This window comes from Sporosarcina sp., from assembly GCF_029257255.1.
In the GTDB taxonomy this organism is placed as follows: Bacteria; Bacillota; Bacilli; order Bacillales_A; family Planococcaceae; genus Sporosarcina.
Genome location: NZ_JARICI010000004.1, coordinates 115,344 through 173,014, shown reverse-complemented (window position 1 = coordinate 173,014; position 57,671 = coordinate 115,344). Strand labels below are relative to the sequence as shown.

Sequence of the window (57,671 nt, the reverse complement as noted above, 5' to 3'; positions counted from 1 at the left end):
AACCAATTAAGATTTCACCTGCGAAAATGTTTCCGTAAAGACGAAGACCGAGTGTCAGCGTATTTGCGAATTCCTCAATAACTTTCAATGGTGCCAAGAAAGGTATCGGCTGGAAGTATGTTTTGAAATAACCGCCAAGTCCAAGTTGTTTAATACCATAGAAATGCGTTAACGCAACAACTGTAGAAGCGAGGGTTAACGTGATAACTGGATCGGCTGTCGGTGATTTCCACCAAAGTTCGTGATCCCAACTGATTGAGAATGGAAGTCCGAGCATATTTGCCACGAAGACAAACATAATCAAGGTAATTCCGAGCACGTGGAAGCGGCCTCCCGTTTTCCAGTCCATGTTATTTTTAATGATGCCTTTGACGAAGTCCATAATCCACTCCATGAAGTTCTGCATACCCGTTGGTTTCATTTGAAGCCGGCGAGTAGATGCAACTGCAATCAGGAAGACGATCAGACACGTCACAAACAACATCAATATATTCGAAGGGTTAAACCCGATTCCGAATAAAACAAAATGTGGATTTTCATGATTCACGTTTTTGTTCACCTCCCCTTGCTAGTAAAGTGTTAATGCTCCCTATGGAACAGCAGTCGATCAGTGAACAGCAATACATAAGGTACCATTAACCCGATTACTGTGCTGATCAGATTGAACTCTTCCGGCAGAGATAGTGCAATGGCTGCCGCCGCTACACCCGATGCAAAACGTAAGCCCATGCCTAATGACTTCGCACGCTTTTCCTCCGTAATGGCCCGGTCAAACCGTTCCATTCGTCGAACTAAAATCCAAAAGTTGTACATTCCGAAAAGTGAACCTAAGATGAGTCCTGCGAAGATTGTCTGGTAGTCCAAGAAGAACCAGCCAAGTCCAAACAATGCAAGCAAAAAAAAGAAGCTCTTCTTCTGCCTCGTGAAAATTTCCTGCATACTTTGCATTGTTGGTGATTCTCCCATTTCGTATTTGGATTCTAGTGGCGATGTTGAAGTGTCAGGCAGATCTTCCGACTATTGTCGAAAGAAGCGAGACTTTGTCGTTTTCACCATTTTTGAACGACATAGATTCTTTGCATAAGAATCTGGAAATTGTAAGTGAAACGCCTTATTGTTCACCAGGTAGCGTTGCTTTGTGTAAAGCAGACAAAGAGGCTAACAAGCGTTCATATCAGTAAGAGTTGAAAGTATGAAAACAGTATTTCCATACTCAAGATATGTATGTGTCTCTTATCAATCTTACCCTTTGCTAGCATACAATAGGGTGTTTTTTATGTCAATTGATTCAAGTGATTTTCTTCACAATGTGTTCTCATTGTCAAACATTCGACATATTTGTTTTGTGCTTTTGGGGTTGCATTTTTGGGGTGTTTACCCCGTTGTGTTTTTGGTGATTTTTCTGACAGAAAGAGCTGACGGATCTAAATTAGTATATAGTTTAGGATTTGCGCTACAGCCGGGGACGCGTTCCGGAGTCGCCCCGGCTGTAGCACAAACCCTATATTGTAAGCAGATAATTCGAAGCTTGTTCACTGAAGTTATTTTCTACATACACATTTGCTCGTAATCCTTCAATTATATTGCACAACCGCGTGATTCACTTTTTCAGCAACTTACACCCCTGCTACGTAAAATACTAACTGTTACGATTTAACTTCACAAGTTCAATGATTACTATACTTCAAAAAGAGTCCAAAGTTCATAATGAGTATGATTCACTCTTTATAGATTAGAAAATGTGACATGCAATTTTATATACAATGAGATCATACCTATTTCTTAGACCTTAGAGAAGTATGGTGAACTTACCAACTATTTATACAAACTAAGTAGGATTGAAGCGGATGAAGGGGCCACTCCGAGAGCATCAGTGTGCGTCTTGAGACCCCACGGGTAGCGAAGCGAGAGCCATGACGAAGAACGGCTTTTGCGAGTAAAAGCGCAGCGTTAAGAACAAATCTTTGCTCTCAAATTCCAATCTCCACGTATAGTCACTGACTAATTTCAAACAGCAGACCACCTTAGTAATCGGCAGTCTGCTGTTTGCTTCTTATATGGAAGATAAGTATTTCAATAGCGACTCGACTATGCGCTCGGAAGCTCGTCCGTCGCCGTATGGATTGTAGGCTTGGGACATTTTTTTGTATTCGGCTTCATCGGACAGTAGCGTGTCGGTCAGGTTGAAGATTGTATCTTCATCTGTTCCCGCCAGTCGCAGCGTCCCGGCTTCGATGCCTTCCGGGCGTTCGGTTGTATCCCGCAGGACGATAACCGGTTTACCCAGCGAAGGTGCTTCTTCCTGGATGCCGCCGGAGTCTGTAAGAATAATATGCGAACGTGCTGCGAAGTTGTGGAAATCCAATACTTCGAGTGGTTCGATCAAATGCACACGGTTGTTGTTGCCGAGCAGTTCATCCGCCACTTCACGTACGGCTGGATTCATATGCACTGGGTAGATCACTTGAATATCATCGTATTTATCGAGCAGACGATTGATTGCACGGAACATATTGCGCATCGGCTCGCCAAGGTTTTCTCGACGATGTGCTGTCAGCAAAATCAGACGGTCATCACCCAATTGATCGAACATCGGATGGTGATAATCCGGATCCACTGTTGTCTGCAACGCGTCGATCGCTGTATTGCCTGTAATGAAAATGCGTTCTGCATTCTTGCCTTCATTCAGCAGATTCTGTGCTGATTTCTCTGTCGGCGAAAAATGCAGGTCTGCGATCACGCCTGTTAGCTGGCGGTTCATCTCTTCAGGGTACGGTGAATATTTATTCCACGTGCGAAGACCTGCTTCGACATGACCGACCGCGATTTGATTGTAAAATGCAGCCAGACTGCCAATGAAAGTCGTAGCGGTATCACCGTGTACAAGAACAATGTCAGGCTTGGCCTCTTTCATAATTTTATCAAGACCTTCCAATCCGCGTGTTGCCACGTCGATCAGTGTCTGGCGGTCTTTCATGATATTCAAATCAAAATCTGGTTTGATCTCGAACGTTTGGAGCACCTGATCAAGCATTTCGCGGTGCTGCGCCGTCACAGTCACAATCGATTCGATTTGATCCGGATGTTTTTCGAGTTCGAGCACAAGCGGCGCCATTTTGATTGCTTCCGGTCTTGTACCGAAAATCGTCATCACTTTCCACTTTTTAGTCAATGAATGGTCCCTCCATTATTTCGTGCCGAATAAACGGTCACCTGCGTCACCTAATCCAGGTACGATATAGCCCTGTTCGTTCAGCTTCTCGTCTAGTGCCGCAATATACACATCAACGTCAGGGTGCGCTTCTATCAGAGCTTCTACGCCTTCAGGTGCAGCAACTAAACACATGAATTTGATGTTTACCGCGCCGCGCTTTTTCATAGAATTGATGGCTTCGACTGCAGTCCCGCCCGTCGCAAGCATCGGATCCACTACGATAAATTCACGTTCAGATACATCAGAAGGCAATTTCACAAAGTATTCAACTGGTTTCAGTGTTTCAGGATCGCGGAATAATCCGACGTGCCCGACTTTTGCTGCTGGAATTAATTTAATAATGCCGTCTACCATGCCGATTCCTGCACGCAGGATTGGAACGATGCCTAGCTTTTTACCTTCAAGTATGTGAGATTTTGCTTCGCAGACTGGTGTTTGAATGGTAATTTCTTTTGTCGGCAGGTCTCTTGTAATTTCGAAAGCCATCAGTGTAGCCAGTTCGTTCACAAGTTCACGGAATTCTTTCGTTCCCGTATCTACCTTTCTTATATACGTTAATTTGTGCTGAATTAATGGATGATCAAATACATGTACTTTTGCCATTGGTATCGCTCCTTTTCGGAATATCTTGTACATTATAACAGAAATCATACGACAGGCGGAGAGAAGTCCTTTGTTTTTAGATTCAGATTATTGGAGCTTTGAAAAAAATACTGCAGATGCTCATACGAGGCGTGTTGGCGATCAAAGACCTTGGCGCTCCGATCAAACGACACCGCCAGCCGCTCATATCCCGTCGCTGAGTGATCATACACTTCATCGCCGCGATCATACACAGCCTTTCTAACTTGAAAAAGCGCCCGGCACAATGACCGGGCGCTTACCTATTACGCGTATAAAGGATGCTGATTCGTCAAAGCAGTTACCGCTTTGCGTGCTTCTTGTTTTGCGTTTTCATCTTCGTGATTCTTTAGAAGTTCCGCGATGATACGGCCGACTTCCTTCATATCTTCTTCTTTAAATCCACGCGTTGTTACGGCAGGTGTACCGATACGGATACCGGACGTTACGAACGGTCCTTCCTGATCGAAAGGTACAGTATTCTTGTTCACTGTAATACCCACTTCATCAAGAACATGCTCTGCTACTTTTCCTGTCAAGTTAAGGGACTGTAGCTTCACAAGCACTAAGTGGTTATCTGTGCCGCCAGAAACGACGTCGATTCCTTCTTCTTTTAACTTCTCAGCCAACGCTTTTGCGTTTTTCTTCACTTGCTGTGCATATGTTTTGAATTCAGGCTCCAACGCTTCTTTGAACGCTACCGCTTTTGCAGCGATGACGTGCATCAATGGACCACCTTGTACTCCAGGGAATACAGTCTTGTCGATTTTACGGCCAAATTCTTCTGCAGTTGCTTCGTTCAATAAAATGACTCCGCCACGTGGTCCGCGCAATGTTTTATGTGTTGTAGACGTCACGAAATGTGCATGAGGCACTGGATTTGGATGCTCGCCTGTCGCAACTAAACCGGCGATGTGCGCCATATCCACCATCAAGTATGCACCGACTTCATCCGCAATTTCACGGAATTTCGCGAAGTCGATTTCGCGCGGGTATGCACTTGCACCAGCAACGATCATTTTCGGCTTATGCTCCAGCGCTTTTTGACGAACGTCTTCGTAGTCAATTACTTCTTCTTCTTTTGTCACACCGTACTCTACGAAATTGTACAGAATTCCAGAGAAGTTAACCGGAGATCCGTGAGTTAAGTGACCACCGTGGGATAAATTCATACCAAGAACCGTATCACCAGGCTCTAGTGCTGTGAAATAGACTGCCATATTCGCTTGTGCACCGGAGTGAGGCTGCACGTTAGCATACGCTGCACCGAATAATTCTTTTACGCGGTCGCGTGCGATATCTTCCACAACGTCAACATGTTCGCAGCCACCGTAGTAACGGCGACCAGGATAGCCTTCAGCATATTTATTCGTCAAATACGAGCCCTGTGCTTCCATAACTGCTTCTGTTACGAAGTTTTCTGATGCGATTAATTCGATGTTAGAATTCTGGCGGTTCTTTTCTGCCATGATTGCTTCGAAAATTGCTGCGTCATCACGCTGTACATTGCTTAAGTCCATTGGTTGATATCCCCTTTTTTCTGATAATTTCTATTCTTTTTTATTGTACACGTTTCATTCGTACTGCGCACGGCTTCCGCCAATCAATTTAGGACGTGTCGTTGCCAATGTAATGACAGCTTCGCCAATTTGCTTGATGGACGTCCGGATCGGTACGACAACCGGTTTCAATTGCATGCCGATCAACGTCTGGCCGATATCAATTCCGGCATTTGCCTGAACAGCTTCCACTACTACCGGATCGTTAAATTGCTTATATACATATGCGGACATCGAGCCTCCAGCTGTCACAACCGGCACGACCGAAACAGGCTCTAAATTAAACCGCTGAGCTGTCTTGCGTTCCAGCGTGACTGCGCGGTTAATGTGCTCGCAGCCCTGAAATGCTAAATGAATCTGATGTTTATTGGCGAATGCTTGCAGCGGTTCATACAGTGCTTCGCCGATTTCCAGCGCACCGTTTGTCCCGATGCGCGAACCCGCCACTTCAGACGTAGAACAACCGACCACAAAAATTGTATCCGCTGCTGGCGGCGCCTGTTCTGCAAACTCCGTCAATGCCTGTTCCAGCTGCAGTTTCCATAATTTAACGGCATCCACATCGTTCACCCGCTTTCTTTATTGCTTTTCTAAGTCCATCATTTTATCAATACGGCGCTCGTGACGGCCGCCTTCGAATTCTGTTCCAAGCCATGTGCTGACGATCTCGCGTGCAAGTCCCGGGCCTATAACGCGCTCGCCCATTGCCAAAACATTGGAGTCGTTGTGCTCGCGTGTTGCTTTTGCGCTGAATGTATCGTGAACGAGCGCACAGCGAATGCCTTTGACTTTATTGGCAGCAATCGACATGCCGATTCCTGTACCGCAAATCAAGATGCCACGGTCAGCTTTGCCTGCTGCTACATCGTTTGCTACCGGGACAGCATAGTCCGGATAGTCGACAGAAGCGTCGGAGTCCGGGCCGTAGTCGGTGTATTCGATGTTCATTTCTGTTAGCAGATTGATGATTTCATGACGGAGGTTGTTGCCTCCATGGTCTGAAGAAATTGCAATTTTCACTGCGCACCCTCATTTCTTATTTTTACTTATCGCTTATTCTACCATTGTTCAATAAAAAAATCATCGGTTTTACTGCAACGTTTTGGTTTTTTTCATTTTTATATTGTGTGGAATGCCAATAAAGGCGAACGTTATATGAATAAAACGTGTCCATCGTACGTGTTAGGAGTTAGATTTTAGTAAAGATACCGTTCCCCTGCGTTCCGGGCGGACGCGTTCCCGAGGGCGTGCGGTGAGCCGCTTCCCTCGCTTCGCTCAGTCCAGGGTCTCACCCTGCACGCTGATCCTCCGGGAGTCGCCGCCCTGCACTCCGGTACACTGGCTGGTGTTTCAATAATTTTTATGAAAGCGGCAGTATGTACTTACTATCTGAGACTATTATTACGAATTTTGGTCTTCATGCAATACCTATCATTCACCAAGGACTCAGATTCTTGTAATCAATACGTTTGTAAGGCAAGCAATTGAACAAAACCAAGACCATCCATATTTCGCAAATAACCGACTGACATACCTTCCACAAAACAGCGAAGGCGCAACTGCGGGGTTAGCCGATGCAATGAGACAACTGGCACGTTCTTCGCCAGCTGGCTCATTGCGTAAGGCAATCCCCCAGCGCCGAAGCGATATTTAAACTGCAAAACATACTTCATTCAAAATTCCGGAAAAGTCGAGGAACGGGTACCGTACAAACTATCTGACCAACAAAAAAACCTCCTGCTCGTCCATCAAAAATCTGACGACAGCAGGAGGCTTGTACATTCATTATTCAGGTGTTCTATCAAACTTCCGGATCACTTTATAAAGTTCTTCGGATTGTGCTTTGAGTTCGAGTGCTTTGGCATCGGTATGTTCGATGGAAGCTACTTGTTCTTCGGTAGCTGCCCGTACTTCTTCTGCGCCTGCTGAGGTTTCTTCAGCTATGGAGGCGACTTCCATGGATTGTTTGGCTGTACGTTCGATTGTCTGCAACTGACGGTTGACGATTTCAGTGATTTCGTCTACGGAGGCGGCCATGGTGTGAATGGTTTCAGTCATAGATTGGACGTTTTCATTCGTTTGCGTTGCCCGCTTCGCCTCCGTTGAAGCTGTATCGACTTGCTGATTCATTTCGGAGACGACTTTTTTGACGTCTGCCTGAATGCTTTGGACTAGTGTAGAAATCATATGAACAGCGTTGGCACTTTCGTCTGCGAGGTTACGTACTTCTTCCGCAACGACGGCGAAGCCTTTGCCGTGTTCACCGGCACGTGCTGCTTCAATGGAAGCGTTGAGTGCCAAAAGATTCGTCTGCCCGGCAATACTACCGACCACTTCAACGATTTCTCCAATTTTATGGGCGTTTTCATCCAATTCTTGAATCGTTTCTAATGATTTTTCACTTTGCTCGGTCATTTGATGAATGCCCGACAGTACGGATTGGAAGACATCCGTTGTCGTATGCAGCTCTTTCAACATCGCTTTTGAGTGCTCAGATGACTGACCCGCGCGGCTGTTTACTTCTTCTGCCAGCTGGCGTACATTTTCAATCGCATTGACCGTTTCTTGAATGGCGGCCGCGGTTGTTTCAGCGCCGTTTGAAATCTCGCCGATGGTACGGGCGATTGCGTCTGACTGGCCGGATGCCGCACTTGTTTCTTTCGTAAGCGCGTTAACTGATTGGACTGTAGCCTGGAAATTCGATTCGATCTGCTCGATAATACTGCGCAGATTGAACACAACTTGCTGGAATGCTTTTGATACCGAGTGGATTTCGTCGGTTGAATTAGGCAATTGAATATCGGTGCCAATTTTCCCGTCCGCCACTTTCATCGCAGCTGTCTCTAGTCTTTGTAACGGCTTCGTTAAAATCACGCTGAACAGTGCCGCTAAAATTCCAGACCATATAACCCCCATTGCATACGTCAGAATCTGAAAGACGAATGGCTGGATATTCGGGAAGAACGTCGGCTGCACCCAATTAATAAATACGGCACTCGTTGAATAGGTGATCACGGCAAGAATTACGACAAATAAGACCAGCTTTTTTCGCAGCCCTACTTTTTTCGTTCTAGTTTCGTTCATTGTTTTCCCTCCGAGAGCTGCCGCGCAACAGATTGAATGAGTTCCGTCAGTTCCATGTACGTCTTGCGATATGTCGCCAAATCGCCGCCGTATGGATCATGGACATTAAGTCCTCCGCTTGCACCTGCATACTCCTTTAATGTAAAAATCTTGTCTTTCATATCAGGAAAACTGCGACGCAGCGTATCCCGATGGCCCGCTGTCATCGTCAATACCAGATGGGCCCATTGCATGTCTGCTAGTTTGAGTTCATTAGAAAATCCGTCGAATGAGATACCGGCTTCATTCAGCAATTGCGCTGAATTCGCTGAAATTGGCATACCATCGACCGCATATATTCCCGCAGACCTTACTTCCACACCCGCTACATTTTCATTGTCCAACAGCGCTTCCGCCAGAGGACTTCTACATGTGTTGCCTGTACAAATAAAATAAATGTTCATTTTCTTCACCTACTATACAGAATAACGGATTTATGTGAAAAAAGAAACAGTAATTACTAAATAATGAAGGACAATACACCTATGGCAATGAAAACTATTCCAGTAATGCGTCGAATATACATGCCATTTATCAATCCAATGCGTCCTGTGGATAACAGTGCCACGATAGAAAAGACGAAAGAAAAGAATCCCGATACGAAGATAAATACCCATTTATTGAGCTGCATCATCCCAAATGTTACACTCACCGTGAATGCGTCCAGACTGACCAGTAGCGCTAAGAAAAACGGGGATATCTTATGGACCATCGAAGTCTGTTCCCCATCATCCAATAAAATATGCAAGCCGATTAACCCAAGCATGACTCCGGAAAGTACTTGGCTCCAACCTTCAAAATAGCGGAAAGTCCAATCTCCCATATAGAAGCCGACGAGCGGCAATAACATATTTAATAATGTTGTCCACAGCGCGATCATCAATCTTCCGCGTCGCAACTGCAAAACGGTGTAAACAATGAGTATATCTACTGTCGTAACGATCGCTGCTACCATTTCAATCAATGAGTAAGCCCCCTTGCAGTTCGCATAACTCTATCTTATGCGTCTACAGAAGGGGGCTATTCGTTGATTAAGAAAAACGTTTGCCGTTCGAGGCCTTATCAAGCCGATTCATGACGGCAGCACCGATGCCCGAGAGATCAGTTTCAATCGCCAGGATCATGTCAGCTTCTGTCGCGTCACACTGTCGGATCGCTTTATAGAGGTTCGCCGCCATCGCTTCGTGGTTGTGCATTGCACCTGTGGAAAAGTACCAGTCCGCGTTAGTTGTGTGTAATTCATCCGGGCCAATAATTGCAACCCGTTTTCCTTGCTGATGAATACTTTTCAGCGCACTTTCCAATTTGGCAGCATCCGGTTCGATAACGAATAAAGGAGCTTCCGGTGCATAATGCGTATATTTCATGCCGGGTGCTCGAGGAGTTGTCGCCTGGTCTTCAGGTTTAGCCGCCAATTGAACGGTGCCAATCAATTCTTCTAACTGTTCTTTGGAGATACCCCCAGGACGAAGAATGACCGGCGGAGTGACCGTAACGTCCAATACTGTGGATTCAACGCCAATACCCGTTGCACCGCCGTCTAGAATAAGCGGAATTTTTCCGAATAAATCATGATAGACATGCTCCGCTTCTGTCGGACTCGGCTTTCCACTTCGGTTTGCACTCGGTGCAGCTACAGGCAGTTGAAGTTTCTGCAGTAGCGCAAGTGCTACCGGATGGTCAGGCATACGGATCGCAAGTGTATGCATACCCGCAGTGACAGTATTCGCGATAACACCCGGTTTCATCTCCATCACTAGAGTCAAGGGGCCCGGCCAGAAAGCTTTCATTAGCCGCTCTGCTACTTCAGGTACTTCTGCTGCGTACTTCCCTACTTCTGATTGATTTCCAATATGTACGATGAGCGGGTTATCCGCAGGTCTACCTTTTGCTTCAAAAATCTTCTTTACCGCTTGCTCATCTGTGGCAATTGCTCCAAGGCCATAAACTGTTTCAGTCGGAAATGCGACAAGTCCTCCTGATTTCAAGATATCCACAGCGTGTTCATATGTTTCTTCGTTATCCACGAGGTTATCCACTGATTTCATTTCCGTTTCCATCTGTTCAACCCCCTTTTATACACATTTCACTGATTTTATCCACAAAATATGTGAATAGTTTTATGCGAAGAGCGACTTTATCCACTCCCAAACGAAAAACGTAACTGGTTCTTCCTCTGTTTCAACCGTTGCTGTTTCTTCTGGGTAGCAGACATTCGGGAATAACGCACACCACCAATTATCGCCTTTCCCATTGCCGATTTTCAAAATATAACTTTCATAGACATCCTGCTTTTGAATGGCAAAACCGATGCGTTTCGCCGGAATGAGTGCCGCCTTATGTTCGAATGTCACGGGCAGTCCGTTTGCCTGCAGAGTTGCCAGCTGCGTAATTTCTGCGCTTGCTGCTTCCATTCTGTTCTGCATCTGCTCCGGTGTTGAGGATTCATTGACTGCGGAAGCAATAATCGGTTCGATTTGTTGTTGAATCTTCTGTTTCACCTGCTGATCATCAACTGTATTGGAGTTTGCCAAAATCCGAAACTGCGGCATTTCACTAGTTTCTGCAGGTTGATAGAATAAAAATAACACACCCTGAATCGCGAGCAGCACCAGTATAAATTCTATAATAGCCATCCATTTAGAAGTTTTCGTCTGTGGTTTTTCAATCGTGTAATCTTGTAACATGTCATCCCCTCCTGCACTCTATCATGAGCCGCAGAAAGAGATTTTATTCATCGAATCTCACAAAATATCATTCGGTCTTTTTTATTGATGTCCTGAATGATCTCCACTTCCGCTTGCGGGAAGGCTTCCTGAAGGAAATTCTGTACTTTTTCTCCTTGTAAATAACCAATTTCGAAACCAATGAATGCCGGTTTATTCAGCATAGGTGAAAGACGTTCTGCGAGTCTGCGATAAAAGTACAGTCCCTCTTCTTCGGCAAATAAAGCAGAAGCCGGTTCGAAATCATAAACCGTCGGGGACATTTCCTCTTTTTCCTGTTCTGCGATATAGGGTGGATTGGAAAGAATGACATCCCACTTTTGCTGCGCGAGCGGTTCTTCCATATCCCCCTGCAAAAAGGTAATATCTGCTTCGTTACGCTCAGCATTGCGCTTGGCAACTTTTAGCGCTTCTTCGCTGAAATCAGTAGCGGTCACATCTGCAGACAGACGTTCTTTTTTGAACGCCACCGCAATCGCACCGCTGCCGGTACCAATGTCCGCAACTTGAATCAGACGGTCTCCAAATAATTTATTCGCACGTTCAAGTGCATGATAGACCAATTCCTCTGTTTCAGGGCGAGGAATCAACACGTGTTCGTTCACTTCGAATGAATAGCCGTAAAATGATTCTTCACCGAGAATATATTGAATAGGCTTGCCCTTCAGCAATTCTTGAATATAACTCCAAAATTGCGAGCAAGGTTCATGCGGCAGCTGTTCACGCAGGCTAGCAAGATAGTCGGCCTGACTTTTGCCGGTGACTGCACGAATCGCCAATTCCGCCGCATTTGTATCAAGCCCACGGGCATACAACAATTGCTGTGCACGCTGGACAGATTCCCAGATGGATTCAGTCATTTTGATCCAGACTTTCCAGACGATGTGCCTGCTCTTCAATAATGAGCGCATCAATCACTTCGTCTAATTTCCCTTCGATTACTTGGTCTAGCTTCTGTATTGTCAGGCCGATTCGATGATCAGTCACACGGTTTTGTGGGAAATTATACGTACGGATCCGTTCCGAACGGTCTCCCGAACCAACTGCTGATTTTCGCTTTTCATCATACTCCGCTTGAACTTCCTGCATGAATTTATCGTACACACGCGCACGCAGTACTTTCATCGCTTTTTCTTTGTTTTTAATTTGTGATTTTTCATCCTGGATTGATACCGTAATGCCTGTCGGTAAATGTGTCAGACGAACAGCTGACATCGTCGTATTGACCGATTGTCCGCCCGGTCCGGATGAAGCGAATGTATCAGTTCGGATATCTTTGTCGTGAATTTCAATCTCCACTTCTTCTGCTTCCGGAAGACAAGCAACAGTTGCAGTAGACGTATGGATCCGACCGCCCGATTCCGTTTCCGGCACACGCTGTACTCGATGCGCCCCGTTTTCGTATTTTAATTTGGAGTACGCGCCTTTGCCGTCGATCATGAATATGATTTCTTTAAAACCGCCGAGCTCTGTCGGTGACGAATCAATCACTTCCACTTTCCAATGATTCATTTCGGCAAATCTTGTGTACATGCGGTATAGGCTGCCTGCGAATAAAGCGGCCTCGTCGCCGCCTGCTGCACCGCGGATTTCCATGATGACACTTTTATTGTCATTCGGATCTTTCGGAACGAGCAGAATTTTCAACTGTTCTTCGAGCGATTCAACGCGGTCTTCCAGTTCATCAATTTCCATCTTCACGAGTTCTTTCATTTCGTCGTCAAGCGGTTCATCCAGCATTTCTTTGGCATTTTTGTATTGCGCCTGCACTTCTTTATATTCCCGGTATACTTCAACGGTTTCCTGCAAATCGGACTGTTCCTTCGAATACGTACGCAATTTATCCAAGTCATTGACGATTTCCGGATCACTCAGTAATTCATTGAGCCGATCGTAACGGTCTTCCACTGCCTGCAATCTATCGAACATAATGATTTCACCTCTTCTGGAGTATTTGGGTTATTTATGTATAGCAGAACCGCCTATCCTTACGTGCTTCTGGATAGACGGTACATGTGTTTATTTTGCCTGTTCTGTGCGGATACCGACAGGCACTTCATGGTGCTGACGGCAACGAGGTTCGTAAGCTTCAGAAGCTCCAACTAAAACGATCGGATCATTATAGCTTGCTGGACGTCCGTCAATTAATCGCTGTGTGCGGCTCGAAGGAGATCCACAAACTGTACAGACTGCCTGCAGTTTCGTGACCAGTTCAGCGACTGCCATCAAACGCGGCATCGGTCCGAACGGCTCTCCTCTGAAGTCTTGGTCGAGGCCTGCAATGATGACACGGAATCCACGATTGGCGAGTCCAATGGCTACTTCTACTATGTCTTCATCAAAAAATTGAGCTTCATCAATGGCGACCACATCGAAATCATCTGTCACGAGATTCGTAATTTCTCTCGCTTTGGAAATCGGATTGGCGATCATCGATGTGCCATCATGGCTGACAACCGCTTCTTCGCTGTAGCGATCATCGATTTCCGGCTTGAATACCGCGATTTTCTGTTTGGCAAATTCTGCACGGCGTATTCGGCGAATGAGCTCCTCCGATTTTCCTGAGAACATGCTGCCACAGATGACTTCCATCCAGCCGCCTTGCATTGAAACGTACATGGTCAATCTCCTTTCAGCTCGTTGCTTATGTATGATAAGTGAGGAATGTTGGTTTGTTTTTGGTGTGCCATTTGCGTGCTTGGTGCTGTATGAGCGCGAAGCAGATTTGTATGAGCGGTTGCAAACGGGATATGAGCACATGTCAAAATGGTATGAGCGTTTGCCGGGTTTCTATGAGCGCGAAGCCAGGCACTATGAGCGCTTGGGCAGCTTCTATGATCATTCCGCCTTACATTTCACACGTCTGACTATAAAAATACCCGTCTGGCACGACTGCACCTGACGGGTATCTGGCATTTGATTACTCTTGTTCTTGTTGTTCTGACTTGATGCCATATTTTTTGTTGAAACGATCGACACGGCCGTCCGCTGCAGCAAACTTTTGGCGTCCAGTGTAGAATGGGTGACATTCTGAGCATACTTCTACTCGAATATCCTCTTTTACAGAACCTGTGTCGAATGTATTGCCACATGAGCAAGTTACTTTTGCAAGTTTGTAATTTGGATGAATTCCTGCTTTCATCGGTCTCTCTCCTCTCGCCCTGAACCATCTGGAACAGAGTATAAATTTATAAGGCGTCCTATCGGCAGATGCCAATAAAACGGATCGATGCCGTACACGGCCCGTATTTGTCAGCCGCATATGCAGTGTACGAAAATACCGTACTCAAATAGTATAGCAAAATTGGACAGACTGCGCAATAGTTTGGTTTGGGTTTTTAATGGGTTATCTTAGAGCTACTTTGTATGCAGAAGGGGATTTCCGCTGCAGACGGGACGCTTTCCGCGGGCATGGCCTCAGCCGCTTCCCTCGCTAACGCTCAGTCCAGGGTCTTCGGCTCATGCTATTCCCGCAGGAGTCGCCCGTCTTCCGCTTCAATCCTTATTTAGCAGTTGCAAATACAGAGTAAGTACATTGTACTTTTCTAAAATCTGAGAAGTATGGATGATCTCATAGTATATAAAATTTCATGTCTCATCGCACCTGGTTTAAATCGTAAAGTAATATAGAACTTTGGGCTTTATTTGATAATCTATCGGCTTATGAATTTTAATGAGCTACACTTAGTAACTTGTTATACAGAGTCAGGATTGGAGCGGCGGGTGGCGACTCCCGGAGGATCAGCCCGACAGGTGAGACGACTTTGGGGAGCTTGCGACCAAGTCGGCTCACCGCGGGCCCTCGGGAAAGCGTCCACCCAGAGCGCAAATCCCTATACACAAGCTAATTTACGCTTACTATCTCAATACATAAATGCTTCAACCTATTAAATCAAACCCTTGCCCTTACGATGAGCCTTCATTTCTTCATTCAGCTTTTCAAAAAAGTCGTCGTTGCTATCTGACTGGCGCAGCTTCTTCATGAAGCGCTCGGTGAAGTCGTGTGAATCAGAAAAGGTCTTTCTGATTGCCCATAACTTTTCTAGCTTGTCTTCAGGAATTAGCAACTCTTCTTTACGTGTACCGGAGCGACGGATATCGAGCGCCGGAAAGATTCTACGTTCTGCCAGGCTGCGATCGAGGTGCAGTTCCATATTTCCGGTTCCTTTAAATTCTTCATAAATGACTTCATCCATGCGTGAGCCGGTTTCGATAAGGGCTGTAGCCAGAATTGTTAAGCTGCCGCCTTCTTCGATGTTGCGTGCGGCTCCAAAGAATCTTTTTGGGCGGTGGAATGCTGCCGGGTCAATTCCCCCCGATAGTGTTCTTCCGCTTGGTGGGATTACCAGGTTAAATGCGCGTGCAAGACGTGTGATTGAGTCCATCAGAATAATGACATCGCGCTTACTCTCGACAAGGCGCATGGCTCGTTCGAGTACCAGTTCTGCTACTTTGACATGGTTTTGCGGCTCTTCATCGAATGTCGAACTGACAACGTCGGCGTTTACGGAACGTTCGATGTCCGTTACTTCTTCCGGACGTTCATCGATCAGTAAGACGATTAATTCTGCTTCTGGATGGTTCGTTGTGATCGCATTAGCAATCTCTTTTAATAACATGGTCTTTCCTGCTTTTGGCGGAGCGACGATCAGACCGCGTTGGCCGAATCCAACCGGTGAAACTAGATCCATAATTCGTGTTGAAATATTATTTTTTGTCGTTTCCAATTGAATTTGACGTTCTGGATACAGAGGAGTTAGAGCAGGGAAATGTACACGTTCACGTGCAACTTCAGGGTTTTGACCGTTTACTGCTTCTACTTGCAACAGGCCGTAGTATCGCTCGTTTTCTTTCGGCGGGCGGACTTTTCCTGTTACTTTATCGCCGTTACGAAGATCGAAGCGGCGGATTTGTGATGCTGATATGTAAATATCTTCGGAGCTTGATGAATAGTTGATCGGACGTAGGAAACCGTAGCCTTCCGATTGAATAATTTCAAGTACACCTTCCATAAAGAAAAAGCCTTCTTCTTCTGCACGGGATTTCAGGATCGCAAATATCAATTCTTTCTTTGTCAGCTTGCTGTAGCTTGTAATCTTGTACTTTTTCGCAAGCGCGTACAGTTCCTTGAGCGTCATATTCTCAAGATCTGCTAGGGTAATCATTGTCATTAATGCGTACACCACTCTTCATTTATAATATAAGGATTTTTTGGCGTTATTAAATAGAAAGGAAGGCACTTCATGACCTTCCTTTCCTTACTAGCTATCATTATGGATCGTTTATAGTTTCAGGAAATAGAAACCCGGCAGAGCCGGGTGATGAGGGAGTTAGTCTTGCATAACGAGATGAGGTTTTTTCTCCATGCTGTGGCGACCTTCTACGAAACGAATTGTGCCTGATTTAGAACGCATGACAAGTGACTGAGTACGGCAATATGAACCTTTAAATTGTACGCCGTCCATTAATTCGCCGTCAGTTACACCGGTTGCAGCGAAAATACAGTCATCGCCTTTTACCAGGTCATCCATCATCAATACTTTATCGACGTCGATACCCATCTTGATACAACGTTCGCGTTCTTCATCATTTGAAGGAATAAGACGTCCTTGGATTTCTCCGCCTAAGCATTTCAGTCCGACTGCAGCAATTACACCTTCAGGAGCACCGCCCATGCCGAATAAAATATCCACGCCTGTGTCATCAAATGCTGTATTCAATGCCGCAGCCACGTCTCCGTCTTCGATCAGTTTGATTCGTGCGCCTGCTGCACGGATCTCTTCGATAATGTCTTTATGGCGCTCACGATTTAGAACAGAAGCAACTAAGTCGTTGATCGATTTGTTTTTCGCTTTCGCAACGGCTTTCAAATTGTCTGTAACCGATGCATCTATATCAATCTTGCCGACTGCTTCAGGGCCGACTGCAATTTTGTCCATGTACATATCAGGTGCATTCAAAAGATTGCCTTTATCGGCAACTGCAAGAACTGCCAAGGCATTCCATCCGCCTGATGCGACGATGTTCGTACCTTCTAGTGGGTCAACTGCTACGTCAACTGCCGGTCCGTGACCTGTTCCAAGTTTTTCACCGATATAAAGCATCGGTGCTTCGTCCATTTCCCCTTCCCCAATGACGACTACGCCTTCCATTGGGATGGTATCGAATACTGTTCTCATGGCTTCAGTTGCTGCATCATCCGCTTCATTCTTCAAACCGCGTCCCATCCAGCGGGCTGCCGAAACTGCTGCCGCCTCTGTCACACGCACTAATTCCATCGATAAACTACGTTCCATACTGTTTTGTTCCTCCTGTTTGCGGTAAGGCGCTCGTCGCGTTTTACCTTTCATTTGCCTACGTCCGCATCCATGATCACATGCTCGTCTGGATGTGTCGCTATGGTCTATTATACACGAAATTACAAATAACTGTCACTCCGAAATTGAAGCTGTCGTCAGACCTTCTACTTTTTGAATATCCGCACCGAGATTTTGCAGTTTGGAGATAATCTGGCTGTAGCCACGTTCGATATGTTCAATACCTTGAATTTCTGTTTCTCCTCTTGCGATCAATCCGGCAATCAGCAGCGCCGCACCTGCACGCAGGTCAGATGCCCGGACCGTCGCAGCCTGCAACTCGGTAGGTCCCGCGATGATGGCAGAACGTCCTTCCACCCGTCCGTCCGCATTCATTCGGCGAAGTTCGTCGATTTGCTTGAAACGCGCTGGATAGATGGTGTCAGTTAAAATCGAGGAGCCTTCCGCCTGAGTCGACAGCACGCAAAACGGTTGCTGAAGATCCGTCGGGAATCCCGGATAGACGAGTGTTTTGATATCCACCGCGTCCAACTTCTCCGTTTTCGGAATAAAAATCTGTTCTTCGCGGACTTCAATCTGAACGCCCATTTCACGAAGTTTCGCTGTAATCGCTTCGACGTGCAGAGGAATGACATTATCAATTGTAATGCCGTCTCCTACAGCCGCAGCCATAATCATATAAGTTCCTGTCTCAATACGGTCAGGGATAATAGTATGCTTCGTACCGTGCAGATTTTCCACACCTTCAATACGAATCACATTTGTGCCGGCTCCTTTGATGTTCGCACCCATATTGGACAAAAGAGTTGCGACATCAATGATTTCCGGTTCTTTTGCTGCGTTTTCAATCACCGTTTTTCCTTTTGCCATTACAGCAGCGAGCATGATATTGATCGTTGCACCGACACTGACGACGTCTAAATAAATTTTCGCGCCGCGCAGTTCATCTGCACGCAAATAAATCGCACCGTGTTCATTGGTTACTTTTGCGCCCAGTGCTTCGAATCCTTTAATATGCTGATCGATAGGCCGCGGTCCTAAATGGCAGCCGCCGGGCAGACCGATGACCGCGTGCTTAAACTTGCCGAGCAATGCGCCCATCATATAGGAAGATGCGCGAAGTTTCTTCACATTGCCGTTTGGCAGCGGCATAGACACAATTTCTGTAGGATCGATCGTCATTTTACCGTCTTCCACTTGCACTTTGCCGCCGATTTCTTCCACCAGCAACTGCAGTGTCTCTACATCAGAAATTTCCGGAAGACCTGCAATTGTCACAGGCGAATCAGCGAGAATAGCTGCAGGAATTAAAGCCACCGCACTATTCTTTGCACCGCTTACTCTCACAGTCCCTTGCAGCTGTTTTCCACCTCTAATTTTGTAAACGTCCATTTCGATCTCCTTTGTTTTGAAACAGGATTCAATCACGCCAAAGCATGATTGAATCCGTCACTTATTCGTTCTAGTTTCCCAGTCTTTCAAAAACTGATCAATGCCTTTTGCTGTCAGCGGGTGAGCGAATAAACTTTTCAATACATTAAATGGCGTTGTTGCAATATGAGCTCCTGCTAATGCTGCAGCGGTAATATGCTGAGGATGTCTGATCGAAGCCGCAATAATTTGCGTGTCCAGATCATGAATCGTGAAAATATCTGAAATTGTTTCGATTAATTCTGTTCCATTTTGACCAATATCATCTAAACGGCCAATAAATGGCGATACATAAGTTGCGCCTGCACGTGCAGCGAGCAACGCCTGATTCGCACTGAAGATCAGCGTTACATTCGTTTTGATGCCTTCTGCAGCAAATACAGAACATGCTTTCAAACCTTCAGGTGTCATCGGCAGCTTAACAGTAATGTTTTCCGCAAGCGCAGCAAGTTCACGTCCTTCTTTAATCATCCCTTCTGCATCCAGAGAGATGACTTCTGCACTGACTGATCCTGGAACAAGTGCAGTAATTTCTTTTAAACGGTCATGGAAAGAAATATCTTCTTTCGCAACAAGCGATGGATTCGTTGTGACACCTGAGATAATTCCCCAGCTGTGTGCTTCTTTTATTTCGTCAAAGTTTGCAGTATCTATAAAAAATTTCATGTGTAAAATCCTCCTAAGTTATACGATCTGAAATACAAAAGAAGGAGACGTATTGCGCTCCTCCTTTATTGTGGATATTCCTACTTTATGCTTTCTGAGAACTGCCGAACTCACGCATTTTGCCGATGACAGTTTCTTTAATCACTTCACGCATAGGTCCAAGATATTTACGAGGATCATAGACTTCTGAATCTGCATTCAATGCATCACGGACAGCCTTCGTACCTTGGATTTGGTTTTCTGTATTGACATTAATTTTTGACGTGCCCAATGAAATCGCACGCTGAAGATCTTTCAACGGGATTCCGGTTCCACCATGAAGTACAAGTGGAATATCCCCTTGATTCGAGATCTCTTCCATTTCTTTAAAGCCTAAGTTTGGCTCACCTTTATATGGTCCGTGTACGGATCCAAGGGCAGGTGCCAGGCAGTCGATGCCTGTCTTTTCTACAAGTTCCTGACATTCTGCAGGATCTGCGTAGATCACGCCTTCAGCAATAACATCATCTTCCTGACCACCGACCACTCCAAGTTCAGCCTCAACGGAGACATCATGCTGTTTTGCCAGCTCGACTACTTTTTTGGTAGTTTCGATATTTTCCGCAAGCGGCTTGGAAGATGCATCGATCATAACAGACGTGAATCCTGCTTCAATCGCTTCATTACATTTTTCAAAGCTGGAACCATGGTCTAAATGGATGGCGACAGGTACAGTTGTCCCGTAATCTTCCATCAGGCCTTTTACCATCATGACGACAGTTTTGAAACCGCCTATATAGCGTGCAGCACCTTCGGACACTCCTAAAATAACTGGGGATTTTTCTTCTTCCGCAGCCTGCAGGATTGCCTGTGTATATTCTAAATTATTTATATTAAATTGACCGATTGCATATCCTTCTTTTTTTCCTTTAATCATCATATCTTTCATCGAGACGAGCGGCATGCAAATTTCCTCCTTGGACTTCCGACGGTTTTTATATGGTTTCATTATTCTTTCTGCTCTCTAGCATATCAAATTCCATCGATTATTACTACTGTCAGACGTCTTGTGTTTCCAACCTTTTCAACACCGTATCGCGTACTTCAAATATATCAAAAGGTTTCGTGAAGTGGTGATCGATGCCAAGTCTCCCCGCTTCATCGGTCAGTTCGATTTCACTGTACGCCGTCATCATCATGACAAGTGCATTAGGTGTTTGGTTTCTGATTTCACGCAGAACTTCGACACCGTTCATGCCTGGCATTTTCATGTCCAGCAGAATACAGTCTGGCTCCATCTCACTCAGTATATGTAAGGCTTCTTTACCATTTGAGGCTAACGTTGGTTTGAGACCCGCTTGTTTGAATATTTCTTCCAGCAGCATACGTATGCCAGGCTGATCATCGATTATCAATATTTGCTTCAAAATAATTCCCCCTTAATACTATTTTGAAATAACTAATTCAAAAGTCACGGAATATTCAATAGTATATAGAACTCATTCCCCAATGAAAACTTATTATAACACCTGTTGCTATGTTGTTAATATGTTGTTTTTCCGAGAACTTTTTTTCGCGTGTATAATTTCGTCACATTTCCATCCCCCTGTATATTATTCGCAATAATGCCATTAATCCCTCTTTATTTCACACAATGTTTTTTGCACTTCTCGCTTTTGTTTCTTATACTAAACATTTGGAGGGATGAATTTGAAGATTTTAACGACACAGATTCGAGGTCTTTTGGAACGAATTTCTAATGGGCAAGAGGAGTCAATAGAGGAAACGGCTCGGTTGCTTGCACAGGCACTCATCGGAGAAGGACGAATTGTGATTGCCGGTTTTGATGAAATGGAGGCAGTAACTTCTACCGCTTTGTATGGTGCTGAACCCTTGCAGCGAGCTGTCCGATATACCGATGATTTGTCATTCACAGCAGCAGACCGCGTTTGGCTGCTTGCTCGAAAAGGAGATCATCCAGCTGCTCTTCAGTTGGCAAGACAACTGGCAGAAGAATTCATTCCTTTTGCCGTCTTGACAGCGGACCCGCATGACGATTCCAATGAACTCGCCGATCTTGCTTTTACGTATATTTCGACAGGCCTGAAAAAAGGTCTGATTCCAGGACCGAACGGCGAACGTATTGTACAGCCTCATGCACTTGCTGCGTTGTTTGTCTATGAAGCAGTAAAATTATCACTCGACGAAATGCTCGCCGACGATGACGAATTAGAATAAAAAAATGCCCGCAAAAGCTGAACTTTTGCGGGCATTTCTATTATTTACGGTTGTCCAATGCTGCGCGGATGAACTCACGGAACAATGGTTGTGGACGTGTCGGGCGTGATGCAAACTCCGGATGGAATTGGCAACCGACAAAGAATGGATGCTCTTGCAGCTCCATAATTTCAATCAGACGACCGTCCGGGCTAATTCCCGATACGATTAAGCCGGCTTCTTCAAGCTGTGCTTTGTACGCCAGGTTCATTTCATAACGGTGACGGTGACGCTCATATACCAATTCTTCGCCGTACGCATTATACGCTTTTGTATTCTCCGCCACTTTACATGGATAAGAACCAAGGCGTAATGTGCTGTCTGCTTCTTCAGCAGTGTGGCAGTCAGGGTGGAAAGTTGTTACATTATGTTCTGTTACTGTGTCAAATTCCAAGGAATGTGCTTTGTCGAGCCCGATGACATTGCGTGCAATTTCTGCAGCAGCTAACTGTAGACCTAAGCTGATACCGAAGAACGGCACTTTATGTTCACGCGCATACGTGATCGCTTCGATTTTACCGTCGATTCCACGATCTCCAAAACCACCTGGTACCAGGATACCATCAACGTCTCCAAGCAATTCTTCTACGTTTTCTGAAGTTACTTCTTCAGAATTAACCCATTTAATATCAATATCTGCACTGAATGCATATCCGGCATGGCGCATAGCTTCCACTGCGGAAATGTACGCATCTTGCAGTTCAACATATTTCCCGACCAGAGCGATTTTCACTTTTTCTTTCAGTGATTTTACGACTTTCACCAACTCTTCGATATCCTGAATCTCTGGCTGTGGTGTTTCAAGTCCAAGGAAATCAACAACAATCTGATCCATATGCTGTTCGTGAAGACGAAGCGGCACTTCATATAATGTTTCTGCGTCAAGTGCCTCAATGACTTCTTCCGGCTTGATATTACAGAATAACGCAATCTTATCTTTCATTTCCTGAGGAACAGGATACTCACTGCGCACAACAATCATATTCGGTTGAATTCCGAGACTGCGTAATTCCTTGACGCTGTGCTGTGTCGGTTTCGTCTTCATTTCGCCTGCTGCATGAAGGTAGGGAATCAAAGTGTTGTGTATATACATGACATCATCTTTGCCAAGATCGGTCTTCAATTGGCGAATAGCTTCAAGGTACGGCAATGATTCGATATCGCCGACACTTCCGCCGATTTCTGTAATCACGACGTCAGCATTCAATGTTTCGCCTGCACGTTTGATCAGCTCTTTGATTTCATTTGTGATATGCGGGATGACTTGAACAGTCGCTCCTTTATATTCACCGCTACGCTCTTTGCGAAGGACGAGGTCATACACTTTCCCCATCGTTACGTTTGAGTACTGGTTACATTTAATATCAATGAAACGCTCGTAATGACCGATATCCAGGTCAGTTTCCGCACCGTCTTCTGTAACAAATACTTCACCGTGCTGGTAAGGACTCATCATGCGTGGGTCAATATTAATATACGGATCAAATTTTTGATTTGTTACTTTCAAACCGCGGTTCTTGAGTAATCTGCCGAGGGATGCCGCATTGATTCCTTTGCCCAAAGACGATACGACGCCGCCGGTAATAAAAATATATTTTGTCATGTGTAGTTCCTCCATTTGTTCTATATTACATGCTCGAAGGCTGATGAATATCAATTAAAATAAAAAAAGCGCCCCAGTTGTAGCGTAACTACAATAAGGAGCGCGTATACACGAATTCATGTGTCCTTTTCAGGAGCCCATACAAATCTTATATTTTCAGGCGCTAAAAGTCAAGTCTTGTTATTTTTCTTCTTCGTCCTCTTCGTCTTCCTCTTCTTCGTCCTCATCCTCTTCATCAAGGTCGAGTTCTTCATCAGGAATGACTTCTAAATCGTCATCAGGATCAATGAGGTCTTCTTCGATTTCAACGACTTCTTCCTCATCATCATCATCTTCGTCATCAGCATCATCGTCTTCTTCACCGAGTTCAACGTATTCTTCGTCGAAGATTTCTTCGTCATCGTCATCTTCCACTTCTTCGTCTTCATCGTCAAAATCTTTTTTCTTCTTTTTCTTCTTGCGCACTTTTACAACTGGAGCCGTTTCTTCTTCGATCTGGTCGACCGGGTACCACTCGCGCAGACCCCAACGGTTGTCCTGAATCGCAAGAAAACGGCCGTCAATGTTCAGGTCTGTGTAGAATTGAAGTAGTTTATCTTTCATTTCTTTATCAGATACACCTGTTAGTTTTTGGATTTCATCCATCAGTTGCTGCAAAGTCAATGATTCGCGGCGTTCTGTTAGGATTTCGAAGGTAATATTAATGAACGACTCTTCTAAAAGCTGTTCTTTTGTCATTTCATGGATATTCAATTTATGGCACGTCCTTTCTTCAACACATAAGCATAGTTTACATTATATACAGTTTCGGTTCCAATATGCTACATTCTTTTACTTCTGTTTACGTTTCTATACTCTTTAACCGTCAGACATCCGAGGTAAACCGCAGCGAAAGCGAATGGAATAACACCCAGCCCACTGTTATAAAAGATGAATGTGAGAAGAAACAGAAGTGCAATTATAACCGTATGATGATACCATCTCACCTTCAACACATCCCTTTCTTTTCGTCTCTTACATTATACGGATAAACTTAGCAATTTATCCACTTTTGAGTTAAGGCTTTTTTTGCTAATGAGCGCGAACGGATGCGCTAATGAGCGCCAATGAAATCGGTACGAGCGTCCAGCGGCCCGCTATGAGCGTGGATCCGCTACGTATGAGCGCTGCGGGAAAACGTATGATCATCCGCAAATGAAATCCTAAAAAAGCTGCGCAATTTTACGCAGCTTCATAGATTACTCACATATTTCTACGGTACTGCCCACCCACTTCATACAATGCGTTCGTAATCTGACCGAGACTCGCCACTTTTACGGTTTCCATCAATTCAGCAAATACATTGCCGCCTGAAACGGCCGTTTGCTGCAGATTCCGCAAGGCCTGTTCCGCTTCATTAGAATGTTTGGACTGAAATGCTCGCAAGTTACGGATCTGTGCTTCTTTTTCTTCTTTTGTCGCACGTGCAATTTCCATATTGTCGATATCTTCTTCAGATGGCGGATTCGGATTCAGATACGTATTGACGCCGATGATCGGCAGCTCGCCTGAATGCTTTTTCATTTCGTAGTACATGGACTCTTCCTGAATCTTACCGCGCTGATACTGAGTTTCCATCGAACCAAGCACGCCGCCGCGGTCATTGAGACGGTCAAATTCCTGCAATACCGCTTCTTCCACAAGGCTCGTCATTTCTTCCACAATGAAAGCCCCCTGCATTGGATTTTCATTTTTCGACAGGCCGTGTTCTTTAGTAATGATCATTTGAATCGCCATCGCGCGTCGTACGGATTCTTCCGTCGGCGTCGTGATCGCTTCATCGTATGCATTGGTATGCAGCGAGTTACAGTTATCTTGCAGCGCCATCAATGCCTGCAATGTCGTACGGATATCATTGAAATCAATTTCCTGTGCATGCAGACTACGGCCTGATGTCTGGATATGATACTTCAGTTTCTGGCTGCGTTCATTGGCTCCGTATTTATCGCGCATCGTAACCGACCAGATTCTGCGCGCCACGCGGCCGATCACCGTATACTCCGGATCGAGTCCGTTCGAGAAGAAGAATGACAGGTTCGGCGCAAAATCGTCAATATTCATGCCGCGGCTCAAGTAGTATTCGACATATGTGAAGCCATTCGCCAATGTAAATGCTAGCTGTGAAATCGGATTCGAGCCCGCTTCCGCAATGTGATAGCCGGAAATCGATACAGAATAGTAGTTGCGTACTTTTTTATCAATGAAATACTGCTGGATATCACCCATCAGACGCAAGGCAAATTCTGTAGAGAAAATACAAGTGTTTTGCCCCTGATCTTCTTTTAGGATATCCGCCTGCACAGTTCCACGGACCGTCTGGAATGTCAGCTCACGCACTTCGGTAAATTCTTCGACTGTCAGTGTGCGGCCGAGTTCTTCCTCTTTTTTGCGCACTTGCTGATCAACGGCGGCATTCATGAACATTGCTAGAATAATAGGCGCTGGTCCATTGATCGTCATCGAAACAGATGTCGACGGTGCACAAAGATCAAAGCCGTCATAGAGCTTTTTCATATCTTCGAGCGTACAGATGCTGACTCCCGACTCACCGACTTTACCGTAAATATCGGGCCGTTCATCCGGATCTTCTCCATATAACGTGACCGAATCAAAAGCCGTCGACAGACGTTTCGCATCATCATCTTTTGATACATAGTGGAATCTGCGGTTCGTCCGTTCCGGCGTTCCTTCTCCGGCAAACTGACGCTTCGGATCTTCCCCTTCCCGTTTAAACGGGAAAACACCGCCTGTATATGGAAATGAACCCGGCACGTTTTCGCTGTATACCCAGCGCAAAATTTCGCCGTAGTCTTTATATTGTGGCAGAACTACTTTCGGAATCTTTACTCCTGATAAACTGACAGTATTTAGTTCCGTACGAATTTCTTTGTCACGAATTTTCACTACATATTCATCTTTTTTATATGATTCTTTCAAAGATTCCCAGTGTTCCAGCGTACGCTTTGATTCACTTGACAGCTGTTCCTCGACACCTTTTTTCAAACTTTCCAATGAATCTAGCAGAGCTTCATTGGAATCAGCTTCCTTCACGGCTTCGATTGCACCTTCGAGCTGGAAAAGTCGTCGCGCCAGTTCTTCCTGCTGTTTTGACTTCGCATGGTAATTGCGCACAGTCGATGCAATTTCGCGCAGATAATGACTGCGGTCAGGTGGGATAATAACTGTCTGCACTTGTTTCGTGACAGAATCGGCATAGCTCGTTGACCACTCTAAGCCACATGAAGTGTTCAGCTGTTCAACCAGTGCTGCAAACAGCGTATTCGTCCCTTTATCGTTAAACTGGCTCGCAATGGTTCCGTAAACCGGCATCTTCTCCAGTTCATCCTCAAAACGCATATGACTGCGCTGATACTGTTTGCGAACTTGGTTAAGTGCGTCTTCAGAACCTTTACGTTCAAATTTATTGATGACAATTAAATCCGCAAAGTCGATCATATCGATCTTCTCAAGCTGTGTCGGCGCACCGTACTCGCTCGTCATGACATACATCGAAACGTCCGAGATATCGGTGATCTGTGCGTCACCCTGCCCGATTCCGCTCGTCTCGACAATGATCAGGTCGTAGCCCGCTGCTTTTGTAACGTCGAGAACATCATGAATCGCAGTTGTCAGCTCGGAACGGGAGCCGCGTGTAGCCAGACTGCGCATGTAGACACGGTTATTGAAAATCGCATTCATCCGGATTCTGTCACCGAGCAATGCACCGCCAGTCTTTTGTTTAGTAGGATCGACGGAAAGAATGGCAACGCGTTTGTCAGGAAACTCCTGCAAGAAACGACGGATCAGTTCATCAGTCAAGGAACTTTTACCCGCGCCACCTGTACCTGTGATACCGAGTACCGGGGTCTTTTTAGAAAGTTTTCTTGCATGCTCCAGCAGTTCCTCAGAAGCTTCATCCTTTTTCAGATGTTTTTCTTCTACATAGGTAATCAAATTAGCCAATACACCCGGTGTTTCTGCCGTCAGCTTTTCAAGATTGGCTTCTTCATTTTCGGGAGTCGTGGAGAAATCAGATAGTTCCATGATACGGTTGATCATTCCCTGAAGACCCATTTTGCGACCGTCTTCAGGCGAGAAAATCCATTGAATGCCGTATTCATGCAATTCTTTGATTTCCTTCGGGATAATGACGCCTCCGCCACCTCCGAAGATTTTAATATGTGAGGCGCCCCGTTCCTTCAGCAAATCATACATGTATTTGAAATATTCCACGTGACCGCCTTGATAGGAAGAGATCGCGATGCCTTGTACGTCTTCCTGAATGGCAGCGTTTACAACTTCCTCAACAGAACGATTATGTCCGAGATGAATGACCTCTGCCCCTGTTGACTGTAAGATTCTGCGCATAATATTGATTGAAGCATCGTGCCCATCGAATAAGCTGGAAGCCGTCACGAAACGGATATGGTGCTTCGGCTTGTAAATTTCCTCAGTTGCCATTTGATTTCCGCCTTTCCATACAAAGAGACATACGCCACGGCAAACTGCCCTGGCGAAGTCACTTGTTTATTTTGCAAGACCTTGAATGATTTGATCCGTCTGTATCTGAATGTACTGCTCTAATGAGTAACTCTTGCGCAAAGCCCATCTGCGAAATGACCACATCTGTCCCTGCACTAGAATATGATGCGCCGCAAGCGACACTTCATTTGGACCTATCCGCAGATTGCCGGCTTCCATGCAACGCTTCAGAATTGTTTCGAATAACTCAACCATTTCGAGTTCTCTCGTCAGCACATATCGCAGCGCTTCACCTGGCAGAGATTTGGATTCCTGATACATGACTACGAACTCATCGGCCATATCATCAATCAGCTCATAGTACTTTGCAATCGCCACACGCAGTCCTTCCACCGTGTTATCACTGGTGTCTAATTCAGAAAGTCGAATTTTCACCTCGTGATAAATATGATCGCAGACAAGATATAAAACGTCTTCCTTCGTGCGAATATATTCGTAAAGCGTACCGATGCTGAAGCCTGCCTCCTTGGCGATTTCACGCGTCGTTGTCCGGTGGAACCCTTTGGCAATAAACAGCTTTACGGCTCCGCGGCTGATTTGTTCGCGCCGTTTCTGAATCAAGTCTTCGTCTTTCACGGTAGATTTCACTTCATGTTTCGGCATGGAGTTCCCTCCCTCTGTTATTTTGTCAGCATACGAGAGATAACGAGGCGCTGTACTTCTTGTGTTCCTTCGTAAATTTGCGTAATTTTTGCGTCACGCATATAGCGTTCCACTGGATAGTCTTTTGTATAGCCATAGCCGCCGAATACTTGAACCGCTTCTGTCGTAACTTTCATCGCTGTATCTCCAGCCATCAGTTTCGCCATGGCAGATGCTTTACCGTACGGCAGGTCATTTGATTCGAGCCAAGCTGCCTGGTGTGTCAACAAACGGGAAGCTTCGATTGACGTCGCCATATCTGCCAGTTTGAAGCTGACACCTTGATTGGCTACAATCGGCTTGCCGAACTGTACACGTTCTTTCGAGTAATCAACAGCTGCGTCAAGTGCCCCCTGTGCGATTCCGACTGCCTGCGCTGCGATACCATTACGTCCGCCGTCAAGCGTCTTCATTGCGATGATGAAGCCCCTGCCTTCTTCGCCGAGCATATTTTCTTTCGGCACACGGCAGTTATCCAACACGACTTCTGTGGTAGGTGAAGAACGAATCCCCATTTTCTTCTCTTTCTTGCCTACAGAGAAACCGTCAAATGTGCTTTCTACGATGAACGCGCTCGTACCTTTATGTTTGGATTCTGAATCTGTTACTGCAAAAACGATGTATGTGTCAGCAATTCCGCCGTTGGTGATGAAGATTTTCGAGCCGTTCAGCACGTAGTCATCGCCGTCGCGTTTCGCTGTAGTTTTCATTCCGCCTGCGTCAGATCCTGAACCTGCTTCTGTTAAACAGTATGCGCCAACTTTCTTGCCTTCTGCAAGGGGGCGTAAATATTTTTGTTTTTGTTCTTCATTGCCGTATTTGAACAGCGGCCATCCTGCGAGTGATGTGTGCGCGGATAATACGACGCCTGTGGATGCGCAGACTCTTGATAGTTCTTCTACTGCGATGACGTAGGCAAGGTAGTCGCTGCCGATGCCGCCGTATTCTTCTGGCCATGGAATGCCAGTGAGGCCGAGTTCAGCCATTTTGTTGAAGATGTTCATGTCGAAGCTTTCGTCTTCGTCACGCTGTGCTGCAGATGGTGCGACTTCCTTTTCTGCAAAGTCCCGTACCATTTTTCTGATCATTTCATGTTCTTCTGATAGTTTAAAATCCATTTTTTCTCCCACCCTTTGTGTTTGTTTGAAGTTTATAATTTAGTGTTGCTGATATAGGCTTGCAGTTTGTGGATCTCCGCTTCAGACGGTACGCTTTCTCGCAAGCTCCCCCAAGTTGTCATACCTGTCGGGCTGATCCTCCCGGAGTCGACCGTCTTACACTACAATCCCTATAAGTATGTGTGAAACATTGCTGTCTTAAATTATGTTGTTGCAATCAGTACGCAAGATTACGCAGTTCACCCCAGAACCAGCGTAAAATCATATGGTGACGAACCCATCTCGCCCTTAACCGAGCCAAACAGTTGCGGTGCCGCACCAAAAAGTATCGGCAGGGCGCCAAAGGGCTGTTCCAACGAACCAATCTTCGCCGCCAGCGAACCAAACCGGTACTTCAACGCACCAATCCCGCTGCTCAACGAACCAAACCGGTACTTCAACGAACTAATCACCGTCCTTACCGCACCAAACTCAACTGGTCAAATGCTTCGCGATGACTACGCGCTGGATTTCGCTGGTGCCTTCGTAGATTTGGCATACTTTGGCGTCGCGGAAGTAGCGTTCTACGGGATAGTCTTCGGTGTAGCCGTAGCCGCCAAAGATTTGGACGGCTTCTATGGAGTTGTCGACAGCTGCCTGGGAGGCGAAGAGTTTAGCCATGGAGGCTTCTTTGCCGCATGGTTTGTCTTGCGCTCTTAGCCAGGCTGCGCGGTAGACTAGCAGGCGTGCGGCTTCTGTGGCGGTTGCCATGTCTGCCAATTTGAATCCTACTCCTTGATTGGCAGCGATTGGTTTGCCGAACTGTTCGCGCTCTTGTGCGTAGGCAGTTGCTGCTTCGAGTGATGCTTCCGCAATTCCGAGCGCCTGGGCTGCGATGCCAATCCTGCCTACGTCGAGGTTCGCCATGGCAATTTTGAATCCGCCGCCTTCTTCGCCTAAGCGATTTTCTACGGGTACTTTCATATTATCGAAGCTGAGCGCCACAGTACGTGAACCATGAAGGCCCATTTTCCGTTCGTCTTTGCCGATTGAAAGTCCAGGGGTATCGCGGTCAACGATGAAAGCGGTGATGCCGTACGTGCCTTTTTCAGGTGCGGTATTCGCAAACACAATATAGACATCGGCTTCTCCGCCGTTTGTGATAAACATTTTGGAGCCGTTAATAAGATAGTGATCATCTACTCGCTTGGCTTTCGTTTTCAGTGAGCCTGCGTCCGAACCGGATGAAGCTTCTGTCAGACAGAAAGCGCCCAAGTATTCTCCGGATGCCATTTTCGGCAAGTAGCGGTTTTTCTGTTCTTCATTTCCGAAATAGAGGATGGGATTCATTCCCACTGAAGTATGGACAGACAGCACAACCCCCATGACCGCGCTTACTTTGGATAATTCGTGGATCGCGATAATGTATGATAGAAAATCCATTTCGGAACCTCCGTATTGTTCCGGAGCCGTAATGCCCATCAGACCGAGTTCCCCCATTCTTCCAAGCAGTTCACGTGGAAACTCTCCTGCTTCCATTCGCGGTATCCACGGTGCAATCTCCTTATTCGCGAAATCACGGACCATCTGGCGCATCATTTGTTGTTCTTCTGATAAGTTGTAATCCATCTTCTTCACCTCACGCTTTCGGCTTATTCAATTAATCAGTACGTATAGAAACCTCTGCCCGTCTTCTTGCCGAGCCATCCTGCTTTGACATATTTACGTAGCAGCGGACATGGACGGTATTTCGAATCTCCAAATCCTTCATACAGCGTCTCCATAATATAAAGACATGTATCGAGCCCAATGAAATCCGCCAATTGCAGCGGTCCCATCGGATGATTCATCCCCATCTTCATCACGTCATCGATCGCTTCTTTTGTCGCCACGCCTTCATACAACGTAAAGATTGCCTCGTTGATCATCGGCATTAATACGCGGTTAGCGACAAAGCCCGGATAGTCATTGACTTCTACAGGCGTTTTATTCAGCTTCTTTGTCATTTCTTCTACCGCTTCATACACTTCGTCGTCTGTCGCAAGTCCGCGGATAATTTCCACGAGCTGCATGACAGGTACCGGATTCATGAAGTGCATGCCGATGACTTTTTCAGGACGTTTCGTTGCTGCCCCGATTTCTGTGATTGGCAGTGAGGACGTGTTCGTCGCCAGAATTGTATGCTCAGGCGTGATTTCATCCAGCTGTGCAAATATAGAAGTTTTTATTTCCATGTTTTCTACAGCCGCTTCAATAACGAGATCAGCGTGTTTGGCATTTTGCAAATCAAGTGACTGCGTAAACCGGCCAAGTACTTCCTGCTTTTCTTCTTCCGTCATCCGTCCCTTTTCCACATTGCGTGACAGGTTTTTCGTAATAACTGCAAAACCCCGGTTATATGCTTCTTCATTTATATCGTGGAGTGTTACTTGGTAACCTGCCTGTGCGCAGACTTGAGCAATTCCGCCGCCCATCTGTCCAGCGCCTATGACAAATACATGTTCAATTGCCATCTGGTTTGCCTCCCCGTTAATTAGTTTTTAGGTACTTCAATCATGATGGCGTCGCCTTGCCCGCCGCCTGAACAGATGGCTGCAATACCGATTCCGCCGCCGCGGCGTTTCAGTTCATTGGCGAGTGTAAGGACAACTCGTGCTCCGCTTGCGCCGATCGGGTGTCCAAGTGCGACTGCTCCGCCGTTGACGTTCACTTTTTCTTCGTCAAGTCCCGCGATTTGAGAGCTGGCAAGTGCAACGACTGCGAATGCTTCATTGATTTCGAATAAATCGATTTCATCCAGTGACTTCCCTGTCTTAGCGAGGAGCGCTTTGATGACGTGTCCTGGTGTCTCCGGGAATCTTTCCGGCTCGATCGCGACTTCTGCGTGACCAAGGATCACAGCCAGTGGTTCTTTGCCCTGCTTCTTCGCTTCGTCTTCATTCATCAACACAACTGCACAAGCTCCGTCATTGACGCCCGGTGCGTTTCCAGCAGTGATCGTGCCGTCTTTATCGAAAGCTGGACGCAGTTTTGAAAGCGATTCCAAAGAACTGCCGCGTCTTGGTGCTTCATCTTCAGAAACTACCAATGCATCGCCTTTACGCTGCGGAATGCTGACTGAAACGATTTCTTCCGCAAATAAACCATTATCCATCGCTGCAAGAGCACGGTCATGGCTTCGTAATGCCCATTCGTCCTGTGTTTCACGACTCAATGAAAACTCATTGGCTGTGCTGTTGCCATATGTGCCCATATGCACGCGGTCTGGTGAAAACGCGCAAGTTAGGCCATCGTAAATCATGCCGTCGACAAGTGTCGTGTCACCCATCTTTAATCCTGAGCGTGCACCCGGTAAATAATAAGGTGCATTGGACATCGATTCCATGCCGCCTGCTACGATCACATTTTCTTCACCCAGACGGATCAACTGATCACCTAGTGTGATACTGCGCATTCCGGAAGCGCATACTTTATTGACGGTTTCTGTTTTAACACTGTACGGAATTCCACCTTTTGTTGCTGCCTGTCTTGATGGGATTTGCCCCTGTCCTGCCTGTAAAACGGTACCCATAATGACTTCATCTACTTGCTCGCCCTGAACGTCTGAACGCTCGAGTGCCGCCTTGATCGCCGTGCCCCCCAGATCACTGGCTGAATGCGCGGATAATGCGCCCCCTAATTTACCAAATGGTGTTCTTGCCCCATGTAAAATAACTGTTCTTGTCATTCCATTCCCTCCTACTTCTTTACTGACTGAACGCTCGCTCGCCTAATAAGCGATAAATTAGAGGGCACAAGGGCCCTCTGTTTTATCCACTTAACAGATTGTTAGCGTTTTAGATACTCTAATTGTACGTCACTACCATACAATTCGCAATAGTTTAATTCCGCTTTCCGTCCGGGTTATTAGGTGTTTCATCCGTGTTTTCCTCTGTTGCAGCCAGTTCGATTTCTGCGACTGGTTCTTCTGTAGGGGTTTCAGCAGATTCATCAGCTGGCGTTTCTACCGGTTCCTCGATCTTCACTTCCAAGGCTTCAACAAGCGGTTCTTCGACGACTACTTCTGTAGATTCTTCTACCACCGGTGTTTCTACTATAACTTCTTTAACCACTACTTCTTCAGCAACAACTTCTGCAGGCACTTCTTCTACTACAACTTCTTCTGGTTCTGGTGCAACCTGATCTTCTCCAAAAATAGAACGCTCTAGCAATTCTGCGATATCATATGTGCCTACTTGCTCTTCCACTTCAATCGCCTTTGTTCCGTCAGACAGCATCGTTAAGCAGTACGGACAACCGGATGAAATGATTCCAGGGCTGACTTCCATAGCTTGCTCTGTACGTGCTACGTTGACACGCTGACCTGTATCTTCCTCCATCCACATCATTCCGCCGCCCGCTCCACAGCACATGCCGTCTTGACGATTGCGTTTCATTTCGATTAATTCGACGCCAGGAATCGCTTTCAGTATTTCTCGCGGCTGGTCGTAGACATCGTTATAGCGGCCTAAGTAACAGGAATCATGGAATGTAATCTTTTCATTGATTGCGTGCTTCGGTACTAGCTTTCCTGCCATCACCAGTTCATACAATAACTCTGTATGGTGCTTGACGATTGCTTTAAAGCCAAAGTCCGGATATTCATTCTTGAAAATATTATATGCATGCGGATCGATTGTGACGATTTTTGATACGTCGGCTTTTTCGAATTCAGCGATGTTTGCAGTAGCGAGTTCCTGGAATAAGAATTCGTTACCGAGACGTCGCGGTGTATCCCCGGAATTCTTCTCTTTGTTACCGAGAATCGCGAAGCTCACGCCTGCTTCATTCAATAGATGCGCGAATGACAATGCGATCTTCTGAGAACGGTTGTCGAAAGCACCCATTGAACCTACCCACAGCAAGTATTCGAAGTCTTCCTTTGCTTTCTTCGCTTCTTTCACTGTTGGGATATGCAAGTCTGGACGTGCGTCTCTCCAGTTTTCCTTCTCTTTACGGTTCAAGCCCCAAGGATTACCCTGACGTTCGATGTTTGTCATCGCACGCTGAGCATCTGCATCCATTTTACCTTCTGTCATGACTAAGTAACGGCGAAGGTCAATAATCTTATCGACATGCTCGTTCATTACCGGACACTGATCTTCACAGTTACGGCAAGTTGTACAAGCCCAGATTTCTTCTTCTGTGATGACATCTCCAATTAATGAAGGATTGTACAACTCATCAATCGAAACACCTTCAGCTCCAGCAGCAAGTGCCAGCTGATTACCTTGCGTATTATTGAACATAAACTGAGGCACCCAAGGCTTTTGTTGTGTCATCACTGCGCCTGTAGCTGTCAGATGGTCACGCAGTTTCACGATCAAGTCCATCGGAGAAAGCATTTTCCCTGTGCCAGTTGCCGGACACATATTCGTACAGCGTCCACATTCCACACATGCGTAAAAGTCGATCATTTGCGCCTGCGTGAAATCCGTGATTTTCCCCACCCCTAGTGGAGGCATATCTGCTTCATCTTCTACTTCTTCCAATGCTTCAAAATCGATCGGCTTCAGAGTGCCCGCATTGTCGAGACGGTGAAAGTATACGTTGACAGGTCCGGCGATCAAGTGAGCGTGCTTGGACTGTGGTACGTAAACCAAGAAAGTCAGCAACGTCAGCAAGTGTACCCACCAGCCAATAAAGAATATTGCAACAGCAACGCCTTGAGGAATTCCGCTGAATACCATCGCGATCAGCGAAGCCATCGGTTCTGTCCAAGTCGTTCCTTCATTATGCCAAATCATGTTTGCGCCGTTGGCAACAAGTGTCGACACCATAAGTGTCCCAATGAAAATTAGGACTAAACCTGACTTCCATCCGCGCTTCAAACGGACAAGTTTTTCAACGTAGCGTCGGTAGAATGCCCATACGACTGCTACTAAAATTAGAAACACAACGATTTCCTGGAAGAATGTAAATGCAGGATACAATGGCCCGAGCGGCAAATGTGATCCCGGCTTCAACCCTTTCCAAATTAAATCAATTGCGCCAAATTGAACGAGCAGGAATCCGTAGAAAAATAGTACGTGAATTGCCCCGCTCTTTTTATCTTTTAATAGTTTCTTTTGTCCAAATACATATACCCAAATCTTCGTCAGACGTTCTTTGACGTTATTATCAAACTCTTCTTTTCTCCCCAGGCTGATAAATTGATAGCGCGTTTTCAGCAGGTATAGAAACAGCCCGAATCCGTAAACGGTAATCGCCAAAAATAATATCCAGTTTGCGATGAGTAACACATTCATCTTATTCTCCCCTTCCTCTGTTTTCACGCTAATATAATCACGATAAAGCGCTTACGAGTAGTTTAATATATGTACAGTGTAAATTATGAATGAGCATTCAGTCAACTGTTTTTTGAAAATTTATTTAAGTGATAATAAAAAGCGTAAAGGGGTATCTTTGTTTAACCCTTTCGAAAAATTGTAAACATTCATTAACAATGATTTTCCGGGGTTATCAGGTTGTAATCAATAGCTTTTGATACTAATTAGTGCACTTTCTTACGTTTTTAATTAGTTTGTGCACACTTATATAATATCAATATAGTAAATATTCTGATATCATAAAAGCGTATTGGGAGAAACAGTTAGATTCAGAAGAGAGGATGAGGACAATGAATCACATCTACGCGCGTACTTATCAACAAGTTTTCAAAGCCGCACTGGGTTTCCTTCCATGGCGGGAGCCCGAATTGCTGCAGGGACCGGCATGTTTGGAACAGCTGCCGGGTAAAGTACAGGAGCTCGGAATTAACAGTGTACTGATCGTCACAGACCAGGAAATTGCAAAGCTTCATTTGATGGACGTTCTGCTGATTGGTCTTGATTCATTGGGAATTAAGTATTTGGTTTACGACCGCACCGTGCCAAATCCGACAATCGCAAATATTGAAGAAGCCCGCGGTCTCTATCTGGCGAATAAATGTGAGGCACTCATTGCATTCGGCGGAGGTTCGCCTATCGATTGCGCAAAAGCTGTCGGCGCAAGAATTGCGAGACCAACACAAAGCATCGCACAGCTGAAAGGCTCATTGCGAGTTCGCAAAGCAATCCCTACTTTCTTTGCAGTGCCGACCACATCGGGCACAGGCAGCGAGGCGACACTTGCAGCCGTTGTGACAAATCCGGATACGCATGAAAAGTACGCCATTATGGACCCCTCACTGTTGCCGCATTACGCAGTTCTTGACCCGCTGTTGACTATAAAATTGCCACCTGCCATTACGGCCGCAACAGGGATGGACGCGCTGACGCATGCCGTGGAGGCGTATATCGGCAGAAGCAATACGAAAGAGACGAGGCAGTGGAGCCGGGAAGTTGTCAGGTTGGTTTTCGGTAATGTATATGAAGCCTATTCCAACGGAGAGAACTTGGCAGCACGGACAAATATGCTGCAGGCCGCTTATTTGGGTGGCAAGGCGTTTACCCGAGCTTTTGTGGGCAATGTGCACGCAATCGCGCATACGCTCGGCGGTTTTTACAATGTGCCGCATGGTCTTGCGAACTCGATCATTATGCCGCATGTCTTAGAGTACTATGGCCAACATGTTTACGGGCCGTTGTCTGAGCTTGCTGATGTAGTTGGGATTGCGGCCCCAACTGATACGAATCAGGTGAAGGCTGAGAAGTTTATTGAGGCGATTCGCGCTTTAAATCGGTCGATGGATATTCCGGATAAGGTAAGCGGGATTCAGCCAGAGGATATTCCGCTGATGGTCGAGCGGGCGGATGCAGAAGCCAATCCGCTGTATCCCGTGCCACAGATTTTAAGCAAGAAGCAGTTTACGGAGCTTTATGATTTGATTAGGGAGTAGAAGTTATAAATTTGTATAGAAAAACAGAGACCATTTTGCGTCTCTGTTTTTACTTTGTTGTGGAGAACTTAGTATGCAGTTTGGGATTTGCGCTTCAGCCGGTACGCTTTCCGGAGGGCGTGGCTTGAGCCGCTTCCTTCGCTTCGCTCTGTCCAGGGTCTCAAGGCGCACGCTGATCCTCCCGGAGTCGACCGGCTTACGCTTCAATCCCTAAATTTTAAGCAGTGCTACTCTGTTTGTACATAGAAAATATTACGGTATCTGAATTTTGTCCAAGTACATTATTTAATTGTTGCAGAGACGTAATCTGGTGTAATACAAAAAGGGGTATAAAAACTTTTATAAAGCATTTGAAAAATAAACTCAGCCAAAAGCGAGGAATCCTCACCTTACGTCACAATACTTTTTGAAGAGTATCTAACTAGACAAGTATTAAAAACAAAGCTAGTGTACCGTCTTAATTTCTGTAAAGTGAACAGAAATACGGCAAAGCGAACCCTTCGCTGTTCGCTTGGCTCACCGCGATCCCTCCCGAACGAGTCCGCCTAGAACGCAGGGAAACGGTCTCCTCACTGCTTACCAGCTCCCCACACTACTTACTTATCCTTCTTCTCCCCAGTACGAAACACTTTAGCACTGCGGACATACTCGTTATCTTTGATGCCGAGTCGGGCGTTGACGATGCGTGCAGCGACGAATAGGTAGTCGGATAGGCGGTTGAGGTAGCGCTGGACTACTGGTGATACGTCGTCTGCTGCGTTCATTAAGGTGACTGTTACTCGCTCTGCGCGGCGCGTGACGGTGCGTGCGATGTGTAGAGTTGCAGCTGCCGGCGAGCCGCCTGGCAGGATGAATCGCTCGAGTTCTGGTGCTTCTTCCATCAGCTTGTCGATACGTTCTTCTAGTACTGAAACTGGCTCGTCGTCTAGTTTATAGTGACGCTCTTTCATCACGTTCGCCAGATCACCGCCACCGTCGAACAGTTCATTCTGGATGGTTTCTAGGTCCGTCAGAATATCTGCAAATGTTTCCTTATCCAGCTCCGTCATTGCTTTTCCTACAAAGGAATTTAGTTCATCGATGGTGCCGTATGCTTCTACGCGTAAATCATCTTTCGCCACGCGTCCGCCAATTAAACTTGTCGTTCCTTTATCGCCTGTTTTTGTATAAATCTTCATTCGTCTCCACTCCTTTTAATTGATTGGGGAATTCCGTACCAAATCCGTGTGACGTCTGATGCTTCTTTGTATAATTGCTGATAAAGCCGTCCGCAGCGGTCGCGCAGTTCACGCTGTTCTGCCTCGAGCGGCACTACGCCACGGCCTATTTCGGTCAAAATGAATATGGTGTCCGGCTTGTTTACGGCCTGCACTGCTTCATTCACCTGCTGTTCGATCAGCTCTGTATTCTTCAGCCATTCATGCACAGCAGAAATAACAAGACGTTCGCCGGACTTTGCATTTGCTGCTGTTTCCATTGTACAGAAACACGCCGGCTGATCGCCAATCCAGCGCCTTACGTACTCCGTTTTGCCGTTATAGGCACCTCCAATAAAGATGTGCATGGCTTCCCTTCCTTCCATTGCTGTTCATCCGCACATTCGAATTGCCAGATGGAACCGTTCTGTACATTCCACTCCCAGAATGAACGGGGTTCAGGCGAAAATAATTCGAGCAGCAGACGGATCACTCCGCCATGTGTTACAACGACAGCTTCATTTGGCAGTTCACAGAACGCTTCGAGGGCACGGGATTTCACCTGGCCCAACGTCTCCCCGTTTTTCGGTGACTGTTGCCAAGGGTTTTCCAGCCACTTCGTATAATCCACATTGCCCTTCAACTCTTCAAAAGTTTTCCCTTCAAAATCACCAAAATGACATTCACGCCAGCGTGCATCCTCCGTAAATTCTACACCGGGAAAATAGATGGCAGCAGTCTGACGGGTTCTTTTCAAATCACTGCCGGTTACGTGCTTCACTTCAACCGGAAATTCAATGGCATCGCCTTCTTCTAAAACCAGCCCGCTGTCCGTCCAGCCGCAATATTGCCGCTTTTCATTGGCCGTGGTTTTTAAATGCCTAACGAGATACACACGATGAGTACAAGCCATAATAACACCTCCATTCCTTCAATAAACGCGCCACACAGATCACCAGTGACACCACCGAAATGTTTGATGGTCCAGCGTTGGTACAGCCAAACCGCAAGCACGATTGTTATGAGTAAGACAAACACGATGGCAAATGAATGGTAAAGAACGACGAGCGCAAGCATGGTAATCAAGCTGATAAAGACCGCGGCCAGCTGGATTCTTCCCTGCAGAAAATGCTGCTGGAAGAAGTGCGCAATACCGCTTTGCTTCGCTGTTTTTGTCGTGGTGAAATACATGACCATAGCCGATCTCGAAAGAATTGGCACTGCCGCAAGTAGTGCCCAGCCGTGCACAAGCCCGATAATTTCAATGAACAGACCGATTTTCAAGCCGAGCAATAGTAGTAAAGACAGCGTACCAAATGCGCCGAGCCTCGGGTCTTCCATGATTGTCAGCCGCTTTTCCTGGTCCTGATAGGAGAAGAATGCGTCTCCAAGATCTGCAAATCCATCTGCATGCAGACCGCCCGTCGCAATCAAACCCGCCAGCAGAATGAGCACCGCAGCGAGAAAACTGTTCAAATCACTGACTAGATATGCGACGCCTGCAAGTAATAATCCAATTCCTCCGCCGACAAGCGGCAACGCCATGTACATGCCGGATACTTCTTTTTTCCCGAGCGGCAATTCTTTCCTGACAGGCAGCATGGTGAAAAATTGAAGCGCTAGTAAAATGCTATTCATCTTCTCACTCCTTTACGCCAAAATGGATTGAATCAGCGGCCAGTCGATATGCCGCTTGACGTGATCCGCCCACTGTTCGTAGACGTCTACTCCATCTGCAGCAAGCTGTGTTTCACGATCCATATCCTCTTCCGGTATTCCGTGATTTTCGAGAACAGGTATAACCCCTGCAACCTGAATCCCTGTATAATTTCCAATGAAATCGACGCCTTCTTGGAAGTATTCCAGGTCGCCATAAAATTTGTTAATGATAATTGCTTTAACACGCGCTCTTTGTTCAGGCGTCAGCAGCTGCAGTGTACCGACGATCGACGCAATCGCACCGCCTTTAGAAATATCCGCTACGAGCACGACCGGCACGTCCGCCAGTTCTGCAGCACGCATATTTGTCAGCTCGCGGTCCATCAAATTCACTTCCGCCGTGCTTCCTGCACCTTCCAGAATTACCGTATCATAGTGCTGTGATAGATGTGCGAGTGCCGACTTGATAGTCTCCAGACCTTGATCATAAAGCTCTTCACGAAATTCCTTACCTCCGATTGAAGTTAGCGGTTTACCTAAAAACAAAACCTCTGACTGCAAGCCTGGTTTCGGCTTCAATAAAATAGGATTCATCTCCGCGATCGCTTCTGTCTTTGCCGCTTCCGCTTGCTGGAACTGGGAGCGGCTGATCTCTCGTCCGTCCGGCAAAATTACGGAGAAACCCGACATGTTCTGTGATTTGAAAGGGGCAACGCGTACGCCTTCATTGGCAAGAATCCTGCAGAACGCGGTGCATATCATGGTTTTTCCTACGTCTGACGCGGTGCCGGCAACGAGTAATCCGTTCATCGCAATTCCCCTTTCCAGATTAGTGGCAGTCCATGGTCCATTTCGATTGCCGTGTCGCTGAATTGGACCAGTTGCTGATGAAGTTCGCCGATTGCGCGGCGGTAGACTTCCGTTTCTTCTTCATAATGCGGCCATTCGTCGAGTACTTCATTCGATACGATCACGAGGTGTGCAGCGATCTCACTTATCTCAGCCAGAGTTTTCATCAGCTGTTGCTGTTTCTGCGCGAGACAGCCGGAACGTTGCCAGCAGGGATTACCGTTTTCAAATCCTTCATACATTTCATTCGCAAGCCACGTCGTCATACAGTCCCAGAGTATGAGATCTCCTTCTTGCAACTGCGGTAGTGCGAGATGAAGGTTTGTCGGTTGCTCGATTGTTAGCCACTGTGCATCTTTTCGATCCTGCCGGTGTTTCGAGATGCGCTCTTGCATTTCCTGATCAAACGCTACACCTGATGCAATATAGATGAGGCGGCCGCGCTCTGAGACGAGCATTTTTTCTGCGTAAGCGCTTTTACCGCTGCGTGCACCACCACTTATGAACGTTATTGCCCCGCGAACCATACAGCCATCTCCTCCCGCAGTTGCTCCATCATCGCTGTCGATTTCATTCCGACTCGCAGCCATCTGCCATCCATTCCCCGAAAGTTCTCAGAATGACGTAAAACGAAACCTCTTGCCAATAAATAATGATAAAGCTTTCCGGCTTCCTGAGCTGGTTGAAATACTAGATAATTCGCTTCCGAATCTACTACTTGGCAACCGCGCAGGAGCAAGAACTCACTCATCTTCAGGCGCTCGATTTCTGCGTGGCGAACCGCCTGCTCGCGATACGCTTCTTCTTTCAAACAAAGTACTCCGATCTCAGCTGCGAGCCCGTTGATATGCCAGTGAGGAGCCTGCTGTTTGATGGAGGTAATAATATCAGGATTTGCAACCAGATAGCCGAGCCGGATTCCAGGAATCGTGTACATTTTCGTCATGGAACGTACGACGATGACATGCGGGTACTTTTGTAAATGTGAAATGAATGATTTTTCTTCATCTGCAAAATCAATGAATGCTTCGTCCAGCACCACTTCTGCACTGCATTTTTCTGCTGATTCAATGACAGTCAGTAACTCCTCAAACGTCGGCAACAGCCCCGTTGGATTGTTAGGTGTGCACAGATAGACGGCGTCTGCACCCGGCAAAGCCGTCAGTATCTTTTCAACCGGAAGCATAAAACCATCTGCTTCTTCTGCCTGCACAGACACGATTTCCGCTTCATTGGCTTCGAGTGTCGCGCGGTATTCCGAAAATGTCGGGTCAATCAGCACAACACGTTTCTTTCTATAACGCCGTGCGAGCAATGACAACAGCTCAGCTGCTCCGTTGCCGGCAAGCACTCGCTGCGGATCGACACCATGATAGGCGGCCGCCGCCGACTTAAACGGTTCGCCTTCAGGATCAGGGTAATTCATTAGTTTCGATATCAGATCTGGCCAAGCTGCTTCTATAGAACGCGGAAGTCCAGCCGGATTGCAGTTTTCACTGAAATCGAATACTTTCTCAGGAACTGGCAAGCCGATCGTATGATACAGTCGCGCACTGTTTGCACCATGTTCAGGCAATTGCATACATCATCACTCCAATCACGGTAAATAACAGCCAGAACGTCCAGGACACCCAGTGCATCTGTCGGATGGACGAGCGGATGTGTGCGGCAGTAATTTTCGATGAAGAGGGAGGCCCCATCTTCGCCCGTTGCGAAACTTTTCCTCGATATGTATTTTTACCGCCAAGTTGAATATCGAGCTGCCAGGCTGTCGCCGCTTCCAAGTAACCGCTGTTCGGACTCGGATGGCGCTTCGCATCACGCAGCCAGCCGCCGATCCGCTTACCTAAAGGACGTCCGCCTTCATTCGCGCTGAATAAAAGGAGCAGCAGTCCTGAAATCCGTGAAGGAATGACATTCAGCAGATCATCCATATGCGCGGATACTTTGCCAAACTGTTCATAGCGTTCATCTTTATAGCCCACCATCGAATCAAGCGTGTTGACCGCTTTGTACAGCCAGAGGCCCGGCGCACCAAGCAGAAAAGCCCAAAACAGCGGTGCCGTGATGCCGTCCGACGTATTTTCCGACACTGTTTCAATCGTTGCACGCGAGATTTCTGCACTGTTTAATTTGTCGGTATCTCTGCCGACGATCCAGCTCAGCTTTTCCCGCGCTTCTGGTAAATCTCCTGCTTCTAATGGTGTATAAACCGCAAGCGTTGCATCCTGCAGACTTTTTTGTGCTAAGCCGGCGGCAATCAGCAGCGCTTCCACCGTAATTCCAACGAATACATTAAGTCTATACGCAAAACTGACGAGCCAAAGGACAAGTGCAAATGTTACACCGACAATAATAAGCCACAGCAGTGCCCCCTTCATTGTGCGCAGCCTGCCTCTATTCAGCAGTTTCGTCAAATTACCGATGGATGTGCCGATCCATTTGACCGGATGCGGCCAAGATTGTGGATCTCCAATAAGGCGGTCAAGCACCATGCCGATTGCGATGGCAATAAAATGCGCAGGTATCATTCGTAATCACCTTTCGCTTTCCGGTACGAATGAATCGCGCGTACTGTGCATTCGTAGACTCCTTGTCCGATCAACTTTCCGAGCTGCGTAATTGGTCCGGCATATGGCAGCGAAGTGCCTTGCTGTGTTGACGCAATCAACAGGCTATCCGTCGAAGTCCCGGTCGCGATCGTGCCGGATTCAGGATCTCTCACTTCTTCATCCTGCAACGCTTTCGTTTTCGCTTCCGTGGCGGTAATCATTGCCTGGACAAACGCTTCTTCCGACAACTGACCGTTGATGAATACCCATGTATTGATCGTGCCGATATAAGGAATATCTTCACGCTGCCAGGATTTTGAGACATCCACCGCGTTGCCGATACCCGCTGTAACCGCCACAACAATCGAACCGAATTCTCCTTGGAACTCTTCTATTTCTACGTGTTTTGGACTGACCGCGGTCATCATCGCCACGGTATCGGTCAGATGATAGCCAAGGGAACATAAATAATCCGTGTTCTCCAGCTGCACATCATCCGTATTGTAATCAGCTTGTACGCCTCGATTGACAAACGTACGATACCAGCCAATTCCCGCATTGTGCACAGCAGATGAAATCGTTTTAAGCGGCTGTTTGGTCTGCAGGAAAACGTGATCTTTGCGAATCTCTAGTTCCCGCTTCGTCACACGGTAGGGCTGAATTTCTTCTTTCAGATTAGGCAGTAACGTCATCTGTGGCTTCGGTATTTCAGGGTGCGCCTGTGTTTTGACACGCGCCTCATAAACCGAACGTATTTCGCTCTCGAGCACAACATCCTGCGGCGTACCGATTGCCGCTACTTCCCCTTTTTTCAACAACAGCAACCGATCACAATAAAGCGCTGCCAAATTAATATCATGGAACACCGAAACGACGGTAATTCCTTTCTGATGTGCCTGATTGCGGATCGTATCGAGCAATTGCTGCTGATGCGCGATGTCCAGATGATTCGTCGGTTCATCGAGCAATAATATCGGTGCTTCCTGTGCGAGTGCCTGCGCGACAAATACCCGCTGCTGTTCGCCGCCTGATAGCAATTCAATCGGTGTTTCCGCATAGCGCGTGATGCCCGTATAACTCATTGCTTCCTGCACGGCGCGCTCGTCTTGATCAGACCAGCTCGAGAAAAGTCCTGACTGATGCGGATAACGACCGAGTCCCACCGTATCTTTCACCGTGTGGGAAAATGCATGGGCATGCAGCTGAGGCAGCACTGCTACTTTTCGTGCAAACTGCTTCTGCGTATAGGAAGCGGAATCCTGTCCATCAATCAACACTGTTCCATGCTGTTTCGGCAGAATACCCGAAATGATTTTTAGCAGTGTCGATTTCCCGCTGCCGTTTGGACCGAGTATGCCGAGGATTTCTCCCTTTTCCACATGGAATGAAACGCCCTTCACAATTGGTTCCTTGCCGTACCCTCCTGCTATTTCATTGACCTGCAGCATGTCACATCGCTCCTTTTCTGCGCTGTTTATAAAAGATATAAGCAAAAACCGGAGCACCGATGAATGCCGTAATGACACCTACAGGCAGTTCCGCCGGCGAAATAATCGTCCTTGCTACGAGATCACAAATAATTAATAACGTCGCGCCGTTGAATAGCGACAGCGGCAGCACATGACGGTGATCTGAACCCCATAAAAGACGCGTCATATGCGGGACGACCAAGCCGACAAAACCGATGGTCCCCGAAACTGCTACTGCGGAACCCGTCAGTACGGAGCCGCCGATTAAAATGAGCAGTTTTCGTCGTTTTACGTTAACGCCCAGATGATGCGCGCGCTCCTCACCAAAGAGCATCGCATTTAATTCCCGGCGATTGAGCCAGAGAATGAACGAGCCGATGATGAAAAACGGCAGCACCATCGTAATATACTTCCAGCCTCTCATGGAAACACTGCCAAGAAGCCAGCCGACAATCTGCCGCAGCTCTTCCTGCGTCAATGCGATCATGAGAGATAATACGGATCCTAGAAATGATCCAAAAATGATTCCTGTTAAAATGATAGTTTCCATTTTCATTGAACGATCGACCATGCGTGCAAAGCCAAGCACTAAGAACATCGTAACCGCTGCCCCCGCCATACTGAAGACAGGTAAAGTAAACGCGCCCAGGAACGGCAGCGAGATACCAAAAAAGAGTGTAATCACAGCGCCTACAGAGGCACCGGATGACACTCCGAGGGTGTATGGATCTGCTAATGGATTTTTCAGGAGCCCCTGGAAGGCTGCTCCCGATATGGCTAGTGATGCACCGACAATTCCTGCCAGGAGCACACGAGGCATGCGGATTTTCCACAAAATATTGCTTGCGGTGGCATCTGCATTATTCCATAGCGTCTCTATTGGTATTTTCACTGCACCGATCGATACACCAAGCCAAATTGCCACTAAAAATGTGGCAATCGACACGATGTAGGCGAGGGCTGTTTTATTCACCGAAAACCTCTGGATACACAGCTTTCGCAAATGCTTCCAGTCCTTCTGCTAAACGTGGACCTGTCCGGCTTGTGATGTTTTCATCCACTTGTACGATTTGATCTTCTTTGACTGCTGTCACGTTATTGAAACCGTCACGCTTTTTAATGCTTTCAATAATATCCGGCACATAGCTGTACATGACGACGATCGCATCTGGATTTTCATCGACGATTGTTTCCGGACTGATCATGACCCAGCCATCTTCAGTGACGATATTTTCAGCGTTGATCATATCCAAAAACTGCTGCGGGAATGTGCCTGCACCCGGTGAATAGATTTCAGGAGCGTCTGAGTTTTCCACAAAGACACGCTTTTTATCTGTAATCTCCTCTGCTTTTTCTTTGATTTCTTCTACTTTCGCCTGCATATCTTCCACAACTTTAGTAGCTTCTTCATTTTTGTTCATGATTTCGCCGAATACTTTGATGGATTCATATGTTTCATCGAAAGTCTCTGCAGTTGGCACGACGATAACCGGAATGCCGGCTTCGCGGATCTGGTTTAGTCCTTCCTCGCTTGAGCTCATCATCATTTCATGCGCGAATACAGCGTCAGGCTCCAAGGAAATGACCTTTTCGATGTTAACGGTAAAATCACCTACTGTATCCAACTTCGTTGCTTCTTCAGGATAATCATCGTTTTCCGTTACAGCGATTACTTTATCGCCAGCACCAATTCCGAATAAAATTTCTGTGTTGCTCGGGACCAGTGAGATTACTTTTTCAGGAGCTTTTTCAAACGTGATGTCTTCTCCTGCTGAATCATTTATTGTGTAAGGATACTTGGTTTCCTCTGCACCTTCCACTTCTTTCTGATCTGCGTTTGTTTCTTCTGCTGTTTTGTCAGAATCAGCCGGCGTTTCCTCTTTTTTTGTATCGTTACCGCATGCTGCAAGAAGCAGAACGGCAAGCATTGCTGTGAGTAACAGCTGCCAAATTTTCTTCATCTAATGTTTCCCCCTTTAGCGATTGTGTTCGATTACAGCTGCAAGCACGAAAAAAACCCTTCGAACATTTCGAAGGATTAGGCGGATGAAGTCCAAGAGAGGCTTCTCCACTTTACCTATCCTCGTAGGCTGTTGCGGAACTGAATTCCATTAAGGCAGGTACCTGGCTCGTGCTTAGCACTTACAGTGGCGGGACCGCATCGGCATTGAACCGATTTCCCTTTTCATCTCTATTTTGATTAGAGAACCTTATGAAATATATGTAATTTGTAATCGTGTTTCATTATACTACATAATACAGGGTTGTACAGTTGTAAAGTGATTATTTGGAGTTTTAGTTCAGTTGGGGATTTGTGCTTCACCCCCTACTTACTATGGGGAAGAAATCTATTGCAGCTCATTGAAGTAGGTATTAAAAGAATGACTCCTAAATAAGCTCCAACGAAAAAAGCCAAGTGAAAGTTTGCGGGCTTTCACTTGGCTTGGTTTGTGCAGTTTTATATTACATACGTTCCGGTGCTTCTACGCCAATTAGTTTAAGGGCATTCGCAATGGTCGTTTTGGTTGCGGTAATCAACGCCAGTCTAGCTTCAGACAGGTCTTTGTTTTCCGGATCCAATACTTTATTGGCGTTGTAGAAGCTATGGAATGTAGCAGCTAGTTCCTGGATGTACGTTGTGATTCTGTGCGGTGCGCGCAGGCGGGCTGCGTCACTTACTAGTTTCGGGAAGTCGCCTAGTTTCTTCAATAGTTCCAGTTCTTTTTCGTCTGTCAGCAATGTAACGTTAACAGTAGATGGCTGCATGTTCTGCTCTTTTGCCTGACGTAAGATCGAGCAGATGCGCGCATGTGCGTACTGTGCATAGTAGACAGGATTTTCATTGGACTTGGAAACTGCCAAGTCTAAGTCGAAGTCCATTTGTGCATCGCCTGAACGCATAGCGAAGAAATAACGTACCGCATCTAAGCCTACTTCTTCTACTAATTCACGCAGTGTGACAGCTTTTCCTGTGCGTTTGCTCATCTTGAACTTTTCGCCGTCTTTGTAGAGCTGCACCATTTGCGCGACTTCTACTTCCAACGTGTCCCGGTCATAGCCGAGCGCCTGGATTGCTGCTTTCATACGCGGAATATAGCCGTGATGGTCAGCGCCCCAAATGTTGATGAGCTTATCGAAACCGCGGCGTAGTTTATCTTCGTGATACGCGATATCCGGCGTTAAGTATGTGAATGATCCATCTTGTTTGATCAAAACACGGTCCTTATCATCGCCAAATGTTGTGGAACGGAACCAAGTTGCGCCGTCTTCTTCATAGACATGGCCGTTTTCACGCAATTTATCAAGTGCGACTTCAATCTTGCCGTTATTGTATAACGACGTTTCAGAGAACCAATTGTCAAAATGAACGCGGAAGTCCGCCAAGTCTTTCTTCAGCTTATCTAGTTCGATCTGCAGACCATGTTCGCGGAAAAACGCCAGACGTTCTTCTTCGGAAACTTTTGTATAACGATCGCCATGTTCATTGGCAAGTTCTTTCGCGATCCCAATGATGTCTGCGCCGCGATAACCGTCTTCCGGCATTTCCTTCTCCAAACCAAGCGCTTCGAAATAACGGACTTCGATTGATTTAGCGAGGTTATTAATTTGATTTCCAGCATCATTTATATAGTATTCGCGTGACACATCGTAACCCGCGAGATCAAGGATATTGCATAATGAATCACCTAAAGACGCACCGCGCGCATGTCCGAGGTGCAAGTCACCTGTAGGGTTCGCCGAGACGAATTCCACTTGTACTTTCTGATTCTGTCCGCTTTCTGAACGGCCATACTCGCTGCCCTGATCGAGCACGAATTTGACGACATCTGCCAAACTATCTGCTTTCACACGGATATTCAAGAAGCCCGGTCCTGCAATTTCGATTGATTCGATTGCTGTATCTGCTGTATCCAGATGCTCCAAAATCTCTTCCGCAATGGCACGCGGTGGTTTCTTCGCCAGTTTCGTCAACTGCATCGCGATGTTCGCTGCGTAATCCCCATTCTCTTTGTTTTTCGGTGATTCCAACTTAATTTCTGGCATATCTGCCTGTTCCACTAAGCCTGCTTTTTCAATTGCCTGCTGCAACGCTGTTTTTATTTCCTGCTGAATCTGTTCCACTGCATTCATTTTGGTACCTCCGAATAGGTTATTGTCAATTGATGTTTCCCGAGTAAATTGCCTTCTGCATGTAAATCATAAGCTACTGAAAACCGTCCCGGTGTCCAATGAAGCTCCTTCGTATTGACCAGCAAATCCATGACAGCCGGGCCATTTCCGTATGTGCCGAAACGTGCATCGTCTTGCCGGAAAGGCAGTCTCATCTGCACGCCGCCCTTTCGCATAATGAAGGCGTCTTCTGCATGCAGTTTCACTGTCGTGCGAACCGCCGGCATTCCTTCTGTCAATTCCTCAAACAACAGATAAGCCTGCCCCTTTTTTTCGATAACCCGGCCTTTTGCCTGCATTTCATGCGCTTCTGCCGACTGTCCAGGATGCTGAATTACAGAACGGAGCCGGACCTGCACCGTTTGCTGCTGATTTGGTGCTTCCATTCGATCACCGCCTTATGTAGATAGATTCACTCATTATACACTTCTTCAGCCGGTACTTTCAATGTTACCGCGCCTAAACTTTTTCCCACTTGCCGTTTAATCCGGCAAGAACCATACCATACTAACAAAAGATACTTGAATGGAACGGGATGGGATGTTCAATGAAACGTACCGACTATATTAAATCTACCAATAGAAAAAAGATCAGAAAACGATTTTTCTCGCTGACAATCATGATGACTACAGCCGCCGTCACCGTATTGATCGCGCTCCGGCTTTACGCACAGATACTTGGAGCACCTTCATTAAGCGTGCCGAAAGCCTCTCTTTTTCTGGATCATAGTGGAAACCAGATCGGCGACCACTTCTCACAGCAGCGCAGATATTGGATGAAGCTTTCCGATATTTCACCGTTTCTGTCAGACGCTTTTGTCGCGACAGAGGACCGGAAATTTTTCGAGCATAACGGATTTGATTATAAACGGATTGCAGGAGCCGTGCTGAAAGACGTCAAAACGATGAGTAAGGCGCAGGGAGCCAGTACGATTACCCAGCAATATGCACGAAACTTGTATCTGACACATGAAAAATCATGGACCAGAAAAATTAATGAAGCTTTATTTGCCTATCGTTTAGAAGTGTTCTACGACAAGGATACGATTTTAGAAGGCTATTTGAATACAGTCTATTTCGGCCACGGAATGTACGGAGTAGAGGCAGCGAGCCGTTTTTACTTTTCAAAGTCAGCGAAAGAACTGACACTTGAAGAAGCCGCTACGATTGCGGCAATTGCGAAAGGCCCTTCCCTTTATTCGCCGCTTGCAAATCCGGAGAACTCCCGCAATCGACAGTTGCTCGTGCTGAATCAGATGGAGGGCGGCGGTTATATTTCTGAGAGTCAAAAAAAGCGCGCAACAGATGAGCCTATCGTTTTGAAAACAGAAAGCTGGAAAGACGTGAAGCAAGTTGCTCCATACTTCTTAGACGCAGCCTGGCAGCAAGCGGAAGAACTGTTGATCGCAAAAGGCCGTGTGCCTGCTGAAGGCGGCTGGAGAATCCGTACTACACTTAATCAGCATCATCAAAAAACCGCAGAAGACGTCATTGGACAGTGGATGCCCGATAATGATTTGCAGGTTGGATTCGTTTCGATGGAGGCAGACACGGGATTTGTTACGTCAATGGTTGGCGGAGTGAATTTTGCGGATAGTTCATTCAATCGGGTTACACAGGCAAAACGGCAGCCCGGTTCCGCAATGAAGCCGATTTTATACGCGGCGGCTCTTGAAAATGGATTTAATCCGCTGACGTTCATGACTGCCGAGAAAACGATTTTCACCTATGATGAAGGCCGCTCGACGTATGAACCGAGCAATATTAACGGCAAGTTTGCGGGCAAGCCGATTTCATTGGCACAGGCGATGGCGATTTCCGATAATATTTATGCAGTGAAAACGCTCGAGCAAATCGGTTATAAACCCTATACCAAAATGGCGCAGCGCCTCGGGATTGATGTATCGTTTCAGGAATCACCCGCCGTTGCACTTGGAACATCCGATGTGACGCTGATGGAAATGACGAACGCTTATAACCGTATCGCGTCCAAAGGCGCTGAGGTTGAACCGCAGATGATCCTGTCCATTACGGATGCGACAGGAAAAGTTGTCTATGAGCACAAAGCTAAAAAGCCGAAGCAAATCATGTCGGTACAAGATGCTTTTGTATTATCACAAATGATGACCGGCATGTTCGACCCGGTCTTCAGCGACTATCTATCTTCCACTGGATTATCGATGCGGCCAAAACAATCGCGACCGTATGCAGCGAAGTCCGGCACAACGATTTCTGATCAGTACTTAATCGGTTTTTCCCCTTCATTGACAGCTGGAATTTGGACGGGGTTCGACCGGGGTAAACAACTTGAAAATCTGAATGACAAAGCTGCATCAAAGAAAATCTGGATCGATTTTATGGAAACCGTCCATGAAGGAAGCATACCTGAGCCATTCCTGCCTCCTACGGGCGTTCAAAGCGTGATTGTCGATATCGAGACAGGTGGCATCGCGGTGAATGAATGCCCAAAACAGCGGGTAGTGTATGTAAAAGACAAAGACGCACCAAAAAAACTGTGCACCGATCGTTCATTAAGAGAACAAAATTCAGATAAAAAGAAAGAATCAAAACTGGAGTTGTTTCCTTTTTCGTTTTTTGAATAAACATAATCATTCACGCCTCGGCCTGCTGAATCCAGATAAAAAAATCCTCACTCTCCGATCCGCGGAGAGTGAGGATTTTTTGACTAATACAAAGCTATTGGCTGAATTTGCCCGCTTGGGTTTTGTGGCATCTTCAAAAAATAGGAATCTGCACTAGCTGTCCTAGATTACAGCAGCAAAGCTGTATGTCCAGTTTACTTCCTTTACAGCTGACATTCAACCTCAAAGAGACGCCAAAATGAATTGTCACAGTTTTGACTTATTTAGAGTTTTAGCGATTTAGCACTTCTCATAGAAAGTGTTACTCCGTACGCAGTCCTTCATGCAATTCCGGTGTGCTGCGTTCCCATAATTCTATATTGTGTGAGCGTAAAAAGTCAGCCAGGATTTTCTTCGAGCGATCATCCATCTCATCCACAATAATCTGACGTTTCATGGACTTATCCATACGGTTGACGTGATCCGCCAGCAATTTGTAACCTCGGCGCTTCTCACGGTTGACGACCATTTCACAAGCTGTGACACCTGCGTAATAAGGGCCTTCTTCACGATAATCAATCGTTACCCAGACGAGCCAGTATGGTTTTCCACCTTCAGAGTCTTCGCGGTTGGTCGTAAATTTGATGCCCCGCTCTGTATCACTGCGCGCATGCATCGCACCCATTTCTACTTGTGCAGTGCCTTCTTCCACGTCAATGATGACAGGTGAGATATTTTCCAGTGACAACGAGCCGATACCGAATCCTTTATGGCCGTCTGTCGGGTCGTTTTTAATAATGGTAAAGCCTAGTTTCGGCTTGGAGTTTTGTTCACTCGCCATGTAAATCCCCCTCTATGTCTGTTATTATATGTACTATACCTGAATTTTCTGCTTAGGAGGAAGTAATATGCCAATCGTAACCGTAAAAATGTTCGAAGGACGCACGGATGACCAGAAGCGTGCGCTGTGTGAAAAAGTGACAGATGCTGTGGTTGAAACTACCGGCGCACCCGCTGCAAACGTAACTGTCATCATCGAAGAAATGTCCAAGAGTCACATGTCTAAGGGCGGCGTCAGAGAAAGCGATAAGTAAGCATTTGAAAGGATTCTCGGGTTGTGAGAGTCCTTTTTTGTTTGCACAGCTAAAAACGACTTAGTATGTAGGTTAGAATACCGTTTGTATATAACAAATAGTGGTTGTAGATCCAATACTTCTTTTTTTATCTGTTAAAATGACCAACAACTTGTGTAAGTTAAGGTACTCAGCATTGCTTGTTTATATAGGGATTGATGAAGTATTGTCGTATGGGAGAATTATATATATAAAATATGAAGCAGAAACAAAATGGCTCGTTCTTTAACCTACACTTCTTTTTGAAACACCACCCAGTGTACCGGAGTGCAGGGCGGCGACTCCCGGAGGATCAGCGGGACAGGTGAAACACCCAACGAGCGCAGCGAGGGTGTGGTTCACCGCACGCCCTCGGGAACGCGTCCGCCCGGAACGCAGGGGAACGGTATCCCAACTGCTTACTCACTTCACCGCAACAAATTAAAGGACCCTCAAAACTGAGAATCCTTTTTCATTTTGCTATTTAGCTGGCGGAGTAGGTTTGTAGTTCTTTGATGAAGGCGAAGGCCTGGTCCATTTCCTGATCTGTGAAGTTTAGTTTGTTTTTCACAATGCGTACTTTGGCGATTTGTTCTTCCTTGTCCAACTGGTCGAAAAACAGTAGCGTGGACACCAGTTCCAAGAAACGTGATGACTTGTCGTTGAGGCGTCCGATGCAGTCTGGCAGCTGTGTTTTCGGTTCATCCGCTGTGCCTAGAAACTTTGAGCCTTCAGCCGTCACTTGATAGCAATATTGCTTGTACGATCCCTTATCTTCAAAACGTTCCGCCAGAAAACCCATTTCGCATAATTCCTCTACCCGCAGCGTCAGTTCCTCCGAATAGGGCCCATACATATGGAGCTCGTACTTTTCAGCGAACGGGAAATCCATCTTCTTCAATATATAAATCATCTTCTGCATTTTCTTGCGGCCATTTACTTCATTCGCCAACGACACAAACTGAACGATTTTTGCGTGCTCTTGCAGCAATTCGCGCAACCCCTCTCTTATCTTCGTAACACTTCTAAAATTTTCTCATGCAATAAGTTCGATCCATCCATCAAAATATCTTCCGGATAATAAATTTTATGATCTGTACGGCGTTTGCCGGAAATTGCTTCTACTACGTCAGACATTCTGGACAGTTCGCGCAGGTCGCCGTTTTTCATTTGCAGATAAATCGGCACACGCTCATTCTCTTCTCCCGGACGGTAAAAATCATACGGCAGATCGGATGAAGAATCCGTTACTAAATAATATTCCGGATCAAGTCCTGCCTGTTCGAACAGTTTCATCAGCTCGCCTATTTTCATGTAGTGTGAAGCCGGGTCAAACTCGGCATACTGGAACAGTCGACGATTGACAAACCGGTCGCATAAATCTGCCAGGATCGCATCTTCTTCGTCCATCCACAACTGGAAATAGGTCAACAATACACCCTCATCGAGTGCTATGTATTCTTTCAGTCCAAACTCTTTTTTGAAAAACGACACAAAATGGAGAGGGTCTTGTTTAAACGCATACCCTGTTTCGAATAAATATCTTGCACGATGTAAAATTTTAATCAGAATAACTTCCGCACTCCGTGAAACCGGATGAAAGTAGACTTGCCAGTACATCTGGTACCGACTCATGATGTAATGCTCGACTGCATGCATACCGCTTTCTTTGATAACGACCTGCTCTTCTGTCGGCCGCATGACGCGTAAAATCCGCTCCATGTCAAAATGGCCGTACGACACACCAGTATAATACGCATCGCGCTGGAGATAATCCATACGATCCGCATCAATTTGGCTGGAAATCAAGCTGACGACTAGTTTATCAGGATAGGTCTTGTCGATAACATCTGCCACTTTCTGTGGAAAGTCAGGTGACACGCGGCTCAGTACTTCATGAACCTCTGTCTGCCCCAATAAAATTCGCTGGGTGAAATGCTCGTGATCCAAATTAAATACCTTTTCGAACGCATGTGAAAACGGTCCGTGACCAAGGTCATGAAGCAGTGCCGCACATAACGCTACAAGCCGCTGTCCTTCATCCCATTCCTTACGTCCACTGAAGCCGTCGTCGATAATACGTCGAACGATTTCATAGACCCCAAGCGAATGCTGAAACCGGCTGTGTTCAGCTCCGTGGAACACCAGATACGTCGTCCCAAGCTGGCGAATTCGGCGCAAGCGCTGGAATTCACGCGTGTTGATCACGTCCCAAATCACACGGTCACGCACATGGATATAGCGGTGAACCGGGTCTTTGAACACTTTCTCTTCAGGCAGTTTTTCATTTGCATATGGCATGTCGTCACCTCATCCTTCATTCTATCCAGTATAGCAAAAAACGACACAAGACAACATAGACTCTATGATGGATTTTTCTTTAAACGAACTCTAAACTTTTTCCGCAAGCTGAATAGTCAATTCAAATAGAGTTCTTGCTATTCGTTGTCCTTTTATTTGCAGTAGGAATGGGTAAGCTGCCGTATTTCTGTGTCTTTCAGAAATTATGGTACTTTGACGCGGCGTTCTTAGGTCGAGTGACGAAACCATACATATTCACTTAACGTTTTGAAGATTTGTAGCATGATCTGCTTTCTATGCTACAGCGAAGGCTCAACTGCGTAGTCAGCCATTGCTGTGAGAGACATCTGGCGCGCACTTCGCCAGCTGACTCTCAGCGTAAGGCAATCCCCCAGCGCCGAATCGGTGAAAAACACAACACTCTTGCCAACTTAATTCGAGGTAATACTAAACGCCTGTCGCTGCTGAACGGCGCTTTCCGCTTTTGTTTTCATCCAGCTCCAAGCGCCAGCTGTTCGGGTCGTTTCGGACTTTCCGAAAAGATGCAAACACCGCATCTTTGCCGGCAAGCCCTCCAACGCCTGTCACAGCTGAACGGCGCTTTCCGCTTTTGTTTTTTACCATCTTGATAGAATTTTACAAGTCTTTGAATAAAAGGTTTGGGAGCTGGCCATAATGGCAGTAGAAAGAGAGTACAAGACAGGAGGCATGGAGATGGTGAAAGTTAGACAGGATGCATGGTTAGAACAAGATGATGAGTTGTTGGCAGAGACGGTGTTGAGACATGTGAGAGAAGGTAGTACACAGCTGAGTGCGTTTGAGGAAGTAGGAGACGCGCTGAATAGAACCGCAGCAGCTTGCGGGTTCAGATGGAATGCGGTCGTTCGTAGAGAATACGAGGGCGAGCTGTCAGAAGCGAAGAAAGAGAGAAAGCAGACGCTGCGTGTGCTAGGTACAGATTTTAAAAGACGCAACCAGCAGATGTACAGCACGGAGCCGGGAGCAGAAGGCCAGGAGAAAATCCAAGTGCCGCTTTCCGCATTATCACTCGACACAGTGATTGCCTACTTAATTCGCATGCATCATAACGGCGGTGCCGATACCGATGCACTTCGCTGGAAACAGACTGCGAAAACGGCGACGGAACAGCTAAAAGCGATGGAAACTGAAATAGAGACACTAAAAAAAGAGAATCGCACGTTAAAAGACGATTACGAGCAATTCGTCCAGATCATGAATCGCGCACGCAGACTAATCGCACTCAACGAAGAGAGCGAACACGTTGCACCGCTTTTCACAATGGAACCTAACGGAAATTTAGTATCATCAAAAGAGCCACCAATCAATCATTGATTGGCAGCTCTTTTTTTCGTATCACGATAACATTTTCTGATTGCGATCAAAAACCCGTTGTAAATAAAAGCCGTAAAGATCCAATTCTTCATCAGTCAGTCCGCCATGCCGCACGTCATCTGTCAGTGAGCGCAGCAACAATTGCAGACGAATCACGACTTCATTGACAGTCAGCTGTATATCAAGAATCTCCGACAAAGAAGCCATTACTTCCGGCCGGATTTCAGGATAAGCAAATTTCGTCTCCGTTCCCTGCAGTCCTGTTTCATAGACATCCCGAATGAAAGCTGCACGTTCAGAGCCACTGCCCTCTATGCAAAGGTAGACTTGGACCGCCACACCTGAACGCAGTCTGCGCTGAGAAATACCTGCAAACTTCTTGCCGTCTACACTCAGATCATAAGAACCCGGGCAGTAGGAACCGACAATTTCATAGGCTTCAATCCGTTCTCCAAGTTCCGGGAACAGCAACTTGACGAAAGTCAGCATCGCTTCATAGCCTACCGGAATATCGATGGAAGACTTCTGTTCTGAGAAAATCAGAGAAATATTTAATACGCCTTCATCCAGAACGACCGCGAGACCGCCAGAATTACGGACGATTGATTGGTAGCCGTGCTGTTCGATGCGTTCTATCGCCTGCTGGATAAACGGCATGCGATGGTCTTGGATTCCGAGGACAATTGTTTTATCATGCACCCACGTTCTCATGACAGGTACACTTTTTTGCTGGCC

At 46.4% G+C, this 57,671-nt stretch carries 56 protein-coding genes and 1 riboswitch (2 of these 57 cut by a window edge); of the genes, 5 read left to right on the top strand and 51 right to left on the bottom strand.

Going from position 1 to position 57,671, the window contains the following annotated elements; genetic code table 11:
* The 23 genes from atpB to Q1J64_RS01335 all read right to left on the bottom strand — a co-directional run.
* Positions 1–547 carry the 5' portion of a F0F1 ATP synthase subunit A gene (gene atpB / locus Q1J64_RS01445; RefSeq protein WP_301107314.1) on the bottom strand. Its footprint begins 164 nt before the window's first position, so only the first 547 of its 711 coding nucleotides appear in the window; it begins with the start codon at positions 545–547; its stop codon lies off the left edge, out of view.
* Positions 548–579: 32 nt separating this feature from the next.
* Positions 580–948 (bottom strand): ATP synthase subunit I, encoded by a 369-nt coding sequence (locus tag Q1J64_RS01440; RefSeq protein ID WP_301107313.1) that lies wholly within the window; start codon positions 946–948, stop codon positions 580–582.
* A 1,105-nt stretch (positions 949–2,053) separates the two neighbouring features.
* Entirely contained in the window at positions 2,054–3,172 is a 1,119-nt protein-coding gene (wecB, locus tag Q1J64_RS01435; RefSeq protein WP_301107312.1) for a non-hydrolyzing UDP-N-acetylglucosamine 2-epimerase, read from the bottom strand.
* A 15-nt stretch (positions 3,173–3,187) separates the two neighbouring features.
* On the bottom strand, positions 3,188–3,817 hold the full coding sequence (gene upp / locus Q1J64_RS01430) for a uracil phosphoribosyltransferase (RefSeq protein WP_301107311.1): 630 nt from the start codon (positions 3,815–3,817) through the stop codon (positions 3,188–3,190).
* 284 nt (positions 3,818–4,101) lie between these two features.
* The gene (gene glyA, locus Q1J64_RS01425; protein WP_301107310.1) at positions 4,102–5,355 is read right to left on the bottom strand and encodes a serine hydroxymethyltransferase; all 1,254 of its coding nucleotides are present in this window, start codon (positions 5,353–5,355) and stop codon (positions 4,102–4,104) included.
* 54 nt (positions 5,356–5,409) lie between these two features.
* Complete coding sequence (locus Q1J64_RS01420) at positions 5,410–5,955, bottom strand: TIGR01440 family protein (RefSeq protein ID WP_301107309.1); 546 nt, start codon at positions 5,953–5,955, stop codon at positions 5,410–5,412.
* An 18-nt stretch (positions 5,956–5,973) separates the two neighbouring features.
* Entirely contained in the window at positions 5,974–6,414 is a 441-nt protein-coding gene (gene rpiB / locus Q1J64_RS01415) for a ribose 5-phosphate isomerase B (protein WP_301107308.1), read from the bottom strand.
* A 440-nt stretch (positions 6,415–6,854) separates the two neighbouring features.
* Entirely contained in the window at positions 6,855–7,067 is a 213-nt protein-coding gene (locus tag Q1J64_RS01410; protein WP_301107307.1) for a hypothetical protein, read from the bottom strand.
* A gap of 112 nt (positions 7,068–7,179) precedes the next feature.
* Positions 7,180–8,478: a methyl-accepting chemotaxis protein gene (locus tag Q1J64_RS01405; protein ID WP_301107306.1), complete on the bottom strand. Its 1,299-nt coding sequence runs from the start codon at positions 8,476–8,478 to the stop codon at positions 7,180–7,182.
* Positions 8,475–8,921 carry a low molecular weight protein arginine phosphatase gene (locus Q1J64_RS01400; protein WP_301107305.1) on the bottom strand — a complete coding sequence of 149 codons (447 nt, stop codon included), beginning with the start codon at positions 8,919–8,921 and terminating at the stop codon, positions 8,475–8,477. Before Q1J64_RS01400 ends, Q1J64_RS01405 begins: the two co-directional genes overlap by 4 nt.
* A gap of 56 nt (positions 8,922–8,977) precedes the next feature.
* Positions 8,978–9,472: a manganese efflux pump gene (locus Q1J64_RS01395; protein WP_301107323.1), complete on the bottom strand. Its 495-nt coding sequence runs from the start codon at positions 9,470–9,472 to the stop codon at positions 8,978–8,980.
* A 76-nt stretch (positions 9,473–9,548) separates the two neighbouring features.
* Positions 9,549–10,577, bottom strand: coding sequence for an L-threonylcarbamoyladenylate synthase (locus Q1J64_RS01390; protein WP_301107304.1), 1,029 nt, complete (start codon positions 10,575–10,577; stop codon positions 9,549–9,551).
* Between the two features lie 60 nt (positions 10,578–10,637).
* The gene (locus Q1J64_RS01385; protein ID WP_301107303.1) at positions 10,638–11,204 is read right to left on the bottom strand and encodes a stage II sporulation protein R; all 567 of its coding nucleotides are present in this window, start codon (positions 11,202–11,204) and stop codon (positions 10,638–10,640) included.
* 47 nt (positions 11,205–11,251) lie between these two features.
* Positions 11,252–12,103: a peptide chain release factor N(5)-glutamine methyltransferase gene (gene prmC / locus Q1J64_RS01380; protein WP_301107302.1), complete on the bottom strand. Its 852-nt coding sequence runs from the start codon at positions 12,101–12,103 to the stop codon at positions 11,252–11,254.
* Entirely contained in the window at positions 12,096–13,172 is a 1,077-nt protein-coding gene (prfA, locus tag Q1J64_RS01375; protein ID WP_301107301.1) for a peptide chain release factor 1, read from the bottom strand. Before prfA ends, prmC begins: the two co-directional genes overlap by 8 nt.
* 90 nt (positions 13,173–13,262) lie before the next feature.
* Positions 13,263–13,862: a thymidine kinase gene (locus Q1J64_RS01370; RefSeq protein WP_301107300.1), complete on the bottom strand. Its 600-nt coding sequence runs from the start codon at positions 13,860–13,862 to the stop codon at positions 13,263–13,265.
* 301 nt (positions 13,863–14,163) lie between these two features.
* The gene (rpmE, locus tag Q1J64_RS01365; RefSeq protein ID WP_301107299.1) at positions 14,164–14,385 is read right to left on the bottom strand and encodes a 50S ribosomal protein L31; all 222 of its coding nucleotides are present in this window, start codon (positions 14,383–14,385) and stop codon (positions 14,164–14,166) included.
* Positions 14,386–15,130: 745 nt separating this feature from the next.
* Complete coding sequence (rho, locus tag Q1J64_RS01360; protein WP_301107298.1) at positions 15,131–16,414, bottom strand: transcription termination factor Rho; 1,284 nt, start codon at positions 16,412–16,414, stop codon at positions 15,131–15,133.
* Positions 16,415–16,573: 159 nt separating this feature from the next.
* On the bottom strand, positions 16,574–17,539 hold the full coding sequence (gene glpX, locus Q1J64_RS01355) for a class II fructose-bisphosphatase (protein WP_301107297.1): 966 nt from the start codon (positions 17,537–17,539) through the stop codon (positions 16,574–16,576).
* Between the two features lie 135 nt (positions 17,540–17,674).
* Positions 17,675–18,952 carry a UDP-N-acetylglucosamine 1-carboxyvinyltransferase gene (gene murA, locus Q1J64_RS01350; protein ID WP_301107296.1) on the bottom strand — a complete coding sequence of 426 codons (1,278 nt, stop codon included), beginning with the start codon at positions 18,950–18,952 and terminating at the stop codon, positions 17,675–17,677.
* Positions 18,953–19,009: 57 nt separating this feature from the next.
* Positions 19,010–19,657, bottom strand: a complete 648-nt coding sequence (gene fsa, locus Q1J64_RS01345) for a fructose-6-phosphate aldolase (protein ID WP_301107295.1) — start codon at positions 19,655–19,657, stop codon at positions 19,010–19,012.
* A gap of 85 nt (positions 19,658–19,742) precedes the next feature.
* Positions 19,743–20,600, bottom strand: a complete 858-nt coding sequence (locus Q1J64_RS01340; protein WP_301107322.1) for a class II fructose-bisphosphate aldolase — start codon at positions 20,598–20,600, stop codon at positions 19,743–19,745.
* 94 nt (positions 20,601–20,694) lie between these two features.
* Positions 20,695–21,063: a response regulator gene (locus Q1J64_RS01335; RefSeq protein ID WP_301107294.1), complete on the bottom strand. Its 369-nt coding sequence runs from the start codon at positions 21,061–21,063 to the stop codon at positions 20,695–20,697.
* Between the two features lie 277 nt (positions 21,064–21,340).
* Here Q1J64_RS01335 and Q1J64_RS01330 point away from each other — a divergent pair, with 277 nt between their 5' ends.
* Complete coding sequence (locus Q1J64_RS01330) at positions 21,341–21,874, top strand: DUF2529 family protein (protein ID WP_301107293.1); 534 nt, start codon at positions 21,341–21,343, stop codon at positions 21,872–21,874.
* Between the two features lie 40 nt (positions 21,875–21,914).
* Here the strand turns inward: Q1J64_RS01330 and pyrG are convergent, their stop codons facing one another.
* From pyrG to Q1J64_RS01280, 10 genes are all read right to left on the bottom strand, one after another.
* Positions 21,915–23,516, bottom strand: a complete 1,602-nt coding sequence (gene pyrG / locus Q1J64_RS01325; protein WP_301107292.1) for a CTP synthase — start codon at positions 23,514–23,516, stop codon at positions 21,915–21,917.
* Positions 23,517–23,696: 180 nt separating this feature from the next.
* Positions 23,697–24,269 carry a DNA-directed RNA polymerase subunit delta gene (gene rpoE / locus Q1J64_RS01320; protein ID WP_301107291.1) on the bottom strand — a complete coding sequence of 191 codons (573 nt, stop codon included), beginning with the start codon at positions 24,267–24,269 and terminating at the stop codon, positions 23,697–23,699.
* A 489-nt stretch (positions 24,270–24,758) separates the two neighbouring features.
* Positions 24,759–28,016 (bottom strand): fused isobutyryl-CoA mutase/GTPase IcmF, encoded by a 3,258-nt coding sequence (gene icmF / locus Q1J64_RS01315; RefSeq protein WP_301107290.1) that lies wholly within the window; start codon positions 28,014–28,016, stop codon positions 24,759–24,761.
* A gap of 66 nt (positions 28,017–28,082) precedes the next feature.
* Positions 28,083–28,700, bottom strand: coding sequence for a TetR/AcrR family transcriptional regulator (locus Q1J64_RS01310; protein ID WP_301107289.1), 618 nt, complete (start codon positions 28,698–28,700; stop codon positions 28,083–28,085).
* A gap of 17 nt (positions 28,701–28,717) precedes the next feature.
* Positions 28,718–29,857 (bottom strand): acyl-CoA dehydrogenase, encoded by a 1,140-nt coding sequence (locus Q1J64_RS01305; protein ID WP_301107288.1) that lies wholly within the window; start codon positions 29,855–29,857, stop codon positions 28,718–28,720.
* Positions 29,858–30,096: 239 nt separating this feature from the next.
* Positions 30,097–30,297 carry a hypothetical protein gene (locus Q1J64_RS01300; RefSeq protein WP_301107287.1) on the bottom strand — a complete coding sequence of 67 codons (201 nt, stop codon included), beginning with the start codon at positions 30,295–30,297 and terminating at the stop codon, positions 30,097–30,099.
* A 31-nt stretch (positions 30,298–30,328) separates the two neighbouring features.
* Positions 30,329–31,465 carry an acyl-CoA dehydrogenase gene (locus Q1J64_RS01295; RefSeq protein WP_301107286.1) on the bottom strand — a complete coding sequence of 379 codons (1,137 nt, stop codon included), beginning with the start codon at positions 31,463–31,465 and terminating at the stop codon, positions 30,329–30,331.
* Between the two features lie 35 nt (positions 31,466–31,500).
* On the bottom strand, positions 31,501–32,349 hold the full coding sequence (locus tag Q1J64_RS01290) for a 3-hydroxybutyryl-CoA dehydrogenase (protein ID WP_301107285.1): 849 nt from the start codon (positions 32,347–32,349) through the stop codon (positions 31,501–31,503).
* A 20-nt stretch (positions 32,350–32,369) separates the two neighbouring features.
* Positions 32,370–33,563, bottom strand: coding sequence for an acetyl-CoA C-acetyltransferase (locus Q1J64_RS01285; protein ID WP_301107284.1), 1,194 nt, complete (start codon positions 33,561–33,563; stop codon positions 32,370–32,372).
* 154 nt (positions 33,564–33,717) lie between these two features.
* Complete coding sequence (locus Q1J64_RS01280; protein ID WP_301107283.1) at positions 33,718–36,123, bottom strand: (Fe-S)-binding protein; 2,406 nt, start codon at positions 36,121–36,123, stop codon at positions 33,718–33,720.
* 371 nt (positions 36,124–36,494) lie between these two features.
* Here Q1J64_RS01280 and Q1J64_RS01275 point away from each other — a divergent pair, with 371 nt between their 5' ends.
* On the top strand, positions 36,495–37,694 hold the full coding sequence (locus Q1J64_RS01275; RefSeq protein ID WP_301107282.1) for an iron-containing alcohol dehydrogenase: 1,200 nt from the start codon (positions 36,495–36,497) through the stop codon (positions 37,692–37,694).
* Between the two features lie 596 nt (positions 37,695–38,290).
* Here Q1J64_RS01275 and Q1J64_RS01270 read toward each other — a convergent pair.
* The 13 genes from Q1J64_RS01270 to Q1J64_RS01210 all read right to left on the bottom strand — a co-directional run bounded on the left by Q1J64_RS01270 (position 38,291) and on the right by Q1J64_RS01210 (position 49,975).
* Complete coding sequence (locus tag Q1J64_RS01270) at positions 38,291–38,872, bottom strand: cob(I)yrinic acid a,c-diamide adenosyltransferase (RefSeq protein ID WP_301107281.1); 582 nt, start codon at positions 38,870–38,872, stop codon at positions 38,291–38,293.
* Complete coding sequence (locus Q1J64_RS01265) at positions 38,869–39,258, bottom strand: bifunctional adenosylcobinamide kinase/adenosylcobinamide-phosphate guanylyltransferase (protein WP_301107280.1); 390 nt, start codon at positions 39,256–39,258, stop codon at positions 38,869–38,871. Before Q1J64_RS01265 ends, Q1J64_RS01270 begins: the two co-directional genes overlap by 4 nt.
* Positions 39,210–39,803, bottom strand: coding sequence for a histidine phosphatase family protein (locus tag Q1J64_RS01260; protein ID WP_301107279.1), 594 nt, complete (start codon positions 39,801–39,803; stop codon positions 39,210–39,212). Before Q1J64_RS01260 ends, Q1J64_RS01265 begins: the two co-directional genes overlap by 49 nt.
* Positions 39,764–40,528: an adenosylcobinamide-GDP ribazoletransferase gene (gene cobS, locus Q1J64_RS01255; RefSeq protein WP_301107278.1), complete on the bottom strand. Its 765-nt coding sequence runs from the start codon at positions 40,526–40,528 to the stop codon at positions 39,764–39,766. The genes Q1J64_RS01260 and cobS overlap by 40 nt, the downstream gene beginning before the upstream one ends.
* 12 nt (positions 40,529–40,540) lie before the next feature.
* Positions 40,541–41,359 (bottom strand): cobyric acid synthase, encoded by an 819-nt coding sequence (locus Q1J64_RS01250; protein ID WP_301107277.1) that lies wholly within the window; start codon positions 41,357–41,359, stop codon positions 40,541–40,543.
* Positions 41,356–41,925, bottom strand: coding sequence for a bifunctional adenosylcobinamide kinase/adenosylcobinamide-phosphate guanylyltransferase (locus Q1J64_RS01245; protein ID WP_301107276.1), 570 nt, complete (start codon positions 41,923–41,925; stop codon positions 41,356–41,358). The genes Q1J64_RS01250 and Q1J64_RS01245 overlap by 4 nt, the downstream gene beginning before the upstream one ends.
* On the bottom strand, positions 41,907–42,980 hold the full coding sequence (gene cobD / locus Q1J64_RS01240) for a threonine-phosphate decarboxylase CobD (protein WP_301107275.1): 1,074 nt from the start codon (positions 42,978–42,980) through the stop codon (positions 41,907–41,909). The genes Q1J64_RS01245 and cobD overlap by 19 nt, the downstream gene beginning before the upstream one ends.
* The gene (gene cbiB, locus Q1J64_RS01235; RefSeq protein ID WP_301107321.1) at positions 42,967–43,926 is read right to left on the bottom strand and encodes an adenosylcobinamide-phosphate synthase CbiB; all 960 of its coding nucleotides are present in this window, start codon (positions 43,924–43,926) and stop codon (positions 42,967–42,969) included. Before cbiB ends, cobD begins: the two co-directional genes overlap by 14 nt.
* Positions 43,926–45,398, bottom strand: a complete 1,473-nt coding sequence (locus Q1J64_RS01230; RefSeq protein WP_301107274.1) for an adenosylcobinamide amidohydrolase — start codon at positions 45,396–45,398, stop codon at positions 43,926–43,928. Before Q1J64_RS01230 ends, cbiB begins: the two co-directional genes overlap by 1 nt.
* Before the next feature lies 1 nt (position 45,399).
* A complete protein-coding gene (locus Q1J64_RS01225) occupies positions 45,400–46,392 on the bottom strand; it encodes a FecCD family ABC transporter permease (RefSeq protein ID WP_301107273.1) in 993 nt (330 codons plus the stop codon).
* Complete coding sequence (locus tag Q1J64_RS01220; protein WP_301107272.1) at positions 46,385–47,380, bottom strand: ABC transporter substrate-binding protein; 996 nt, start codon at positions 47,378–47,380, stop codon at positions 46,385–46,387. The genes Q1J64_RS01225 and Q1J64_RS01220 overlap by 8 nt, the downstream gene beginning before the upstream one ends.
* A 136-nt stretch (positions 47,381–47,516) precedes the next feature.
* Positions 47,517–47,647, bottom strand: a riboswitch (cobalamin riboswitch).
* A gap of 235 nt (positions 47,648–47,882) precedes the next feature.
* Positions 47,883–49,550 (bottom strand): arginine--tRNA ligase, encoded by a 1,668-nt coding sequence (argS, locus tag Q1J64_RS01215; RefSeq protein WP_301107271.1) that lies wholly within the window; start codon positions 49,548–49,550, stop codon positions 47,883–47,885.
* Positions 49,547–49,975 (bottom strand): YwiB family protein, encoded by a 429-nt coding sequence (locus Q1J64_RS01210; RefSeq protein ID WP_301107270.1) that lies wholly within the window; start codon positions 49,973–49,975, stop codon positions 49,547–49,549. The genes argS and Q1J64_RS01210 overlap by 4 nt, the downstream gene beginning before the upstream one ends.
* Positions 49,976–50,136: 161 nt before the next feature.
* On the opposite strand from Q1J64_RS01210, the gene Q1J64_RS01205 reads away from it, so the two are divergent.
* Positions 50,137–52,191 (top strand): transglycosylase domain-containing protein, encoded by a 2,055-nt coding sequence (locus tag Q1J64_RS01205; protein ID WP_301107269.1) that lies wholly within the window; start codon positions 50,137–50,139, stop codon positions 52,189–52,191.
* Between the two features lie 301 nt (positions 52,192–52,492).
* Here the strand turns inward: Q1J64_RS01205 and Q1J64_RS01200 are convergent, their stop codons facing one another.
* A complete protein-coding gene (locus Q1J64_RS01200) occupies positions 52,493–53,011 on the bottom strand; it encodes a YwhD family protein (protein ID WP_301107268.1) in 519 nt (172 codons plus the stop codon).
* Positions 53,012–53,078: 67 nt separating this feature from the next.
* Between Q1J64_RS01200 and thmT the strand changes: the two genes are divergently transcribed.
* A complete protein-coding gene (gene thmT / locus Q1J64_RS01195) occupies positions 53,079–53,264 on the top strand; it encodes a 2-hydroxymuconate tautomerase (protein WP_301107267.1) in 186 nt (61 codons plus the stop codon).
* A 502-nt stretch (positions 53,265–53,766) separates the two neighbouring features.
* On the opposite strand, the gene Q1J64_RS01190 is transcribed toward thmT, so the two are convergent.
* The 3 genes from Q1J64_RS01190 to Q1J64_RS01180 all read right to left on the bottom strand — a co-directional run bounded on the left by Q1J64_RS01190 (position 53,767) and on the right by Q1J64_RS01180 (position 56,207).
* Positions 53,767–54,273, bottom strand: a complete 507-nt coding sequence (locus tag Q1J64_RS01190; protein ID WP_301107266.1) for a YwgA family protein — start codon at positions 54,271–54,273, stop codon at positions 53,767–53,769.
* Positions 54,274–54,290: 17 nt separating this feature from the next.
* Positions 54,291–55,583 (bottom strand): HD domain-containing protein, encoded by a 1,293-nt coding sequence (locus Q1J64_RS01185; protein ID WP_301107265.1) that lies wholly within the window; start codon positions 55,581–55,583, stop codon positions 54,291–54,293.
* A 447-nt stretch (positions 55,584–56,030) separates the two neighbouring features.
* Complete coding sequence (locus Q1J64_RS01180) at positions 56,031–56,207, bottom strand: hypothetical protein (RefSeq protein WP_301107264.1); 177 nt, start codon at positions 56,205–56,207, stop codon at positions 56,031–56,033.
* 90 nt (positions 56,208–56,297) lie between these two features.
* On the opposite strand from Q1J64_RS01180, the gene Q1J64_RS01175 reads away from it, so the two are divergent.
* The gene (locus Q1J64_RS01175; RefSeq protein WP_301107320.1) at positions 56,298–56,936 is read left to right on the top strand and encodes an RsfA family transcriptional regulator; all 639 of its coding nucleotides are present in this window, start codon (positions 56,298–56,300) and stop codon (positions 56,934–56,936) included.
* Between the two features lie 21 nt (positions 56,937–56,957).
* Here Q1J64_RS01175 and lipL read toward each other — a convergent pair whose 3' ends face one another.
* Positions 56,958–57,671 carry the 3' portion of an octanoyl-[GcvH]:protein N-octanoyltransferase gene (gene lipL / locus Q1J64_RS01170; RefSeq protein ID WP_301107263.1) on the bottom strand. 123 nt of this gene lie beyond the right edge of the window, so only the last 714 of its 837 coding nucleotides appear in the window; its start codon lies off the right edge, out of view; the stop codon is at positions 56,958–56,960.

Excerpts from the sequence above, each read along its gene's own strand:
- Q1J64_RS01440 (WP_301107313.1), bottom strand. The coding sequence starts at position 948 with ATGCAAAGTATGCAGGAAATTTTCACGAGGCAGAAGAAGAGCTTCTTT.
- upp (WP_301107311.1), bottom strand. The coding sequence starts at position 3,817 with ATGGCAAAAGTACATGTATTTGATCATCCATTAATTCAGCACAAATTA.
- glyA (WP_301107310.1), bottom strand. The coding sequence starts at position 5,355 with ATGGACTTAAGCAATGTACAGCGTGATGACGCAGCAATTTTCGAAGCA.
- Q1J64_RS01410 (WP_301107307.1), bottom strand. The coding sequence starts at position 7,067 with ATGAAGTATGTTTTGCAGTTTAAATATCGCTTCGGCGCTGGGGGATTG.
- Q1J64_RS01405 (WP_301107306.1), bottom strand. The coding sequence starts at position 8,478 with ATGAACGAAACTAGAACGAAAAAAGTAGGGCTGCGAAAAAAGCTGGTC.
- Q1J64_RS01400 (WP_301107305.1), bottom strand. The coding sequence starts at position 8,921 with ATGAACATTTATTTTATTTGTACAGGCAACACATGTAGAAGTCCTCTG.
- Q1J64_RS01395 (WP_301107323.1), bottom strand. The coding sequence starts at position 9,472 with ATGGTAGCAGCGATCGTTACGACAGTAGATATACTCATTGTTTACACC.
- Q1J64_RS01390 (WP_301107304.1), bottom strand. The coding sequence starts at position 10,577 with ATGGAAACGGAAATGAAATCAGTGGATAACCTCGTGGATAACGAAGAA.
- Q1J64_RS01385 (WP_301107303.1), bottom strand. The coding sequence starts at position 11,204 with ATGTTACAAGATTACACGATTGAAAAACCACAGACGAAAACTTCTAAA.
- prmC (WP_301107302.1), bottom strand. The coding sequence starts at position 12,103 with ATGACTGAATCCATCTGGGAATCTGTCCAGCGTGCACAGCAATTGTTG.
- prfA (WP_301107301.1), bottom strand. The coding sequence starts at position 13,172 with ATGTTCGATAGATTGCAGGCAGTGGAAGACCGTTACGATCGGCTCAAT.
- Q1J64_RS01370 (WP_301107300.1), bottom strand. The coding sequence starts at position 13,862 with ATGTACGTTTCAATGCAAGGCGGCTGGATGGAAGTCATCTGTGGCAGC.
- rpmE (WP_301107299.1), bottom strand. The coding sequence starts at position 14,385 with ATGAAAGCAGGAATTCATCCAAATTACAAACTTGCAAAAGTAACTTGC.
- rho (WP_301107298.1), bottom strand. The coding sequence starts at position 16,414 with ATGACAATGATTACCCTAGCAGATCTTGAGAATATGACGCTCAAGGAA.
- glpX (WP_301107297.1), bottom strand. The coding sequence starts at position 17,539 with ATGGAACGTAGTTTATCGATGGAATTAGTGCGTGTGACAGAGGCGGCA.
- murA (WP_301107296.1), bottom strand. The coding sequence starts at position 18,952 with ATGGACGTTTACAAAATTAGAGGTGGAAAACAGCTGCAAGGGACTGTG.
- fsa (WP_301107295.1), bottom strand. The coding sequence starts at position 19,657 with ATGAAATTTTTTATAGATACTGCAAACTTTGACGAAATAAAAGAAGCA.
- Q1J64_RS01340 (WP_301107322.1), bottom strand. The coding sequence starts at position 20,600 with ATGCCGCTCGTCTCGATGAAAGATATGATGATTAAAGGAAAAAAAGAA.
- Q1J64_RS01330 (WP_301107293.1), top strand. The coding sequence starts at position 21,341 with ATGAATTTGAAGATTTTAACGACACAGATTCGAGGTCTTTTGGAACGA.
- pyrG (WP_301107292.1), bottom strand. The coding sequence starts at position 23,516 with ATGACAAAATATATTTTTATTACCGGCGGCGTCGTATCGTCTTTGGGC.
- icmF (WP_301107290.1), bottom strand. The coding sequence starts at position 28,016 with ATGGCAACTGAGGAAATTTACAAGCCGAAGCACCATATCCGTTTCGTG.
- Q1J64_RS01310 (WP_301107289.1), bottom strand. The coding sequence starts at position 28,700 with ATGCCGAAACATGAAGTGAAATCTACCGTGAAAGACGAAGACTTGATT.
- Q1J64_RS01305 (WP_301107288.1), bottom strand. The coding sequence starts at position 29,857 with ATGGATTTTAAACTATCAGAAGAACATGAAATGATCAGAAAAATGGTA.
- Q1J64_RS01295 (WP_301107286.1), bottom strand. The coding sequence starts at position 31,465 with ATGGATTACAACTTATCAGAAGAACAACAAATGATGCGCCAGATGGTC.
- Q1J64_RS01290 (WP_301107285.1), bottom strand. The coding sequence starts at position 32,349 with ATGGCAATTGAACATGTATTTGTCATAGGCGCTGGACAGATGGGCGGC.
- Q1J64_RS01285 (WP_301107284.1), bottom strand. The coding sequence starts at position 33,563 with ATGACAAGAACAGTTATTTTACATGGGGCAAGAACACCATTTGGTAAA.
- Q1J64_RS01280 (WP_301107283.1), bottom strand. The coding sequence starts at position 36,123 with ATGAATGTGTTACTCATCGCAAACTGGATATTATTTTTGGCGATTACC.
- Q1J64_RS01275 (WP_301107282.1), top strand. The coding sequence starts at position 36,495 with ATGAATCACATCTACGCGCGTACTTATCAACAAGTTTTCAAAGCCGCA.
- Q1J64_RS01270 (WP_301107281.1), bottom strand. The coding sequence starts at position 38,872 with ATGAAGATTTATACAAAAACAGGCGATAAAGGAACGACAAGTTTAATT.
- Q1J64_RS01265 (WP_301107280.1), bottom strand. The coding sequence starts at position 39,258 with ATGCACATCTTTATTGGAGGTGCCTATAACGGCAAAACGGAGTACGTA.
- Q1J64_RS01260 (WP_301107279.1), bottom strand. The coding sequence starts at position 39,803 with ATGGCTTGTACTCATCGTGTGTATCTCGTTAGGCATTTAAAAACCACG.
- cobS (WP_301107278.1), bottom strand. The coding sequence starts at position 40,528 with ATGAATAGCATTTTACTAGCGCTTCAATTTTTCACCATGCTGCCTGTC.
- Q1J64_RS01250 (WP_301107277.1), bottom strand. The coding sequence starts at position 41,359 with ATGAACGGATTACTCGTTGCCGGCACCGCGTCAGACGTAGGAAAAACC.
- Q1J64_RS01245 (WP_301107276.1), bottom strand. The coding sequence starts at position 41,925 with ATGGTTCGCGGGGCAATAACGTTCATAAGTGGTGGTGCACGCAGCGGT.
- cobD (WP_301107275.1), bottom strand. The coding sequence starts at position 42,980 with ATGCAATTGCCTGAACATGGTGCAAACAGTGCGCGACTGTATCATACG.
- Q1J64_RS01230 (WP_301107274.1), bottom strand. The coding sequence starts at position 45,398 with ATGCTGCAGGTCAATGAAATAGCAGGAGGGTACGGCAAGGAACCAATT.
- Q1J64_RS01220 (WP_301107272.1), bottom strand. The coding sequence starts at position 47,380 with ATGAAGAAAATTTGGCAGCTGTTACTCACAGCAATGCTTGCCGTTCTG.
- argS (WP_301107271.1), bottom strand. The coding sequence starts at position 49,550 with ATGAATGCAGTGGAACAGATTCAGCAGGAAATAAAAACAGCGTTGCAG.
- Q1J64_RS01210 (WP_301107270.1), bottom strand. The coding sequence starts at position 49,975 with ATGGAAGCACCAAATCAGCAGCAAACGGTGCAGGTCCGGCTCCGTTCT.
- Q1J64_RS01205 (WP_301107269.1), top strand. The coding sequence starts at position 50,137 with ATGAAACGTACCGACTATATTAAATCTACCAATAGAAAAAAGATCAGA.
- Q1J64_RS01200 (WP_301107268.1), bottom strand. The coding sequence starts at position 53,011 with ATGGCGAGTGAACAAAACTCCAAGCCGAAACTAGGCTTTACCATTATT.
- thmT (WP_301107267.1), top strand. The coding sequence starts at position 53,079 with ATGCCAATCGTAACCGTAAAAATGTTCGAAGGACGCACGGATGACCAG.
- Q1J64_RS01185 (WP_301107265.1), bottom strand. The coding sequence starts at position 55,583 with ATGCCATATGCAAATGAAAAACTGCCTGAAGAGAAAGTGTTCAAAGAC.
- Q1J64_RS01180 (WP_301107264.1), bottom strand. The coding sequence starts at position 56,207 with ATGGTAAAAAACAAAAGCGGAAAGCGCCGTTCAGCTGTGACAGGCGTT.
- Q1J64_RS01175 (WP_301107320.1), top strand. The coding sequence starts at position 56,298 with ATGGTGAAAGTTAGACAGGATGCATGGTTAGAACAAGATGATGAGTTG.